This is a genomic window from Virgisporangium ochraceum (genome assembly GCF_016863655.1).
Taxonomy (GTDB): Bacteria; Actinomycetota; Actinomycetes; order Mycobacteriales; family Micromonosporaceae; genus Virgisporangium; species Virgisporangium ochraceum.
In genome coordinates, this window is record NZ_BOPH01000043.1 from 113099 (window position 1) to 170769 (window position 57671).

General features: G+C 71.9%; 52 protein-coding genes (1 of these 52 cut by a window edge). 17 read left to right on the plus strand and 35 right to left on the minus strand.

Annotated features, from left to right (window positions below; genetic code table 11):
* The first annotated feature begins 111 nt into the window (after positions 1-111).
* Positions 112-708: a TetR/AcrR family transcriptional regulator gene (locus tag Voc01_RS17545; RefSeq protein ID WP_203928513.1), complete on the plus strand. Its 597-nt coding sequence runs from the start codon at positions 112-114 to the stop codon at positions 706-708.
* A gap of 80 nt (positions 709-788) precedes the next feature.
* Positions 789-1478: a hypothetical protein gene (locus Voc01_RS17550; protein WP_203928514.1), complete on the plus strand. Its 690-nt coding sequence runs from the start codon at positions 789-791 to the stop codon at positions 1476-1478.
* On the opposite strand, the gene Voc01_RS17555 is transcribed toward Voc01_RS17550, so the two are convergent.
* Positions 1475-3283: an ABC transporter ATP-binding protein gene (locus tag Voc01_RS17555; protein WP_203928515.1), complete on the minus strand. Its 1809-nt coding sequence runs from the start codon at positions 3281-3283 to the stop codon at positions 1475-1477. The two genes, Voc01_RS17550 and Voc01_RS17555, sit on opposite strands and share 4 nt — an antisense overlap.
* Positions 3276-4997, minus strand: coding sequence for an ABC transporter ATP-binding protein (locus Voc01_RS17560; RefSeq protein ID WP_203928579.1), 1722 nt, complete (start codon positions 4995-4997; stop codon positions 3276-3278). Before Voc01_RS17560 ends, Voc01_RS17555 begins: the two co-directional genes overlap by 8 nt.
* A 179-nt stretch (positions 4998-5176) precedes the next feature.
* On the opposite strand from Voc01_RS17560, the gene Voc01_RS17565 reads away from it, so the two are divergent.
* Complete coding sequence (locus Voc01_RS17565) at positions 5177-5806, plus strand: TIGR03085 family metal-binding protein (protein WP_203928516.1); 630 nt, start codon at positions 5177-5179, stop codon at positions 5804-5806.
* Positions 5807-5908: 102 nt separating this feature from the next.
* Entirely contained in the window at positions 5909-7714 is a 1806-nt protein-coding gene (locus Voc01_RS17570; protein WP_239160270.1) for an AMP-dependent synthetase/ligase, read from the plus strand.
* Between the two features lie 204 nt (positions 7715-7918).
* Here Voc01_RS17570 and yczR read toward each other — a convergent pair whose 3' ends face one another.
* Entirely contained in the window at positions 7919-9370 is a 1452-nt protein-coding gene (yczR, locus tag Voc01_RS17575; RefSeq protein WP_203928517.1) for a MocR-like transcription factor YczR, read from the minus strand.
* A gap of 59 nt (positions 9371-9429) precedes the next feature.
* On the opposite strand from yczR, the gene yczE reads away from it, so the two are divergent.
* From yczE to Voc01_RS17595, 4 genes are read left to right on the plus strand one after another with little or no spacing between them, the layout of a single operon-like run.
* Positions 9430-10116: a membrane protein YczE gene (gene yczE, locus Voc01_RS17580; protein ID WP_239160271.1), complete on the plus strand. Its 687-nt coding sequence runs from the start codon at positions 9430-9432 to the stop codon at positions 10114-10116.
* Complete coding sequence (locus Voc01_RS17585) at positions 10055-10618, plus strand: GNAT family N-acetyltransferase (RefSeq protein WP_203928518.1); 564 nt, start codon at positions 10055-10057, stop codon at positions 10616-10618. The genes yczE and Voc01_RS17585 overlap by 62 nt, the downstream gene beginning before the upstream one ends.
* A 10-nt stretch (positions 10619-10628) precedes the next feature.
* A complete protein-coding gene (locus tag Voc01_RS17590) occupies positions 10629-11279 on the plus strand; it encodes an MOSC domain-containing protein (RefSeq protein WP_203928519.1) in 651 nt (216 codons plus the stop codon).
* A 31-nt stretch (positions 11280-11310) separates the two neighbouring features.
* Entirely contained in the window at positions 11311-13107 is a 1797-nt protein-coding gene (locus tag Voc01_RS17595) for an Hsp70 family protein (protein ID WP_203928520.1), read from the plus strand.
* Here Voc01_RS17595 and Voc01_RS17600 read toward each other — a convergent pair.
* Positions 13085-15598: a DEAD/DEAH box helicase gene (locus Voc01_RS17600; RefSeq protein WP_203928521.1), complete on the minus strand. Its 2514-nt coding sequence runs from the start codon at positions 15596-15598 to the stop codon at positions 13085-13087. The two genes, Voc01_RS17595 and Voc01_RS17600, sit on opposite strands and share 23 nt — an antisense overlap.
* On the minus strand, positions 15595-16251 hold the full coding sequence (gene trmB, locus Voc01_RS17605) for a tRNA (guanosine(46)-N7)-methyltransferase TrmB (protein ID WP_239160272.1): 657 nt from the start codon (positions 16249-16251) through the stop codon (positions 15595-15597). Before trmB ends, Voc01_RS17600 begins: the two co-directional genes overlap by 4 nt.
* 58 nt (positions 16252-16309) lie before the next feature.
* Between trmB and Voc01_RS17610 the strand changes: the two genes are divergently transcribed.
* On the plus strand, positions 16310-17257 hold the full coding sequence (locus tag Voc01_RS17610; RefSeq protein WP_239160273.1) for a CPBP family intramembrane glutamic endopeptidase: 948 nt from the start codon (positions 16310-16312) through the stop codon (positions 17255-17257).
* An 89-nt stretch (positions 17258-17346) separates the two neighbouring features.
* Entirely contained in the window at positions 17347-17793 is a 447-nt protein-coding gene (locus tag Voc01_RS17615) for a hypothetical protein (protein WP_203928524.1), read from the plus strand.
* Positions 17794-18076: 283 nt separating this feature from the next.
* Here the strand turns inward: Voc01_RS17615 and Voc01_RS17620 are convergent, their stop codons facing one another.
* Both Voc01_RS17620 and Voc01_RS17625 read right to left on the minus strand, forming a co-directional pair.
* A complete protein-coding gene (locus Voc01_RS17620) occupies positions 18077-18325 on the minus strand; it encodes a hypothetical protein (RefSeq protein ID WP_203928525.1) in 249 nt (82 codons plus the stop codon).
* Positions 18307-18762 carry a hypothetical protein gene (locus tag Voc01_RS17625; protein ID WP_203928526.1) on the minus strand — a complete coding sequence of 152 codons (456 nt, stop codon included), beginning with the start codon at positions 18760-18762 and terminating at the stop codon, positions 18307-18309. Before Voc01_RS17625 ends, Voc01_RS17620 begins: the two co-directional genes overlap by 19 nt.
* 129 nt (positions 18763-18891) lie before the next feature.
* On the opposite strand from Voc01_RS17625, the gene Voc01_RS17630 reads away from it, so the two are divergent.
* Positions 18892-20631 (plus strand): substrate-binding and VWA domain-containing protein, encoded by a 1740-nt coding sequence (locus Voc01_RS17630; RefSeq protein ID WP_203928527.1) that lies wholly within the window; start codon positions 18892-18894, stop codon positions 20629-20631.
* Between the two features lie 2 nt (positions 20632-20633).
* Here the strand turns inward: Voc01_RS17630 and Voc01_RS17635 are convergent, their stop codons facing one another.
* Entirely contained in the window at positions 20634-21668 is a 1035-nt protein-coding gene (locus Voc01_RS17635; RefSeq protein WP_203928528.1) for a hypothetical protein, read from the minus strand.
* Between the two features lie 32 nt (positions 21669-21700).
* On the opposite strand from Voc01_RS17635, the gene Voc01_RS17640 reads away from it, so the two are divergent.
* The 3 genes from Voc01_RS17640 (at position 21701) to Voc01_RS17650 (ending at position 29102) form a co-directional block, all read left to right on the plus strand.
* Positions 21701-26191: an alpha-(1->3)-arabinofuranosyltransferase gene (locus tag Voc01_RS17640; RefSeq protein WP_203928529.1), complete on the plus strand. Its 4491-nt coding sequence runs from the start codon at positions 21701-21703 to the stop codon at positions 26189-26191.
* A gap of 972 nt (positions 26192-27163) precedes the next feature.
* On the plus strand, positions 27164-28909 hold the full coding sequence (locus Voc01_RS17645) for an MmpA family trehalose lipid delivery protein (protein ID WP_203928530.1): 1746 nt from the start codon (positions 27164-27166) through the stop codon (positions 28907-28909).
* A gap of 25 nt (positions 28910-28934) precedes the next feature.
* Positions 28935-29102 carry a hypothetical protein gene (locus Voc01_RS17650; protein WP_203928531.1) on the plus strand — a complete coding sequence of 56 codons (168 nt, stop codon included), beginning with the start codon at positions 28935-28937 and terminating at the stop codon, positions 29100-29102.
* Between the two features lie 53 nt (positions 29103-29155).
* Here the strand turns inward: Voc01_RS17650 and Voc01_RS17655 are convergent, their stop codons facing one another.
* Positions 29156-30289 (minus strand): glycosyltransferase family 4 protein, encoded by a 1134-nt coding sequence (locus Voc01_RS17655; protein WP_203928532.1) that lies wholly within the window; start codon positions 30287-30289, stop codon positions 29156-29158.
* 11 nt (positions 30290-30300) lie between these two features.
* Between Voc01_RS17655 and Voc01_RS17660 the strand changes: the two genes are divergently transcribed.
* Positions 30301-31026 (plus strand): class I SAM-dependent methyltransferase, encoded by a 726-nt coding sequence (locus tag Voc01_RS17660; RefSeq protein ID WP_203928533.1) that lies wholly within the window; start codon positions 30301-30303, stop codon positions 31024-31026.
* 40 nt (positions 31027-31066) lie between these two features.
* Here Voc01_RS17660 and pgfA read toward each other — a convergent pair whose 3' ends face one another.
* The 11 genes from pgfA to hisD all read right to left on the minus strand — a co-directional run bounded on the left by pgfA (position 31067) and on the right by hisD (position 38720).
* Positions 31067-32083, minus strand: a complete 1017-nt coding sequence (gene pgfA, locus Voc01_RS17665; protein WP_203928534.1) for a cell envelope lipid trafficking protein PgfA — start codon at positions 32081-32083, stop codon at positions 31067-31069.
* Between the two features lie 109 nt (positions 32084-32192).
* Positions 32193-32696 carry a DUF456 domain-containing protein gene (locus Voc01_RS17670; RefSeq protein WP_203928535.1) on the minus strand — a complete coding sequence of 168 codons (504 nt, stop codon included), beginning with the start codon at positions 32694-32696 and terminating at the stop codon, positions 32193-32195.
* Positions 32697-32739: 43 nt separating this feature from the next.
* Positions 32740-33498 (minus strand): imidazole glycerol phosphate synthase subunit HisF, encoded by a 759-nt coding sequence (hisF, locus tag Voc01_RS17675; protein ID WP_203928536.1) that lies wholly within the window; start codon positions 33496-33498, stop codon positions 32740-32742.
* The gene (locus Voc01_RS17680; protein ID WP_203928537.1) at positions 33495-33878 is read right to left on the minus strand and encodes a Rid family hydrolase; all 384 of its coding nucleotides are present in this window, start codon (positions 33876-33878) and stop codon (positions 33495-33497) included. Before Voc01_RS17680 ends, hisF begins: the two co-directional genes overlap by 4 nt.
* Positions 33875-34600 carry a bifunctional 1-(5-phosphoribosyl)-5-((5-phosphoribosylamino)methylideneamino)imidazole-4-carboxamide isomerase/phosphoribosylanthranilate isomerase PriA gene (gene priA / locus Voc01_RS17685; RefSeq protein ID WP_203928538.1) on the minus strand — a complete coding sequence of 242 codons (726 nt, stop codon included), beginning with the start codon at positions 34598-34600 and terminating at the stop codon, positions 33875-33877. Before priA ends, Voc01_RS17680 begins: the two co-directional genes overlap by 4 nt.
* Before the next feature lies 1 nt (position 34601).
* Positions 34602-34919 (minus strand): hypothetical protein, encoded by a 318-nt coding sequence (locus Voc01_RS17690; RefSeq protein ID WP_203928539.1) that lies wholly within the window; start codon positions 34917-34919, stop codon positions 34602-34604.
* Entirely contained in the window at positions 34912-35526 is a 615-nt protein-coding gene (gene hisH / locus Voc01_RS17695; RefSeq protein ID WP_203928540.1) for an imidazole glycerol phosphate synthase subunit HisH, read from the minus strand. Before hisH ends, Voc01_RS17690 begins: the two co-directional genes overlap by 8 nt.
* A gap of 31 nt (positions 35527-35557) precedes the next feature.
* On the minus strand, positions 35558-35722 hold the full coding sequence (locus Voc01_RS17700) for a CG2302 family histidine operon protein (RefSeq protein ID WP_203928541.1): 165 nt from the start codon (positions 35720-35722) through the stop codon (positions 35558-35560).
* The gene (hisB, locus tag Voc01_RS17705) at positions 35719-36333 is read right to left on the minus strand and encodes an imidazoleglycerol-phosphate dehydratase HisB (protein ID WP_203928542.1); all 615 of its coding nucleotides are present in this window, start codon (positions 36331-36333) and stop codon (positions 35719-35721) included. Before hisB ends, Voc01_RS17700 begins: the two co-directional genes overlap by 4 nt.
* Positions 36334-37431 carry a histidinol-phosphate transaminase gene (locus Voc01_RS17710; RefSeq protein WP_203928543.1) on the minus strand — a complete coding sequence of 366 codons (1098 nt, stop codon included), beginning with the start codon at positions 37429-37431 and terminating at the stop codon, positions 36334-36336. It lies immediately after the preceding gene.
* A complete protein-coding gene (gene hisD / locus Voc01_RS17715) occupies positions 37428-38720 on the minus strand; it encodes a histidinol dehydrogenase (protein ID WP_203928544.1) in 1293 nt (430 codons plus the stop codon). Before hisD ends, Voc01_RS17710 begins: the two co-directional genes overlap by 4 nt.
* 159 nt (positions 38721-38879) lie before the next feature.
* Here hisD and Voc01_RS17720 point away from each other — a divergent pair, with 159 nt between their 5' ends.
* A complete protein-coding gene (locus Voc01_RS17720; RefSeq protein WP_203928545.1) occupies positions 38880-39575 on the plus strand; it encodes an LON peptidase substrate-binding domain-containing protein in 696 nt (231 codons plus the stop codon).
* On the opposite strand, the gene Voc01_RS17725 is transcribed toward Voc01_RS17720, so the two are convergent.
* Positions 39568-40587: a DUF2567 domain-containing protein gene (locus Voc01_RS17725; protein ID WP_203928546.1), complete on the minus strand. Its 1020-nt coding sequence runs from the start codon at positions 40585-40587 to the stop codon at positions 39568-39570. The genes Voc01_RS17720 and Voc01_RS17725 overlap by 8 nt on opposite strands.
* Positions 40588-40656: 69 nt before the next feature.
* Entirely contained in the window at positions 40657-44187 is a 3531-nt protein-coding gene (dnaE, locus tag Voc01_RS17730) for a DNA polymerase III subunit alpha (RefSeq protein ID WP_203928547.1), read from the minus strand.
* Between the two features lie 218 nt (positions 44188-44405).
* Here dnaE and Voc01_RS17735 point away from each other — a divergent pair, with 218 nt between their 5' ends.
* Positions 44406-44573, plus strand: a complete 168-nt coding sequence (locus Voc01_RS17735; protein ID WP_203928548.1) for a hypothetical protein — start codon at positions 44406-44408, stop codon at positions 44571-44573.
* 198 nt (positions 44574-44771) lie between these two features.
* On the opposite strand, the gene Voc01_RS17740 is transcribed toward Voc01_RS17735, so the two are convergent.
* The 13 genes from Voc01_RS17740 to Voc01_RS17800 all read right to left on the minus strand — a co-directional run.
* Positions 44772-46022, minus strand: a complete 1251-nt coding sequence (locus Voc01_RS17740) for a MinD/ParA family ATP-binding protein (RefSeq protein WP_203928549.1) — start codon at positions 46020-46022, stop codon at positions 44772-44774.
* Positions 46023-46219: 197 nt separating this feature from the next.
* Positions 46220-47146, minus strand: coding sequence for an RluA family pseudouridine synthase (locus Voc01_RS17745; protein ID WP_203928550.1), 927 nt, complete (start codon positions 47144-47146; stop codon positions 46220-46222).
* Positions 47143-47805 (minus strand): signal peptidase II, encoded by a 663-nt coding sequence (gene lspA, locus Voc01_RS17750; RefSeq protein WP_239160274.1) that lies wholly within the window; start codon positions 47803-47805, stop codon positions 47143-47145. Before lspA ends, Voc01_RS17745 begins: the two co-directional genes overlap by 4 nt.
* A 35-nt stretch (positions 47806-47840) precedes the next feature.
* Positions 47841-48308 carry a TraR/DksA family transcriptional regulator gene (locus Voc01_RS17755; RefSeq protein ID WP_203928581.1) on the minus strand — a complete coding sequence of 156 codons (468 nt, stop codon included), beginning with the start codon at positions 48306-48308 and terminating at the stop codon, positions 47841-47843.
* A 998-nt stretch (positions 48309-49306) separates the two neighbouring features.
* A complete protein-coding gene (locus Voc01_RS17760) occupies positions 49307-50824 on the minus strand; it encodes a potassium/proton antiporter (RefSeq protein ID WP_203928552.1) in 1518 nt (505 codons plus the stop codon).
* A 9-nt stretch (positions 50825-50833) separates the two neighbouring features.
* On the minus strand, positions 50834-51112 hold the full coding sequence (locus Voc01_RS17765; RefSeq protein ID WP_373873827.1) for a DUF167 domain-containing protein: 279 nt from the start codon (positions 51110-51112) through the stop codon (positions 50834-50836).
* 42 nt (positions 51113-51154) lie between these two features.
* Complete coding sequence (locus Voc01_RS17770) at positions 51155-51910, minus strand: hypothetical protein (protein ID WP_203928554.1); 756 nt, start codon at positions 51908-51910, stop codon at positions 51155-51157.
* 190 nt (positions 51911-52100) lie between these two features.
* Positions 52101-52895 (minus strand): DivIVA domain-containing protein, encoded by a 795-nt coding sequence (locus tag Voc01_RS17775; RefSeq protein ID WP_203928555.1) that lies wholly within the window; start codon positions 52893-52895, stop codon positions 52101-52103.
* A 36-nt stretch (positions 52896-52931) separates the two neighbouring features.
* Positions 52932-53246, minus strand: coding sequence for a YggT family protein (locus Voc01_RS17780; protein ID WP_203928556.1), 315 nt, complete (start codon positions 53244-53246; stop codon positions 52932-52934).
* 9 nt (positions 53247-53255) lie between these two features.
* Positions 53256-54131 (minus strand): cell division protein SepF, encoded by an 876-nt coding sequence (locus tag Voc01_RS54100; protein WP_203928582.1) that lies wholly within the window; start codon positions 54129-54131, stop codon positions 53256-53258.
* A gap of 151 nt (positions 54132-54282) precedes the next feature.
* Positions 54283-55011, minus strand: a complete 729-nt coding sequence (locus tag Voc01_RS17790) for a YggS family pyridoxal phosphate-dependent enzyme (protein WP_203928557.1) — start codon at positions 55009-55011, stop codon at positions 54283-54285.
* The gene (gene ftsZ / locus Voc01_RS17795; RefSeq protein ID WP_203928558.1) at positions 55008-56129 is read right to left on the minus strand and encodes a cell division protein FtsZ; all 1122 of its coding nucleotides are present in this window, start codon (positions 56127-56129) and stop codon (positions 55008-55010) included. The genes Voc01_RS17790 and ftsZ overlap by 4 nt, the downstream gene beginning before the upstream one ends.
* A gap of 820 nt (positions 56130-56949) precedes the next feature.
* On the minus strand, positions 56950-57671 hold the 3' portion of the coding sequence (locus Voc01_RS17800) for a cell division protein FtsQ/DivIB (RefSeq protein WP_203928559.1). Its footprint extends 46 nt past the window's final position; the window shows 722 of its 768 coding nt (coding positions 47-768); its start codon lies off the right edge, out of view; it ends in the stop codon at positions 56950-56952.

Genomic DNA, 57671 nt, shown 5'->3' on the forward strand with positions numbered 1-57671 from the left:
GCGGCCCGTCCGCACCGGCGCACCACCCGGCGCGCCCGTCCGCGCCGGTGCACGACCCGGCCGGCGCCGCCCCCGCGGCGCCGGCGCACCACCGACCGAGGAGGAACCCCGTTGGCCCGCACCGGACGGCGACCCGGCCGCCAGGACACCCGCGAGGCGATCCTGGCGGCCGCCCGCACCGCCTTCGCGGAGAAGGGCTTCGACGGCGCCTCGATCAGGCACATCGCCGGCGCCGCCGGGGTCGACCCCGCCCTGGTGCACCACTACTTCGGGACCAAGGACCAGCTGTTCGTCGCCGCGATGGACTTTCCCATCGACCCGGCGAAGCTCCTGCCCCAGGTGGCGGCCGGCGGCATCGACGGGCTGGGCGAGCGGCTGGTCCGCATGTTCCTCACGGTCTGGGACGGGCCGCTGAACTCCGTCGGCGTGGCGCTGGTGCGCAGCGCGACCCGCAGCGACCTGGCCGCCCGCCTGCTCCGCGAGTTCCTGACCACCCAGGTGATCCGGCGTGTCCTCGACAACGTCACGGTCGACCCGGCCGAGGTACCCACCCGCGGCAGCCTGGTGGCCAGCCAGATGATCGGACTGGCGATGATGCGCTACGTGATCAAGCTGGAACCCCTGGCCAGCGCCGACCCGGACGTCGTGGTGGCCGCCGTCGCACCCACGATCCAGCGCTACCTGGAGCAACCCCTCAAGACGTTCTGACGCGCGGTCTCCGAGGCTGTACGGAAATGTGACAATTCCGCTGCCGTGTCGAGTGGCACGGCTGGGGCATTCTGGACGCCATGGCCTATCAGAACGGGTCCTGGCCCGGTCACCCGCAACGGTACGGACCGGCACAGCCGGCCACCCGCGGCTACCCGGCCACCCAGAACCACCCGGCCACCCAGAACCACCCGGCGTATCCGGGCACGCAGAACTACCCGGCCTATCCGGGGTACCCGGGCCAGCCGCCGACCCAGTCCTGGCCCGAGGGCGGGTCCTGGCCGAGCGAGCCACCGGGTCCCGGCCAACCACCGGACTACTACGGCCCGCCGCCGCCCCCGCCGCCCGGATACGGGATGCGCGGGGCGCCCGCCGGGGTGCACATCGTCGCGATCATGCAGTACGTCACCGGCGTCGTGCTGCTGCTCACCGCCGGCGTGATCGGCGTGATCACGTTCAACGACGGGCGCGTCGGCGGCTCCGAGGTACCGGAGAGCATCCGTGGCGCGGTCACCGGCTTCGGCCTCGCGATCGCCGCGTTCTGCCTGGTGGCCGGGTTCATCGCGCTGTCGATCGGCCGCCGCATCCACCGCGGCCGGCGCGGCGCCCGGATCCTCGTGATCGTGCTCAGCGCCGTGAGCCTGGGCATCAACGTGTACACGCTGGTCACCCAGGGTGTCGCCGACCCGCTGTCGGGGCTCGTGCTGCCGACGATCTACCTCGTGCTCCTGAACACCACCCCGGTGCGGGCGTACTTCCGCAGGTACTAGGCCGGTTGCTGCTCGCGGGTCTGGTCGAGCCACGACGCGAACAGCTTGGCGTAGATGGAGTCGGCCTGGGCGACCAGCGTCGCGTGGGGACCGCGCTGCACGACCACGCCCTTGTCGAACACGATCACGTCGTCGGCGGCCTGCGCCGTGGAGAGCCGGTGGGCGATCGCGATCGTGGTGCGGCCGCGGGTCACCGCGTCGAGCGTGCGTTGCAGGCGCACCTCGGTGGCCGGGTCGACGGCGCTGGTCGCCTCGTCGAGCACCAGCAGGTCGGGGTCGGCCACGTACGCGCGGGCCAGCGCGACCAGCTGCCGCTCGCCGACGCTCAGCGCCTCGCCGCGCTCGCCGACCGGCGTCTCCAGCCCGGCCGGCAGCCCCTCGACCCAGTCGGCGAGACCCAGCTCGGTGAACGCCAGGTCGAGGTCCTCGTCGGACAGGTCGGGCTTCGCGAACCGCACGTTGGCGGCCACGGTCGTGTCGAACAGGAACCCGTCCTGCGGAACCATGACCACCCGCCGGCGCAGCGACTCGAACCGCACGTCGGTGAGCGGCACGCCCGACAGCGTCACCGCCCCGGCGGTCGGGTCCATGAGCCGGGTGAGCAGCTTCGCGAACGTCGTCTTGCCGCTGCCGGTCTCGCCGACGACCGCGACCCGGGTCTGCGCCCCGATCGCCAGGTCGACATCGTGCAGCACCCGCGGCCCACCCGGATAGGCGAAGTCGACGTGCTCGAACGCCACCGACAGCGGTCCCGCGGGCAGCTCCCGCCCGGCGGTGCCGGGATCGGCGACGTCGGGCTCGACGTCGCTGATGTCGAGCACCCGCCGCCAGCCCGCGATCGCGTTCTGGGCCTCGTTGAGCATCTCGGTGGCGACCTGGACCGGCTGGATGAACAGCGTCACCAGGAACAGGAACGCGGTGACCTCGCCGACCGTGAGGTGCCCGTCCACCCCCAACCGGAGCCCCAGGAGCACGACGCCGACGAGCGCCAGCCCCGCCGTGAGCTCGGCCGCCGAGAAGCTCGCGACCGTGGTGCGCATCGCCTTGAACTGTGCCGCCCGGTTGCGCTCGATCGCCTCGTCGAGCCGCTTCTCGGTGCGCTCGGCCACGCCATAGGCGCGGATCACGTCGGCGCCGACCACGCTCTCCCCCACCGCGGCGAGCATCGACCCGACGTGCTGGCGCACGATCGTGTAGGCGCGGGCCAGCTTGCGTTGGAACACGCGGCTGATGAACACCATCGGGAGAAAAGCCACGTAGACGACGAGCGTGAGCTGCCACGAGTACGTCGCCATCACGATCGTGGTGACCGTCAGCTGCCCGAAGCTGATCAGCAGGATGATGCCGCCGAACTGCAGGAACTGGCTGATCTGGTCGACGTCGGTGGTCACCCGCGACACCAGCGACCCGCGCCGCTCGGCCTGCTGGTGCAGCGTCGACAGGTCGTGGATGTGCCGGAACGTGCGCACCCGCACGTCGGCGAGCGCCGTCTCGCTGACCGTGAACAGCCGTACGTTCATGAGGAACGTGCACGACATCGTGACCAGCAGCACGCCGAGCGTCACCGCGACCACCACCGCGACCGCACCGGGGTCGGGCCCGCCCGGCGCGCGCAGCCCACGGTCGATGCCCTGCTGCACGGCGACCGGCGTCACGACCCGGCCGGCCGTGGCGACCAGGGCCAGCGCCAGCGTCCCGGCGAGCCCGGTGCGCAGCTCCGGCGACATGGCCAGGCCGCGCCGCAGCGTCCTCCACGTACCTTCCGGCTGTTTCTCAGGGTGTTTGTCAGGTTGTTTGTCAGGCATAGGCCTGTTCCCGTTCCCGCTCGGCGTCGGCCTGCTCGTAGGCGGTGACCAGGTTGGCGTACCCCGGCACCGTGGCCAGCAGCTCCAGGTGCTTCCCGCGCGCCACCACCCGCCCGTGCTCCAGGTAGACCACCTCGTCGGCCAGCGCGATCGTCGCCCGTCGGTAGGCCACCACGAGGATGCTCGCGCCGGCGTCGCGGCCGCGCAGCGCGGCCAGGATCGCCGCCTCCACGCGCGGGTCGACGGCGCTCGTCGCGTCGTCGAGCACCAGCAGTCGTGGACGGCCGGCCAGCGCCCGGGCCAGCGTCAACCGCTGCCGCTGCCCGCCGGACAGCGACGTGCCGCGCTCGCCGACCTCGGTGTCGAGGCCGTTGGGCAGCGCCTCGATGAACCCGTCGGCCTGCGCCTGCCGCAGGGCCCGCCACACCTCGTCGTCGTCGACGCCCTCGCGTCCCAACGCGACGTTGCCGCGGACCGAGTCGTCGAAGACGAACGGGATCTGCGGAACCAGCGCGACCGTGCCGGCGACCGCCGCGTGGCTGAGCCCGGTGAGGTCGGTGCCGTCGAGCCGCACCTGGCCCGACGTCGGGTCGACCAGCCGGGCGGTGAGCGCGGCGATCGTCGACTTGCCGCTGCCGGTGGGCCCGACCAGCGCCACCGTGCGCCCGGCCGGCACCTCGAACGTGACCCCGTGGAGCACCTCCGGACCCTCGGAGTACCGGAAGCTCACGTCGTCGAAGCAGACGGCGGCCGGCCGGTCGCGGGCTTCGAGGGTCCCCGTGCCGTAGGTCATGTCGCCGGTGGCCGCGAGGACGCCGGCGACGCGCTCCCACCCGACCACGCTGCGCGGCAGCTCACCGAGCACCCAGCCGATCGCGCGGACCGGGAACGCCATCACCGTGAACAGGAACGCGACGCTGACCACGTTCTCGACCGTGGTGGCGCCGTGCGACAGGCGCACCGCGCCCACCAGGAGCACCGCGAGCGTGCCCATCGTCGGCAGCGCCTCGAGCATCGGGTCGAACATGCCCCGTACCCGGCCCACCCGGATCAGCGCGTCGCGCAGGTCGGCGGTGCGGCCGGAGAACCGCTCGGTCTCGGTCGCCTCGCGTCCCATCGTCTTGACCACCAACGCGCCGTCGAAGCTCTCGTGCGCGATGCCGCTGACCTCGGCGCGCAGCCGCTGTGCGGCCGCGGCCCGCGGCGCCATGCGCCGCGAGTAGACGACGTTGACCGCCAGCAGCGCCGGGAACACCGTGAGCCCGACCAGGGCGAGCACCCAGTCGGTGGCGAACAGCGCCGCCATCGCCACCACCAGCATGACGACCGTGCCGACCGCGAACGGGAACGGCGCGATCGGGTACCACGCCGACTCCACGTCGGAGTTCGCGTTCGACAGCAGCTGACCGGTCGGGTGGCGGTGGTGCCACGACAGGGGCAGCGCCAGGTAGCGGCGGGTCACCTCGCGCCGGTACCGCGCCTGGAGGCGGTACTGCATGGCGCCGGCGCCCAGCCTGCGTCCCCACAGCCCCGCGACCTTGCCCACCGACAGCGCGAGGATCGACGCGGCCCCGCCCACGACGGCCGCCCGGGTGGTGTCACCACCCTCGATGGCCGGAACCACGACCCGCCCGATGACCGCACCGAGGACGAACGCCGTGGCGATCGTCAGAATCGCGAACAGGACGCTGCCGGCGGCGGCGATCGTGAACATCCAGGGTTCTTTGCGGATGGCCAGCCCCAGGATGCGGATGCCCCGGCCGAGTACCCGTTCGTCCTCCACCTGCACCCCTTCACGTAAGCCCGGGAACGACTATCCATCCTTACCGGGACGTCCGCACACCGCACCCGCATATCGACTGTGTCGGCCATCACAGCGATAAGGTGCACGTCGTGACGCGTTACGCGAAGGCCGAGCGGGCCGCCCTTGCCGACACCTTCACGGCGGTGGGGCCCGACGCACCCACGCTGTGCACCGGCTGGGCGGCTCGCGACCTGCTCGCCCACCTCCTCCTCCGGGAACGCCACCCGATCGGCGCCACCGGCATCCTGATCAAGCCCCTGAACGCCTACACCCAGCGCCGCCAGCAGGCAATCGCCCGGCGCGACTACGCCGGCCTGGTCTCCCAGCTGCGCAGGCCGCCGGTGTGGAGCCCGGTCAGCAACCCGCTGACGGACGAGCTGGCCAACACGTTGGAGATGTACGTCCACCACGAGGACGTGCGGCGGGCCCAGCCGAACTGGCGGCCCCGCGCGATCGACCCCGGCCTGGAGAAGGCCCTCTGGGACACCGTCCGGCGGACCAGCCGGCTGGCGCTACGCAGGTTCCGGGCCGCGATCGTCATCGAGGCGCCCGACTTCGGCCGGGTGTCGGCCGGTGCCGGCGGACCGGAGGTGTCTCTGCGCGGACGGCCGGGGGAACTGGCCATGTTCCTGACGGGGCGCCAGCAGGCCGCCGATGTAGCGTTGACCGGCCCGGACGAGCTGGTCGAGCGGCTCCGCAACGCCCACCTCGGCCTCTGAGGAGACCGGGTCTGGTCGAAGGGCGGGCGCAACACTACTCTTCGGTACAACCCCTCACCGTGACGCCGGTCACGTGGTTTTCGTGCGCGGAGGCCCCCCGATATGACAGACCTGCTCTACCGGTCCATTCCGGAGATGTTTCTCAAACGTGTATCGGAGTCGCCGGACAAGAAGGCGCTCGCGCATCCGGCTCCCGGAGACTCCGGCGAGCCCGTCTGGCTGACCTGGTCGGAGGTCGCGGCCCGGGCCAAGGCGATCGCCGCCGGCCTGCACGACCTCGGCGTCCGCACCGAGGACCGGGTGGCGATCCTCGCCGGCACCCGCATCGAGTGGGTGCTCGCCGACCTCGGCGTCATGTGCGCCGGCGCGGCCACCACCACGGTCTACCCGACCACCGAGGCCGAGGACGCACAGTACATCGTGCGTGACTCCGGGTCGAAGGTGCTGATCGCCGAGAACGCCGAGCAGGCCGCGAAACTCACCGGCGTGAAGCTCGACGCGATCGTCGTGATCGACGGCCCGGCCGGCGACGGCCAGCTCACCCTCGCCGACCTGGAGAAGCGCGGCGCCGGCGTGCTCGCCGGGAAGCCGACGCTGATCGAGGACATCGCCGAGACGGTCGAGCCCCAGCACCTCGCGACCCTGATCTACACGTCCGGCACCACCGGCCGGCCCAAGGGCGTGGAACTGCTGCACGCCGGCTGGGTCTGGCAGGGTCAGCGCCAGGCCGAACTCGGCATCCTCAACTCCGACGACCTCCAGTACCTCTGGCTGCCGCTGTCGCACTCGTTCGGCAAGACGCTGCTGTGCGGCATCATCTTCGTCGGCCTGCCCACCTACATCGACGGCCGCGTCGACAAGCTCATCGACAACCTTGGCGCGATCAGGCCGACGCTCATGTGCGCCGCGCCGCGCGTCTTCGAGAAGGTCTACAACCGCGTGGTGTCGCAGGCGAAGGACGCCGGTGGCGCGAAGTGGAAGATCTTCACCTGGGCGCTGGGCGTCGGCAAGCGGCACGCCGCCGAGCGGCACGCCGGCCGCACACCGGGCGGTCTGCTGGCGTTCCAGTACGGCATCGCGCACAAGCTGGTCTTCAGCAAGCTGCACGCGCGCCTCGGCGGGCAGATCCGGGCGATGGTCTCGGGGTCGGCGCCGCTCGCCAAGGAGATCGGCGAGTTCTTCCACGCCGCCGGCCTCAACGTGCTCGAGGGCTACGGGCTCACCGAGACGTCCGCCGGATCGTTCATCAACCGCGAGGACGCGGTGCGGCTGGGCACCGTCGGCCAGGCCATCGGCGACCTCGAGTGCAAGATCGCCGAGGACGGCGAGGTGCTGCTGCGCGGCACGCCGGTGATGCGCGGCTACCACAACCTCCCGGCCGAGACCGAGGCCGCGTTCACCGAGGACGGCTGGTTCCGCACCGGCGACATCGGCGAGCTCGACAGCAAGGGCTTCCTGCGGATCACCGACCGCAAGAAGGACCTGATCAAGACCTCGGGCGGCAAGTACGTGGCGCCGAGCCACATCGAGGGCATGTTCAAGTCGATCTGCCCGTACACGTCGCAGGCGGTGGTGATCGGGCAGGCCCGCAACTACTGCACGATGCTGGTGACCCTCGACCCCGACGGCATCGCCCAGTGGGCCGCCGGCACGCCGCTCGAGGGCAAGTCGTACACCGAGATCGTGCAGTCCAAAGAGGCCCACGACCTGCTCGACGGCTACATCAAGGAGCTGAACACGAGGCTCAACCGCTGGGAGACGATCAAGAAGTTCGTGATCCTCCCCCGCGACCTGAGCATCGAGGACGGCGAGCTGACCCCGAGCCTGAAGGTCAAGCGCCGCGTGGTGGAGACCACCTTCGAGGCCGACATCACGAAGATGTACTCGGGGGCCGTGGCCGAGGTCTGACCCCGCTTTCGGATAAACGACGCTCTATCCTGTGCGGTTCGGGCCACCGAACCCACACTGGATAGAGCGTCGTTTATGCAAGGGCCGGGCCACGCGGGGCACTGCAGTCAGCGGCGTCACGGGCACGGCTCCGGGGAGCCGTTCATGATCGCTGTTGATCATCCTGGAACATCGGGTCGTTGAATCCGACCTCACCGGAAGACGTCAGGCGACCACGGCGGGTTCGGACCAGCGGCGGGTCGGGCGTTCCACCAGGTGCCTCGCCCCGGCCAGCCGGGCCACGGCCTCCCGCACCTGCGGCACCGGCAGGACGTAGGGCATGCGCAGGTAACGCTCGAACGTGCCGTCGACGCCGAACCTCGGGCCGGGCGCGATGCGCAGGTCCAGCTCGGCCGCCGCGCGGGCCAGCGCCGTCGCCACCGGGGCGTCCAGCTCGATCCACAGGCACAGGCCACCCGACGGCACCGTGAACCGCCACTGCGGCAGCTCCGCGCGCAGCGCGGCCGCCAGCGCGTCGCGCTGGGCGCGCAGGTCGCGGCGCCGCGCGCCGATGATCTCGTCGGACCGGCGCAGCAGGTGCACCGCGATCAGCTGCTCCAGCACCGGTGACGCCATGTCGACGTTGACCCGCAGCGCGGCCAGCCGGGCGATCGTCGGCGCCGCGGCACGGATCCAGCCGATGCGCAGCCCACCCCAGAACGGCTTGCTCATGCCACCGATCGACACGGTGCGCGCCCCGCGGTCGTAGACGGCCACCGGCGGCGGGTTGGCACCGGCGTCGAGCCGCAGGTCGGCGAAGGACTCGTCGATGACCAGCTCGGTGCCGGCGGCGTGGGCGACGGCGGGCAGCCGCGCCCGCAGCGGCTCCGGCATCAGGTGGCCGGTGGGGTTGTGGAAGTCGGGGATCAGGTAGGCCAGCCGGGCCGACGCGCCCCGCAGCGTGGAGAGCATCAGCTCCGGGTCCCAGCCGTTGTGGTCCAGGTTGTAGGTCAGGACCCGGTGCCGCCGCTCGGCCAGCGACGTGAGCGCGTTCGGGTACGTCGGAGCCTCGACCAGCACCCGCTGCCCGGGCGCGGCGAACAGCCGCACGAGCAGGTCGAGCCCCTGCTGCACGCCGGCAGTGATCATGATTTGTTCGGGGTCGGTGGGCAGGCCGCGGTCGGTGTAGCGGGCGGCGACCAGCTCACGTAGCGGCACGATCCCGGTCGGCTGGTAGCCCTGCCGGCTGAGATACGGCGGAAGATCCAGCGCAGCCTGCTGCACGGCGTCGGTGATCTGCGGCGGAGCGGCGAGCGCCGCGCAGTTGAGGTCGATCACGTCGGCGTCGTCGCCGTCGACCGCCATGATCACGCCGCCGCTGCCGATGCGGTGGCCGCCCGGCAGCTCGGTCCAGCTTCCGGCGCCGCGGCGGCTGGTGAGGTGACCGGACTCACGCAGCGTCCGGTACGCCGCGGTGACCGTGGTGCGGCTGATGCCCAGCGCCTCGGCCAGCTCCCGCTCGGCGGGCAGCCGCACCCCGAGGGCGAGCCGGCCGTCGGTGAGGAGACCGCGCACCGCCTCGGCCAGCGCCACGTACTCGGGGCCACGGCGGTGCGTCCGCACCTGCCACTCGCCGAGCAAACGGGCCAGTTGGACCCCTCGCATGATGCCCGCCACGTCCACCTCCCGGAAATTGGTTCTTTCGCCGCAGGCCAATTGGCTTGAGATTGGCATGCGTGACCCAGATTGGCAACCGCCTTCCGCTCCGCTACCGCTTCCCGCGCCGGTTCCTCCAGCTGCAGGCCGGTCTGGTGCTGTACGGCGTCAGCATGGCGCTGTTCATCCGGGCGGACCTCGGGCTCGACCCGTGGGACGTGTTCCACCAGGGCGTCAGCGAGCGCACCGGGCTGCGGTTCGGCTGGGTGGTGTTCCTCGTCAGCGTCGCGGTGCTGCTGCTGTGGATCCCGCTGCGGCAACGGCCCGGCATCGGGACGGTCAGCAATGCCGTCGTCATCAGCCTGGCCGTCGAGGGCGGGCTGGCCGTGCTGCCGGACGTCGAGGCGATGTGGCTGCGCATCGTGATGCTGGTGGCCGCGGTCGTGCTCAACGGCGTCGCCACCGGGTCCTACATCGGCGCCGAACTCGGACCGGGACCGCGCGACGGCCTCATGACGGGACTGGCCCGCCGCTTCCCCCGGCTGTCGATCCGCCTGGTGCGCACCGCGATCGAGGTGACGGTGCTCGCGGTCGGCTGGCTGCTCGGCGGCTCGGTCGGCGCCGGCACGGTGCTGTACGCGCTGGCGATCGGACCGTTGACGCAGGCGTTCCTGCCGATCTTCACCGTGCAGTACCGTCAGGCCGGTGCTGCGACCGACGTATCCGATCCGCACTCCCCGCCTCGCCCTGCGCCCGTTCACCCGTGACGACCTCGACGCCGTCGAGGCCTACGTCAGCGACCCCGACGTCGTGCGCTTCCTCTACTGGGAGGTGGCAACCGACCGGGCCGCGGCACGTCGGATGCTCGACGGGAAGATCGGGCACTGGTCGCTGAACGAGCCCGGCCAGTCGCTGATCCTGGCGATCGAGAGCGGCGGCACGCTGATCGGCGAGGTCGTCCTCAAGTGGCTCAGTGGGGAGCACCGCCAGGGCGAGGTCGGGTTCGTGGTGACGCCGGCGCACCAGGGTCACGGGTACGCGGCGGAGGCCGCCCGGGCGATGCTCGCGTTGGCGTTCGACGACCTCGGGCTGCACCGGGTGATCGGCCGGTGCGACGCCCGGAACAAGGCCTCCGCGTCGGTGCTCGAACGGCTGGGCATGCGGCGGGAGGCGCACTTCGTCCAGAACGAGATCTTCAAGGGCGAATGGGGCGACGAGTATGTCTACGCGATCCTCGCCGATGAGTTCGCCCGATCGGGCAGGGCCTAGGCTGCGTCCCGTGGCGACTCTGCTCTCGGTCAACCTGGCCCACCCCCGTGACGACCGCGGCCGGACCGTCCAGGTGACCGGCATCGACAAGCGGCCGACCACCGGTCCGGTACGCCTCGACGTCCCCGCGCCCGGCGGCAGCGGTGTGGCCGGCGACCTGATCGGCGCGCCGCACATCCACGGCGGCGGCGACCAGGCCGTGTACGCCTACGCGCGGGAGGACCTCGACACCTGGGCGGGCGAGCTGAACCGGACCCTGACCAACGGCCAGTTCGGCGAGAACCTGACCACCTTCGGGCTCGACGTGAACGGCGCCCTGATCGGCGAGCACTGGCGCATCGGCGACGCGCTGCTCGAGGTCTCCGCACCGCGGATCCCCTGCTCCACGTTCGCCCGCTGGATCGGTGAACCGCACTGGATCAAGCGGTTCACCCAACGCGGCGTGTCCGGCGCCTACCTGCGGGTGCTCGAAGCCGGCGAGATCGAGGCGGGCCGACCGGTCGAGGTGGTGCACCGGCCCGCGCACGGCGTCACCTCCGCGCTCACGTTCCGGGCGCTCACCACCGAACCCGGCCTCATCCCCCGGCTCGCCGACGTCGAGGCGCTCGCGGAGGAGATCAAGGAGAAGGTCGCGCGCCGTCTCGCCAGGGCCGCGTCGTGACCCGGCCCGCGACCGGTCCCGGGAGCGCGTCGTGAGCCGGCTCGCGATCGACCTCGGTACCTCGCACACCGTCGCGGTCGTCGAACGGCCCGGCCAGCAGCCGCGTCCGCTGCTCTTCGACGGCTCACCCGTGCTGCCGTCCGGGGTGTTCGCCGCCGCCGACGGCGGGATCCACGTGGGACGCGACGCGGTGCGGCTCGCGCACCTGGAACCGCACCGGTACGAGCCGCACCCGAAGCGCCGCGTCGACGAGGGGACCGTGCTGCTCGGCGACGCGGAGTACCCGGTCGCGATGCTCCTCGGCGCGCTCCTGCACCGGGTGACGCAGGAGGCCGGCCACGCGACGACCACGGTGATCACCTGCCCGGCCGACTGGGGCCGGCTGCGCCGGCAGGTGCTGGTCGACGCGGCCCACCGGGCCGGCATCGCCGACCCCGTGCTCGTCGACGAGCCGGTGGCCGCCGCGGCCTACTGCACCCGGGTGGTGGGCGGGCACGCCCTCGCCGGCCAGTCGCTGCTCGTGTTCGACTTCGGCGGCGGCACGCTCGACCTCGCCGTGGTGCGCCTCGACCCGGCGGGCACGCGCGTCACCGGGGTGAGCGGCCTGGAGAACCTCGGCGGCCTCGACATCGACGAGGCGCTGGTCGGCCACCTCGGGCAGCTCGTCGCGGCACGCGACCCCGCCGGCTGGCACCGGCTCTCGCGCCCGTCGAACCCGGCCGAGCTCCGCGACCGCCGGGCGTTCCGCGACGAGGTGCGGGTCGCCAAGGAGATGCTGTCGCGCACCACCGTCGCGCCGGTGAGCGTCCCCGGCTGGTCGGAGACCCTGCACCTGACGCGCGAGGAGCTCGACCGGCTCGCCGGTCCCCTCGTCGACCGCGCCGTCGACGAGACCCGCCGCCTTCTCGACGGCGTCGGCGTGGCACCCAGCGGGATCCTGCTGGTGGGCGGGTCGAGCCGGATCCCGTTGGTGGCGACGCGGCTGCACGGCCGGTTCGGCGTCGCGCCGATGGTGCCGGAGCAACCGGAGCTTCCGGTCGCGCTCGGTGCGCTCGCGTCGCTGGCGGAGGTGCCGGTGGCGCCGCCCGCGCCGACCTCGGGTGCGCCGACGGCCCCGGTCTCGGGCTCCCCGCAGACGGGCTCCCAGCGGTCCGCGCACGGCGGCGCGGCCTTTCTCCCGGGCGACAACACCAGCACCGGCATCCCCATCAGCGGCCCGCCCGGCGACCCGGGCGCACCCTGGACCGGCCGCCCGCAGGGTCCACAGTGGACGGCGCCGCCCCCGCCACCCCGCCGCGCCCCGCGCGGCGCGCTGATCCTCGCGATCGCCGCGAGCGTCACGCTCGTCGTGCTCGCCGGTGCCACGATCTGGTTCGTCCGCGACGCGGTGCGCGGCAAGGACACGCCGAGCAAGGAGAACCCCGCCGCCGCGTCCACCCCCTCCAGCACGCCGAACCGCGGCCCGGCGCCGACGGGATTCGCGTGGTGCGGCGACGCCATCTTCTGCCCCACCACACCGGTCTGCGAAGACGCCGACGAGGAGGAGGTCGACTGCGCCAAGCCGCACACGACCGAGCTGTTCGCCGGCGGCCTCCTGCCCGGCGAGGGCTTCAGCGGCGGCGACCAGCTCGACAAGTCGCCGGAGGTGAAGGCCGGCTGCAGCGCCGCGACCCTCGACACGCGAACGGCCGACAAGGACAGAACGAAGGACTGGAACCGTTACGCCCAATGGCAGTGGCGCAACGGCGTGAACATGTTCCTGTGCTTCACCGGTCCCGAGAACGGAACGACGACCGGCTCGGTCATCAAGCAGGCCCCACCGCAGTGACCCGCACGGCCGCGGCGCCGATCTCGTCGGACTGAGCGAGGTCGATCTCGGCGCTGATGGCCCAGTCGTGGTCTCCGTTCGGGTCGTCGAAGATCTGCCGCACGGTCCACGTCTCGCGGCCGGCGTCGATCATCAGCAGCGCCGGCCCGCGGGCGTCGGGGCCGATCCCGATCTCGCCGTACTCCTCGAAGTACGGCTTCAACGCGGCTTCCCAGTCGACGCCGCTGTCGAGGTCGGCGAGCTCGTCCCAGCGGTGCAGCGCCGCCAGCTCCACCCGCCGGAACAGCGCGTTGCGCACCAGCACGCGGAACGCCCGCGCGTTGCGGGTGACCGCCGGCGGACGGTCCTCGATGACGTGGACGGCGTCGTCGGCCGTCGCGTCGGGGTCGCGCAGCTTCTCCCACTCGTCGATGAGGCTGGAGTCGACCTGGCGCACCAGCTCGCCGAGCCACTCGATGAGGTCGGTGAGCTCCTCGGTGCGCGCGTCCTCGGGAACCGTCTGGCGGAGCGCCTTGTACGCGTCGGCGAGGTAGCGCAGCACCAGGCCCTCCGAGCGGGTCAGCCCGTAGAAGCTGATGTACTCGGTGAACGTCATCGCGCGTTCGAACATGTCGCGCGCCACCGACTTCGGCGCGAGCTCGTGGTCGGCGACCCACGGATGCCCGCGCCGGTACAGCTCGTAGGCCGCGTCGAGCAGCTCCGCCAGCGGTTTCGGGTACGTGACGCCCTCGATGAGCTCGACCCGCTGGTCGTACTCGATGCCCTCGGCCTTCATCGCCGCGACCGCTTCGCCGCGCGCCTTGGACTGCTGCGCCATCAGCACCTGGCGCGGATTGTCCAAAATGGACTCGACGACCGACAGCACGTCGAGCGCGTAGATCGGCGACTCGCGGTCGAGCAGTTCGAACGCCGCCAACGCCAACGGCGACAACGGCTGGTTGAGCGCGAAGTCGAGCTGCAGGTCGACGGTGAGCCGGACGATGCGTCCCTCCTCGTCGGGCGTGTCGAGCCGTTCCACCACCCCGCCCGCCAGCAGCGCGCGGTAGATCGCGATCGCCCGCCGGATGTGCCTGCGCTGCTGCGGCCGGTCGTCGTGGTTCTCCGTGAGCAGGTGCCGCATCGCGTCGAACGCGTTGCCCGGCCGGCTGATCACGTTGAGCAGCATCGCGTGGCTCACCTGGAAGTGCGACGTGAGCGGCTCCGGCTCGGCCTCGATGAGCCGGTCGAACGTGGGCCGGCCGTACCCGATCGTGCCCTCGGGCGGCTTCTTGCGCACGACCTTGCGCCGCTTCTTCGGGTCGTCGCCCGCCTTCGCGAGGGCCCGCTCGTTGTCGATGACGTGCTCGGGCGCCTGCACCACCACGGTTCCCATGGTGTCGAACCCGGCCCGCCCGGCCCGGCCGGCGATCTGGTGGAACTCGCGCGCCTTCAGCAGCCGCGTCTTCACACCGTCGTACTTGGACAGTCCCGTGAACAGCACCGTCCTGATGGGAACGTTGATGCCGACGCCGAGGGTGTCGGTGCCGCAGATGACCTTCAACAGCCCCGCCTGCGCCAGGGTTTCCACGAGCCGACGGTACTTCGGCAGCAGCCCCGCGTGGTGCACGCCGATCCCGTGGCGCACCAACCTCGACAGCGTCTTCGACCCGAAGCCGGCCGTGAACCGGAAGTTCCCGATCAGCTCGGCGATCGCGTCCTTCTCGGCGCGCGTACACACGTTGATGCTCATCAACGCCTGCGCACGTTCGAGCGCCGCCTGCTGCGTGAAGTGCACGACGTACACGGGCGACTGCTTCGTGGTGAGCAGCTCCTCGAGCGTCTCGTGCAGCGGCGTCATCGCGTACTCGTAGTGCAGCGGCACCGGCCGTTCCACCGACCGGATCACCGTGGTCTGCCGACCCGTGCGGCGGTTCAGATCCTCCTGGAACCGGTCCATGTCGCCGAGCGTCGCCGACATCAGCACGAACTGGGCCTGCGGCAGCTCGATGAGCGGCACCTGCCACGCCCATCCCCGATCGGGCTCGGCGTAGAAGTGGAACTCGTCCATCGTCACCATGCCGACGTCGGCCTTGTCGCCGTACCGCAACGCGATGTTCGCGAGGATCTCGGCCGTGCAGCACACGATCGGCGCGTCGGCGTTCACGCTCGCGTCACCGGTGAGCATGCCGACGTTGGCCGCGCCGAACGTCGCGCACAGCTCGAAGAACTTCTCGCTCACCAACGCCTTGATGGGCGCGGTGTAGTACGTCCGCCGCCCCTTGGCGAGCGCGGTGAAGTGCGCCGCCGCCGCGACGAGGCTCTTACCGGAACCGGTGGGGGTACTGAGAATCACGTTCGAGCCGTACGCGATCTCGAGCAGCGCCTCCTCCTGGTGCGGGTACAGCGCGAGGCCGCGGTCGCCCGCCCACGTCGCGAACGCCTCGTAGATGGCGTCGGGCAGCTCGTCGTCGGGAACGTCGTCCGACGGCACCAGCTCGATGAGCGCGGTCATCGTCGTGTGTAGCGCAGGTCGGCGATGGCGCGGCCCGCGTCGTGGCCACGCTTTTCGAACTTCGTGAGGGGACGCACGTGAGCGCCCTCTGATGCGCTGGAAGTCATCCTGATGAGCAGGGGCGACGCGTCGAGCGTCTCCTCCATCGACTCCGCGTACCCGGGCCAGTCCGTGGCGCACCACAGCAGGCCGCCCGGTACCAGCCTGCTTGCCAGCACGGCCACGTGCCCCGGCTGGATCAGGCGACGCTTGTGGTGCCGGGCCTTCGGCCACGGGTCGGGAAAGAAGGCGTGCACCGCGGCGAGAGTGCCGTGCGGTACGCGTCCCATGAGTTCCATCGCGTCTTCGAAGGCGACGCGCACGTTGGTGAGCCCGCGCTCCTCCACCGTGGCGAGCAGGTTCGCGACGCCGGGGGTGTGTATCTCCACGGCGAGGTATCCGCGTGCCGGGTCGGCCTGCGCCATGGCGGCGGTCGCCTCACCCATGCCCGAGCCGATCTCCACCACCAGCGGCACGTCGACGCCGAACAGTTCCCGCGCCGTGACGGGCCGGTGGGCGTCGGCGCCGTAGGCGGGCAGGAGACGGTCGAGGGCGTCGTGGTGCCGGCCGCTGAGCCGCCCGCGCCGCGGGTGGTACGTCCGGATCGACTTCACCCTGTGAAACCTAACATTCGCTCTTGCGTTCGAAGCCGGCCCACGGCATCCTCCGCGCGTGACCGACCCCGCGCCCGTGCCCGGGCCGATCCCCCAGGTGGTGCGCCCCGCTCTCCCGTACCACCGGCTGGCGGGGCCGGCCGGATGGCGCACCGCCCTCGGCACGGTGCTGATCCTCGCCGGCACGGTGGCCGCCTCCACCGTCCTGTACGGCGTGGCCATGGTCGGCGGCCAGGTCGCCGACGTGCCCCGCGACGTGGACGACCTGCCGATCCTGCCGCCGCTCGCCGACACCGCCGTGGCTCTCGCCGGCATCGCGGTCGGGCTGCCGCTCGTGCTGCTGGCCGCCCGCCTGGTGCAGCGCCGGCCGGCCGGAACGGTGTCGTCGGTGCTCGGCCGCCTCCGGTGGGGGTGGCTCGCGTGGTGCCTGCCACTCGCGTTCGCGGCGGTCGTGGTCTTCTTCCTGGCGTCGTTCGTGCTCGCGCCGCTCTTCCCCGCCGCTACCGGGGATCCCGGCGCCTGGGTGGGCGGCGGCCCGTTCCTGCGGGCGATGCTCGTGCTGGTCCTGATCGTGCCGTTCCAGGCCGCCGCCGAGGAGTACGCGTTCCGCGGCTGGCTGCTGCAGGGGGTGGGCTCGCTGGCCTTCCTCCGGGGGCGGCTGTGGCCGGCGATCGTCGTGCAGGCGGTGCTGTTCGCGGCCGTGCACGGCTGGGGCACCGTGTGGGGCTTCGTCGACCTGGTGATCTGGGCCTGCTTCATGGGCTGGGTCACCGTGCGGACCGGCGGGCTGGAGGCCGCGATCGCGCTGCACCTGGCGAACAACCTGATGTCGATGGCGTGGAGCGTCGCGTTCGGGACCCTGGACCTCGAGGTGACCGCGGCCGACATGTCCGTGCTGATGCTGGCGATCGACATACCCGTCGTGCTCGGCTACACACTCGTGGTCACGTGGCTGGCTCGGCGACGCGGGCTGCCGACGTCGACGTGTCATGGGGCACACAGGTGACACCCAGGTTCAGCACACCACCCGTTCAGGTCGGGCTGGGATCGTGATCCGGTCGCCGGCCGGGGGGTCGCCGACCGGATGGAGGAGCCATGCTGGTGGAGCCTTACGCCAGGAACATCGCGCTATCCACGACCGGCGCGGTGCGCGTCGTCGGTGACGCGCTCGCGGTCGCCGGTCTCACGCGCCACCTGCCCGACTCCTGGACGGTCTCGCCGGCCGCGAGCGTGGCCGCCGCCGGTCCCGACGACCTTGCCCTCCTGGTCTACCCGGCCGCCGCCGAGGTGGCGGCGGCCCACCGCACCCTGGGCGGCGGTGCCCGCCTGGTCGTCCTGATCGAGCCGACCGCGACCGCCGAGCGGGTGGCCGAGGTGCTGGAGGCCGGTGCCGACACCTGCGTACGAGCCGGTTCGGCCGCCGTGCTGGCCGGCCACCTCATCGCCTGCCGGAGGCGCACCGCGGGCCGCGACCCGCTGACGCTACGCATGCGGAACTCCCGGATCCCGACCCGCCCCTTGAACGCAGTCCACACCCGCTAGCGTCGGAGTTTCCAGATCCGCATGCGGTTGTGGCGTCACTGCGCGGTGTGGAACGGCAAGTCTTGCGGGTGCGGGTGTCTGTTGATCGGTGTTTGAGGAACGAAACTGCAGTGTGACTCCACGTTCGTTCCTCGAACGACGATCAAGGCGGTCCGCACAGACCTGTTGAGCAGACTTCCGATGACGGACAGTGGCGGCGAAGTTCCGGCCGAGCCGGCCTGTCGGTTTTGTCCGGCCGCCGGCGGCAAGTGAACCTGCGACTCAGGACACGGCCGGGGCCCGCTCAGCCGAAGAGGTCGCCGATCCGATCGGCGGTAACCGCTCGGCGCGCCCACACGTCAAGCTGACCGACGTCTGTGCACGAGGAGATCCGTTCCCGGACATCGTCCGGAACCTCGATCTTGCGGACCTCGAGGATCATGAGCAGCGTCCGGGCCTCACCTCGCGCCTCGCCACGTGCCTCGCCCACCGCTTCGTGGTGACGCGCGAAGTCGCTCTTGTATCCCGCAGTGGTCACGATCTCCTCCAGCACCGCGCGGTCACCCGCACTGTTCGCGGTCCTACCACCACCGGCGCCATCCTGAAGAAGTCGGAATCGGTGATCACCACCGGCTCGCAGCACCAGTCGGCGACCTTCTCCTCGAGACACACGACGAGAAGAAGCACGGGGCACTCCAACCGGCTGTACAGCGTGCCCACATAGGCCGGCCACGAGAACCGCTTCCGCTTGTCCGTACCCAACTGCGCCTCGACGATCACCGCGAACACCACCTTCCCGTCCGCACCGGCGTACTTCACGACGCGGTCGGCGCGGTACTCGGTGGGAATCACATCAGTCAGGTCGCCGGCCACCACCACGGCGTCCTCATACTTCGGTATCTGCCAGTTCATCGCCTCCAAGACATCGACTGCCAGTTCCGGGCGTACCCGGAACATCTCGGTCACCAGCTCGTGCTCCTGCGACGGCATTGGACGATCATAGACGTTACTGAACGAGTTTGCCGGCGCGGAAATGTCATGGGTCGATGCGTGACGATTCGGCGCCATCGAGGCATCTGGGGCTACCGAGCGGTAGCTACCCATGGCAGGCTCTCCCTCATGTCCGAGAGCGCCGCCCCCACGGCTCCGGGCCCCGAACCCGCCCGATCCGCGACGCTCGCGCGCAGGTTGAACTGGCGCGGCCGTCCGGTGCCGCCGGCGGTCGTCTGGCTCAGCGCCGCTCTGGTTCTGGTGCTCGTGGCGTGGGCGAGTGTCACCTGGATCAACGCCGCCCTCGGTGCCGAGAAGTGCGACGACCCGGTGGTGCTCGAGGTCGCGGCCGCACCCGCGATCGCACCGGCGCTCGGCGAACTGGCCGGATCGGGTGCCGCGGGATCGTGCGCCGAGGTGCGGGTCTCGGCCCGCGACTCCGCCGGGTACGCCGAGATCCTGGCCAACCCGCCACCGGGCACGCTCCCGCAGGTGTGGGTGCCGGAGTCGACGTTCTGGCTCGGCCGGGCGCAGGCCCGCGGCGCGTTCACGCTGCCGGCGAGCGGCACGTCGATCGCGACGACGCCGGTGGTGGTCGCGCTCACCGAGCCGGCCGCCCGGAACCTGGGCTGGCCGCAACGGCCCGTGCCGTGGTCCGACCTGCTCGGCACCCAGGGCGCCACCCTGCCGATCGGCATCCCCGACCCGGCCGCCGACCCGGTGGGCGTGGCCGGCCTCGTAGGCGTGCAGGCCGCCACCGCGAAGCGGCCCGACGCGGGTCCGGCGGAGTCGCTGGTGCTGCGCCGGCTCACCCAGTACGTGGTCCCGCGGGCGGCCGACCTCTACCTGAAGCTGCCGGAGGCCGGTGGCGGCGCCGGCAGCCTCCCGGCGTTCTTCACGTCCGAGCAGGCGCTGCTGCGGCACAACGCGCGCGGCGGCGCGGCGACCTCGCTGGTCGCCAGCTACCCGGGCGAGACGGTGCCCACGCTGGACTTCCCGTACGTCGTGCTACCGGGAACGCAGAAGGCGGAGGTCACCGCCGCCACCACGTTCCTCGACCGGCTCCTGCGTCCCGACGCCCGCGACCAGCTGCAGAAGGCCGGCTTCCGCGACCCCGACGGCACCCCGCCGACCACGAAGGACCCGTCTCCGAGCGCCAGCCGGGTGAGCACCGAACCGATCGCGCCCGTCGCCATGCCCACCGAGGACGAGCTGGTCCAGGTGCTCAGCCGCTGGACCGGCGTGCAGCTGTCGGCGCGCATCCTCGCGGTCATCGACGTCTCCGGGTCGATGAACGAACGGACGCCGAACGGCCAGACGAGGCTGAGCCTCATGATGCAGGCCGGCCAGGAGGGCGTGGGGCTGCTCCTCGACGCGACCGAGCTCGGGATCTGGGTGTTCTCCACGCGGATGGAGGGCGACCGCGACTACCAGGTGCTGGTGCCCACCGGTCCGCTGTCCGACCAGCGCAGCCGCATCATCGGCACGCTGGGCGGCATCAAGGCGAAATCCGACGGCGACACCGGCCTCTACGACACCACGCTCGCCGCGTACCAGGAGGCCCGCCGCACGTGGATGCCCGGCCGCATCAACATCGTCCTGATCGCCACCGACGGCAAGAACGACGACGACAACAGCATCGGCCGCGCCCAGCTGATCGGTGAGCTGCAGAAGCTCGCCGACCCGCGGCGCCCGCTGCCGATCCTGTTCATGGGCCTCGGCGACGGCATCGACGTCAACGAGCTCAACGAGATCTCGCGGGCGGTCGACGGTCGGGTGTACGTCGCCCAGCAGCCCGGCGACATCAGGGCGATCTTCTTCTCCGCCCTCTCGGACTTCGGTTGCCAGCCCCCGTCGTGCAGAAAGTAGCGCTAACTCCGCACGGCCGCGACAAGGCGGGCGAGCAGGTCCGACGCGGCGGCATCGGTGAGGTCGCGGCGGCGGGCCCGCACGGTCAGCGACGTCGACCCGGCCGTGCTGACCACGCCGATGGCCACCCCCACCGGTCCGCTCGGTTGGGGAAAGAACGTCAGCGCCGCCACCGGCGGGCCGACCTCGACGGCGCCGAGGTTCGACGCGAGGAACGTGGCGCCCAGCCGGCCGGCCAGCGCCCGCGCGCCCAGGCGCAGCAGCGGGTTGCGCGACGGCGGGAAGTCGGGCTCGAGGCGCTGGTTCTCGAGCATGGCGCGCACCGAGGCGCGGTCGGTGCCGGGCGGGAGCCGCAGGCGCAGGTATGCCGCACGGTGCTCGGGCGTGAGGTCGTCGCCGTCACGGCGCGACGCGCCGATCGCCGCCACCATGCGGCCGCGCCGTCGCCGGTTCCACTCGCGCACGACGGAGGCCGCGGCGGCGGTCACCGCGGCGGTGCCGACGCCCAGGCGCGGCAGGTCCGCCGAGACCAGGACCTCGCCGTCGGCCTCCGAGGGGACCGAGCGCAGCCGCATCGGCGGCGCGAACACGGCCTCGCCGACCCGCCGGGCGGCGGCCAGCGCGAACGACGGGGCGATCTCCCGGTCGCGCATCCCCACGACCCCGGTGCGCACCGGCCGGTCGACGGCGGCACCGAGCAGCGCCAGCAGCCCGAGCCCGTCGACGGCGCCGTGATGGGCGGCCAGCAGCAGCGTCCGGTCGAGAACAGCCACCCGGACCAGCGGGGATCGACCATCGTATATACGGCTCGCGAAGTCGGCCCGCACGTCCTCCGGCCGGCCGGAGGACACCACGGACGGCGCGCCGCCCAGGTGCGGGAACCGGCCGGCGAGCGCGGCCAGCCGCCCCAGCAGCACGCCGGGGTTCAGCGGCTCACCCAGAGTGGCCTGCAGAACGATGCTCCACGGCACGCTCGGGTCGCCGTAGAGGCCCACCACCTCACGGGCCCGCAACCATGCCCGCTCGGCGTCCGTCACGCGCGCCAGCATATCGATCGAGGTAGGTCCACATGTCGCGCGTGAGGGAAGCCGTCCGTCGCAACCCGTCGACGGTCGGCTGCCTGTTCGCCCTGGTGCTGGTCTCGTTCGTGCAGCGCCCCGGCCGGGTCACGTTCGACACCAAGCTCGACCTGGCGGTCAACCCGACCGGGTTCATGGAGCGCTCGCTGCACCTGTGGAACCCGATGGCCACGTCGGGTGAACTGCAGAACCAGGCGTACGGCTACCTGTTCCCGATGGGCCCGTTCTTCGCGGTCGGGCAGGCGCTGGGCGTGCCGATGTGGGTCACGCAGCGGCTGTGGGGCGCGTTGCTGCTGTGCCTCGCGTTCGGCGGGGTGATGCTACTGACCCGCAAGCTGGGCATCGGCAACCCGGTCAGCCAGCACCTCGGCGCGCTGGCGTACGCGCTGGCGCCGCGGATGCTCACCGAGATCGGGCCGGTCTCGGCGGAGATGCTGCCGGCCGCGCTGCTGCCGTGGGTCCTGCTGCCGCTGGTCCACCCGCGGCACCCGCGCCGCGCCGCGGCGCTGTCGGGGATCGCGGTGCTGTGCATCGGCGGCGTCAACGCGGCCATCGTCGTGATGGTGATGGTGCTGCCGGGCCTGTGGATGCTGACCCGGCGGTTCACCCGGCGCCACCTGGCGCTCACCGCGTGGTGGGTGGTGGCGGTGACCGGCGCGGTGCTGTGGTGGCTGCTGCCGCTGTTCCTGCTCGGCCGGTACAGCCTGCCGTTCCTCAGCTTCGTCGAGTCGTCGACGAACACCACCGGGGTCGTCTCGCTCTTCCAGGCGGTACGGGGCACCAACCAGTGGGTCGCCTACGTCGTCGAGGGCGAGCCGTGGTGGCCGGCCGGGTTCATGCTGATCGACAACCCGGTGCTGATGGCCGCGACCGCGGTCGTCGCCGCCGTCGGGCTCGCCGGACTGGCCGCGCGCGGACTGCCGGAACGGCGGTTCCTGGTGCTGTCGCTGCTGACCGGCGTCGCCATGCTGACCGTCGGGTTCGTCGGCTCGCTCGACTCGCCGTTCTCCAACGTCGCCCGCGACCTGCTCGACGGGCCGCTGGCGCCGCTGCGCAACGTCCACAAGATCGAACCGGTGCTGCGCCTGCCGATCGCGCTCGGGCTCGCCCACGCGCTCACGCTGCTGCCGGCGGTCGTCCGGACGAAAGCGTTCCAGACGAAGGCACACCGGCGATGGGGCATCGGGATCAGATCCATCAGGGTCCCCGAACGGAACGTGCCGGCGCCGGCCGTGGCCACCGCCGTGATGGCCGTGCTCATCGTGGTCGTGGCGGCACCCGCCTGGCTGTTCGCGCTGCGTCCCGGGCCGGGCTGGAGCGACCTCCCCGGCTACTGGCGGCAGGCCGCCGGCTGGCTGGAGAACCAGGACCGGCAGGCCCGCACGCTCCTCGTCCCCGGCACCGGCTTCGGCCTCTACACCTGGGGCCGCACCGTCGACGAGCCGATCCAGCCGCTCGCGGGCGCACCCTGGGCGCTGCGGAGCCAGGTGCCGCTGGGCTCCGCGGGCAACACCCGCTTCCTCGACACGGTCGAGCAGGTGCTCGCCAGCGGCCAGGGCTCCCCCGGCCTGTCGAAGTACCTCGCCCGCAACGGCTACCGGTTCGTGCTGCTGCGCAACGACATCGACCGGTCCCGGCCGGACACCCCGCCGATCGCCGTGCTCCGGCAGGCGCTCCAGCGCTCCGGCGGCCTTACCCTCGCGAAGGCGTTCGGGCCGACCCGCGCACCGGCCGACTGGCAACGCAGCCCGGTCGACGACGGTGAACTGCCCCCGCAGGCCATCGAGATCTACGAGGTCCAGCACGACATCCCCCTGGCACGGACGGTGCCGATGGACGAGGTGGCGGCTGTCAGCGGCGGCCCGGAGTCGATGCTTCCGCTGCTGGAGCAGGGCGCGATCACCTACGACCGGCCGGCCGTGCTGGCCGGCGACCTGCCACCGGACGCGCAGCGGTGGCAGGGCCCGTTCCTCGTCACCGACGGGCTGAGATCGCGGGAACGCAACGTCGGCCTCGTCCGCGACAACCTCAGCCACACCCTGACGGCCACCGAGCAGGCCCGCCAGGACCGCCCGACGCTCGACATCCTGCCCGTCGCCGGCACCGAGCACCTGACCACCGCGGAGTACCAGGGCGTGCGGGCGGTCAACGCGTCCACGGCGGAGAGCTTCGCCGACTCCGTGGTCGGCATCGACCCGTCCCGGCTGCCCTTCTCCGCGATCGACGGCGACATCGCGACGGCCTGGCACAGCGCGAGCGCGAACGGACCGCAGGGGCAGTGGCTGGAGGTCACGCTCGACACCCCACGCAAGATCCAGCGGGTGGGCCTGCGCTGGGTGGAGGACGTGCGCGTCGGCTGGCGGGTGACCCGGTTCCGGATCACCACCGACCGCGGCTCGATCGACCACAACGTGCGGCTCGGCAACGACATCACCTACGCGGCGCCCGACGGCCTCACCACGACGGTGCGCGTCACTGTGCTCGACGTCTTCGGTGGCAACACGACCGGTGACGTCGGCATCTCCGAGCTCAGCCTGCCGGGGATCGCGATGCGCCGCGCGTTGCGGGTCCCCAGCGACCAGAGCACCGCGAGCGGGGCGCCGACGTACGTGTTCACGCGGGGACCGGAGGCGCGGCCGGCCTGTTACGAGTCGCCCGACATCAACCCGGGCACCGTGCGCTGCGACGTCAACCTGGCCCGGTCCGGCGAGGAGCCGCAGGGCCTCGACCGCCTGTTCCGCACGCCGCGCGACGCCCGCTACGGGCTGAGCCTCACCGCGGTGCCGAAACCGCGCGGACCGGCACCGCTGCTGCCCGGGTCGATGATCGTCGGCGCCTCGTCGTGGCTGGCCGGTGACACGCGCGTCACGCCGCTCGCCGCGGTCGACGGTGACCCGACCACCGCCTGGCTCGCCGACCTCGGCGACGGCGCGCCGACGCTGCGGCTGCAGTGGCAGGGCCAGCGCACGCTCGACCGGATCACGGTGCGGTTCCCGGGCCGGCCGGTCGGGTCCCGGCCGCACGGCATCGAGCTGCGCACGCCGGCGGGCACCCGGATCGCGTTCCTGCGCGCCGACGGCAGCGCCACGTTCCCGGCGGTGACCACCGACCGCGTCGACATCGTGGTGACCGGCTACGAACCGCGCCTGGTCGACCGGCGCGGTGGTGGCCGCGCCGAGGCCACCGTCGGGTTCGCCGAGGTCGACCTGCCGGCGCTCGCCGATCTCAGGAAGCCCGTACCGGCCGATACCCGGTTCGAGGTGCCGTGCGGCTACGGCCCGTCGGTCGAGATCGACGGGGTCCGGCTGCCGACCTCGGTGAGCGGCACCCTCGCCGAGTACCACGACCGCACGCCGCTGCCGGTGCGGATCTGCGACCTGTTCGCCGCCGACCAGCTCGACCTGTCCGCCGGCGAGCACCACCTGCGCGTCAACCCGTCGGAGTCGTTCCTCGGCCAGGACGCCGTGCTGCGGCCGACCGGCGACGCCGCCACCGCGCCGGGCAGCGGTGCCGCGGCGGTGGACGCGCCGACCCAACGGGCGACGACCGTGCAGCGCTGGGAGGACACGGAGCGCCGGGTCCGCGTCGCCGCGGGTCCGCGGGCGCTGCTGGTGGTTCCGGAGAACGCCAACGCGGGCTGGCGCGCGACCCTCGACGGCCGGCCGCTCACCGCCACCCGCGTCGACGGCTGGCAGCAGGCGTGGGAGGTGCCGGAGGGCGCCGGGGGCGTCGTCGTGCTGACGTTCACGCCCGACGGCACGTACCGGTCGGGCCTCGCGCTCGGCGCGGGGGCGGTGCTGCTCGTCGTGGTGCTGGCCGTCGTGCCGCCGCTGCGCCGTCGCTGGTCGGCCCCGGACAGAGCGACGGGACCGGGACGGAGCGCGGCGATCGTGTTCGCGCTAGCCGTGCTGGTCCTGGCGACCGCGATCGCCGGCGTGCTCGGGGTGGTGCTGGTGCTCGCCGGTGCGCTGCTTCGGCAGCTGTACCCGCGGTCGCTCGGTTGGGTGGTGCTCGGCGGTGCGGGGGTCGCCGGCGTGGTCGCGGTCGCCGGCCGGTTGAGCGGGCACGGGCAGGACTGGGCCTACGGCTGGGTCGCCCAGGCCGCCATGCTGGTCGCGGTCTGCGCCGGGGTCGCGGCCGCCGCTGTGCCGGTCCCCGGAACGCCCGACCCCGACGCCGCCGACCCCGACACTCCGCGCACCGACACCCCGCGCCTCGACGATCAGGCCGAGCACGACGAGCAGGCCGGCGACGGTGGCGGCGGCGCTGGAGACGGCGGTGACCGACCCGTGGAACCGCCACGCGACAAGGCAGATCTCCAGGACGATCCCGAGCCAGACCGCGAGGATCGACCGCATGTCGCCGCTCGCGACGCGGGAGAACAGCAGCAGCTGGGCAACGGCAAGCAGCGACCCGGTGAGCGCGAACAGCCACAGGACGACGGGCTCCCCGCGGTATCCGGCACCGCCGATGACCGGTAGGAGGTCGGGGCCGACGAGCACCGCCAGCAGCACCACCGGCGCGTCGATCGCGACCACCGCGAGCACACCGGCGCGCAGCACCGACCGCCGGTTCGCGGGGTCGGCCAGCCGCGGCAGCACGACCACGGCGACGGCCTGCGGCAGCCAGTAGGCGGCCTTGGTGAGCACGAGCCCGACCGCGTACACCCCGGACCCGTGCGCCGGCAGCACGTTGCGGGCCAGGATCACGTCGAGGTTGAGCAGCACCACCAGCCCGACCGTGGCGTAGCCGGCGTGGGCCACGCCGCGCAGCAGGGCCCGCGGCGGCCGCGCCGGCCGCGGCTGTCCACAGAGGACGAAAGCGGCCGCGGTCGCCAGCAGGATGCCCGTGGCCAGCCCGACCAGCGCGGCCGTGGGGCTGCGGCCGACGAGCAGGCCGACGATCGCGCCGCCGATCCGCAGCGCGGTGTCGAGGCCCATCACCAGCGCGAGCCGGCCGAACCGCTGGCGGCCCTGCAGCACGCCGGACAGCGCGCCGAGCACCGGGAACGCCATGAGCGCCACCGGCAGCACGAGGGCCGGGCCGGCGCCGCGCAGGTGCAGAAGCCCCACCAGCACCGGCGCACCGGCGAGCGCGAGCGCGCCGACGGCCGCGCCCAGCCACAGCCCGAGGCCGACCGCCGCCCTGATCTCGCGGCGGCCCGCCGCCACGTACAGGGCGACGCCGGTCTGCACGCTCATCGCCGGCACGACGCCGACCACCAGCACCGCCATCAGCGCGGAGAGTTCGCCGAACGACGCCGGGACCAGCAGTCGCGCGGCGACCACCGTGAACACGTAGCTCGACGCGTTGCTCCCGAGCGACGCGACCGAGACGATCAGCGCCTGGCGGTGCACGCGGCCGGGCCGGTCGACGGTGACCGTCATCGGACCTCCATTACCGGTCGGTAACATCCAGACTCTAGCGGGGATCACCGTCGACCGGGAGGGTCCGTGACGCATCGATCGCGATTGTTGGCCGCCGCGTGCGTGGTGCCGGCGCTCGTGATCGTCGGGCCGGCTCTCGCACCGGGCTTCGTGCTGCGTTACGACATGGTCTTCACGCCCCGGCAGCCGCTGCTGCCCGAGAGCGTGGGGCTGGGGTCGGCGCTGCCCCGGGCCGTACCCGCCGACGCGGTGGTCGCGCTCGCGACCACCGTGGTACCGGGTGACCTGCTGCAGAAGGCGGTCCTGCTGCTCACGGTGTGGGCGGCCGCCTACGGGATGGCCCGGCTCGCGCCGGGTGCGCCATTGGTCGCGGCGACGTTCTACACGTGGTCGGCGTACGTGGCCGAGCGGCTGCTCATCGGTCACTGGTCGGTGCTGGTGGCGTACGCCTGCCTGCCGTGGGTGTTCGCGGCCGGGCTGAAGGTCCGCCGGGGCGAGCCCGGTGGCTGGCCCGCGCTGGTGCTGGCCTGCGCGCCGGCGGCGCTGGTGCCGACCGGCGGAGTGCTCGCCGCCGGGGTCGCGGTCGCCGCGGCCGGGATGCGGCGGGCACCCCTGACCCTCGCGCTCGCGGTCGGGCTCAACGCGCCCTGGTGGCTGCCCGGCCTGCTGCACGGCGCCGCCGGCAACGGCGCGTCCGATCCGGCCGCCGTCGACGCGTTCGCCGCCCGCGGCGAGGGTCCGGGCGGGGCCGTGGTCAGCGTGCTGGGACTGGGTGGCATCTGGAACGCCGACGCCGTGCCCGCCGGCCGGGGCGGGTTACTGGTGCCGCTCGTCGCGCTGCTCCTGGTGGCGGCCGGTGGCTACGGCCTCTGGCGGCTGACGGCGACCTGGGGGCGGGCACCGGTGGTGGCGCTGGCCGGGCTCGCGGCGGCCGGCGTGGTGCTGGCCGTCGCCGCGACCGTGCCGGGCCCCGACGCGGTGCTGCGCTGGCTGGTGGCCGAGGTCCCCGGCGCCGGCCTGCTGCGCGACGGCCAGAAGTGGGTGGCCTGGTGGGCCCTGGCCGCCTCGCTGGGCTGCGCCATGACCGCCCAGACCCTCATTTCGCGATCTTGGACACTCCTACATCGATTTCGATGCACAAGTGTCCAAGATCGCGGGGGGTGGTTGGCCTCGGCCATCCTCGTGGGCGCGGCGCTGCTGCCTGTCGCCCTCCTGCCGGGGCTGGCCTGGGGCGTCGGCGGGCAACTGGAGCCCGTCCGCTACCCGCGGGACTGGTACACCGTGCGCGCCGAGCTCGCCCGTGACCCGCACCGCGGCGACGTGCTCGTGCTGCCGTTCCAGCCGTTCCGGCAGTTCGGGTGGAACGACCGGCGCACCCAGCTCGACCCCGCGCCCCGCTTCCTCACCCGCTCCGCCGTCGTCGACGACACGCTCGTGGTCGGTGACGAGGCGCTGCGCGGCGAGGACCAGCGGGCGGCCCAGGTCGGCGCCGCGATCGGCGACCCCGGACGGCTCGCCCGCCTCGGGATCGGCTGGGTGCTGGTGGAGTACGGCACCCCGGGCACCGTCGAGCCGGCGGAGCTGGCCGGGCTCACGCGGGTCCACGACGGGCGGTGGCTGGCGCTGTACCGGGTCCCCGGTCCCATCTCCGAACCACCGGCCGGGGTGACCGGCCACGCGGCCGCCCGCGCGACGGTGCTGGCGGCCGACGCGGCGGCGGCACTGGCCGTCCTCGTGGCGTTCGGCGCGTGGTTGCGACGTAGGTTACCGGCGAGTACATTCATGTCCGTCGCCGGAAGCGGTACGACATGACTGGGGTCCACCGAGGAGGCCACCCGTGTACGCGATCGCAGGCATTGTGCTCTCCGCCATTCTCGGCGTCGCGCTCGGCGTAGGTGCCACGGTGGCCATCGTGTCGAACAACGCGCCCGACAAGAAGGTCGAGGCCACGTTCAACAGCAAGACGGTCAAGGAGCGCGACGTCGTCCCGTACGGACAGCGCTGAACACAGGTCACGGCCGGCCCGATCGGGCCGGCCGTCGTCGTTCGCACCCAGCTTCAGCCCTTGACCGTGGCCGGCGCCCGGCGCGGCGCACCGATCTCCCGACCGTGCAGGATCCCGCGCACGACCCGGTCGAAACCACGGACGCTGTGCTCCCACTCGAACCCCGCCACGTACTTGCGGGCGCCCTCGCCGAGCACGACGCGCGAGAGCCCGCACCGCAGCAGGTGCTCCGTCGCCGCGACGAACCCGTCGAGGTCGTCGGCGAGCATGCCGGTCTCGCCGTCGAGGATCGACTCCCCCACGCCGCCGGCGGCGTGGTAGGCCACCGTCGGGACCCCGTGGGCGCCGGCCTCCATCACCACGATGCCCCAGCCCTCCTTCACCGACGGGCACAGGTGCACCCACGAGCGGGCCAGGATCTCGTGCTTGGTCCGCTCGTCGACGAAGCCGTGCAGGGTCACCCGGTCGCCGACACCCAGCTCCTCGGCGTAGGCGGCGATCGGGTCGGCCGACGGTCCGCGCCCGATGATCTCCAGCCGCAGGTCGGGCCAGCGGGCGCTGAGCCGGGCGACCGCCTCGACCGCGTGCTCGATGCGCTTGTGCGGCACGAGCCGGCTCACCGCGACCAGCAGCGGCCGCGGGTCACGCTCGCCGTGCACCCGTGGCACCGGGTCGAGCCCGTTCGGCACCACGGTGACCCGGTCCGGCGCGATTCCGAGCCCGGCCAGCTCCGCCTTCGTGTGCTCCGAGACGGTGACGTAGCGGCAGCCCCGGTACACCCGCGGCGCCACCCACGACTCCAGCCACCAGCCGACGCGGCCCAGCACCGGGCCGAACCACGACCGCCACTGCAGCTTGTGGAGGTGGTGCACGAGCACGACCACCGGGCAGCGGGCCACCAGGCGGGTCAGGAACGGCATGCCGTTCTGCACGTCGACCACCAGGTCGGGACGCAGCCGCAGCACCGCGACCAGCGCCCACAGGTAGACCGTGAACCGGCCGCCCCGGCGCAGGTAGCGGACCCCGTCGACGGTCTCGTCGACCATGCTGTTCGGGTGCCGCGGGCAGAGCACGGTGACGTCGTGACCCCTCGCCGCCAGGCCGACGGCGATCTTCTCCACATACCGTTCCGAGCCACCGGAGTCCGGATGCGACGTATCGCGCCACGTTGTGACGAGCAGATTCATGGCCGGCTCCCATGACGCGACTGGCGACCCTCGACCGCTCGGTGCGGCTGTTCCGGGCCTTCCTCGTGGAGCAGACCGAGCCCGACCGCTTCTACTCCGAGCTCGCCGCGGACTCGGTACGGCTCCTCAAGGCATATACCCCGCTCGATGGAAAAAGCATGCTCGACGTCGGCGGCGGCCCCGGCTACTTCGCCGACGCGTTCCGCGCCGCGGGCGCCGGCTACATCGGCGTCGACCCGGACGCGGGCGAACTGTCGGCGCGTGGCGGGCCGGCGGCGGGCATGGTGCGCGCGAGCGGGATGGCGCTGCCGTTCGCCGACGGGTGGTTCGACGTGTGCTACTCGTCCAACGTGCTCGAGCACGTGCCCGACCCGCACAAGATGCTCGACGAGATGGTCCGCGTGACGCGTCCCGGCGGAACCGTGTTCGTGTCGTTCACGCCGTGGTGGTCGCCCTGGGGCGGGCACGAGACGGCGCCCTGGCACTACCTCGGTGGTGGGTACGCCGCCCGCCGCTATCTCCGCCGGACGGGTCACGAGCCGAAGAACCGTTTCGGTCACAGCCTCTACCCCATCTCGATCAATGCCGCCCTGAAATGGGCGCGGCGCACCGGACAGGCGGACCTGGTCCACTTCCTGCCGAGGTATCACCCGTGGTGGGCCCGCTGGGTGGTGCGGGTCCCGGTGGTGCGCGAGGTCGTGTCGTGGAACCTCGCAATGGTGTTGCGGCGGCGTTAGCCGCCGCCGCGACTATCCAGTGGCTGGGCCGGCGGTTTGCTCAGCCCGTCGGTACCGGCTCCGGCTCGGGATCGCGGGTACGGCGGCCGCGGTGCCGGCTCGCCGGAGAACCGCCCGGACGCATCAGCAGGAGCAGCAGGCCGCCGATGACCATCAGCCCGCCGACCGTCCACAGCACGATCGGCCCGGTGCGGGTCAGAAGCACCAACTGGTCGGAGGCGTCGCGGGCCGCGTCGACCTGCCGTTGCACGGTCTGCGGGGTCCACGCGAGGGTGCCACCCAGCACCACGAACTCGCGGTTGTTGGGACCGCGGAGGAACTGCTTCTGCTCCTCCTCGCCCTTGACGATCTGGCCGGTGCGCGGCTCCACCCAGATCCGGCGCGTGTTCTGGTACATGCGGTCGACGGTGATGTTCGCGGCCTCGCCGCCGAACAGGGTGCCCGGGACCTCCCGCGACTCCAGCTTCACCGGGTCGATCTTCTGCACGAACCGGTACGTGGCGAGGCCGTTGACCGACTCCTCACCGTCGTAGGAGATCGGCAGCGCCTTGCGCAGCGTCACGTCGAAGAAGTCGTAGTCCTTGCGCTGGGTGTCGAACGGGAACTTGTACTGCAGGCCGCTCTGGTCGACGTTGGTGGCCTCGGTGGTGCCGTCGTCGATCTTCTGCTGCTCGCAGTCCTGGAGGCCCTCGGCGGTGCGCCGGTCGACACACACCCACTGCTCGATGGCGTTGATGAGCGTGCCGCGCTCGTCCTCCACCACCAGGCCGACCCGCCACAGCGCCACGTCGCCGTTGAGCTCGACCTCGGGGGCGTCGAACTTGCCGCTGACGATGCGGCGCGCCGTGACCGTCGCGTCGGTGCGGATCGGGTTCCCGCCCGAGGCCAGCGCGCCCGGGTAGAAGACCGTCATGTTCGTGCCCTGCGCGACGGTCTCGCTGTCGGGGTCGAGGGGTGCGACAGCGAGGCGGTCGTATATGACCGTCGGCATCAACAATCCGAGCGTGATCCCGAACGCTCCGAGCGTGACGAGCAGAATGCCGGCAACGCGTCGCATCGAACCTCCTCGGACGTGACGTGTCGACAATCACAAGCGTCGCTGAGGTTACCGTGCAGTAGCTTCGATGGAAAGCGATGGCGCGAAACATTCGTGTTCTAGGTGCCGCCTAGGTCGCCGCCAGCCCGACCGCCCACGTTCCCGCGATCACGAGCGCGGTGCTCAGCTCGATGAGCATCGACAGCCCCGCCGCCTTCAGGGCCGACTTCGTCGACGGCCACGCGAGCTTGCTGTCACCCATCCGGCGCCACTCGGCGAGCCACACGCCGAGGATGAAACCGATCGGCAGCCCCACGATCGGGATCACGAAGAACCCGACCAGACCCAGCGCGCCACCGGCGAGCAGGGTCAGGTTGGGTACGCCGCTGCGCTTGAGGTTGCGACCGGGCCAGGCGTACTTCGCCACCAGGCCCAGCATCGCGACGAACGTGGCGATCGCGACCACCGCCCACCGGCCCGCGCTCTCGACGTCACCGAAGATCGCCCACACGACGGTGGCCGTCCAGCACAGGATCACGCCCGGCACCAACGGGATGATCACGCCGAGCACGCCGACCACCATCGCCAGCGCGCAGATGAACGTGATCGACGAAGCGGAGTCGCCTAGGTCCACGAGGAAGGAAACTACCCGGAACGCTCCCCGGCGACACGCCCGGTCAGCGGACCGGCACCCCGGCCGCGGTCAGCTCCCGCTTGACGTCGCCGATGCGCAGCTCGCCGAAGTGGAAGACGCTGGCCGCGAGCACCGCGTCGGCGCCGGCCGCCACGGCCGGCGGGAAGTGGTCCACCGCGCCCGCGCCGCCCGACGCGATCACCGGGATCGACACCGCGGCCCGCACGGCGGTGATCAGCTCCAGGTCGAAGCCGTCCTTGGTGCCGTCGCGGTCCATCGAGTTCAACAGGATCTCGCCGGCGCCGAGGTCGGCCGCCCGCGACGCCCACCCGATGGCGTCGATGCCGGTGCCGCGGCGGCCGCCGTGCGTGGTCACCTCGAACGAGCCCTCGGCGTTGCGGCGGACGTCGAGTGACAACGTGAGCACCTGGCTGCCGAACCGTTCGGCGATCTCGCTGATCAGCTCGGGTCGCGCGATCGCCGCCGTGTTCACACCGACCTTGTCGGCGCCGGCCCGCAGCAGCGTGTCGACGTCGGAGACCGCGCGCACGCCGCCGCCGACGCACAGCGGGATGAACACGGTCTCGGCGGTGCGGCGCACCACGTCGAGCATCGTGGCCCGGCCGTCGGACGACGCGGTGACGTCGAGGAACACCAGCTCGTCGGCGCCGGCCGCGTCGTAGGCGGCGGCCAGCTCGACCGGGTCGCCGGCGTCACGCAGGTTGACGAAGTTGACGCCCTTGACCACCCGCCCGGCGTCGACGTCCAGACACGGAATCACGCGAACCGCAACGGAACTCACGGCTTGTACGCCTCCACCTCGACCTCGACCAGGTGGTCGGGGTGCAGAAATCCGGCAACGACATAGAGCGCGGTCACCGGGCGGACGTCGCGGAAGAACTCGGCGTGCGCGGCGGTGACCGCGGCCGCGTCGGCCCGGTCGCGGACGTACATCCTCGTGCGCACCACCTCGGCGAGGCCGGCACCGGCACCGGCCAGCGCCTCCACCGCGATCGAGAACGCCGTGCGGGCCTGCGCACCCGCGTCACCGACGTGGACGACCTCTCCGTCGACGGTCGCCGTGCACCCGGCGGTCATCAGCCACGGACCGGCCGCGACCACCCGCGAGTACCCGACGGCCTCCTCCCACGGCCCGCCCGAACCGAACCGCCGGACTGTCATGCGGAACGCAACGCGCGCAGCGCCTCGTCGACCGTGAACGCGCTCGCGTACAGGGCCTTGCCGACGATGACACCCTCGACGCCCACCGGCTCCAGGGCCGCCACGGCGCGGAGGTCGTCGAGCTTCGCGATGCCGCCGCTGGCGATCACCGGCTTCTCGGTGCGCTCGCAGACCTGCAGGAGCAGCGTGATGTTGGGACCGGTGAGCGTGCCGTCGCGCTGCACGTCGGTGACGACGTACCGGCTGCACCCGGCCAGCTCGAGCCGTTCGAGCACCTCGAACAGGTTCCCGCCCGGCTTGGTCCAGCCACGGGCGTGCAGGGTCTCGCCGCGCACGTCGAGCCCGACGGCCACCTTGTCGCCGAAACGGCCGCACACGTAGTCGCACCACGCCGGGTTCTCCAGCGCGGCGGTGCCCAGGTTCACCCGGGCCGCGCCGGTGGCGAGCGCGCGCAGCAGCGTGTCCTCGTCGCGGATGCCGCCGGACAGTTCCACGGCCACGTCGAGCTTCTTCACCACGTCGGCCAGCAGTTCGTGGTTGGAGCCGCGCCCGAACGCCGCGTCGAGGTCGACCAGGTGGATCCACTCGGCCCCGTCGCGCTGCCAGGCGAGGGCCGCCTCCAGCGGATCGCCGTAGACCGTCTCGCTGCCGGCCGCGCCCTGTACCAGGCGCACGGCCTGGCCGTCGGACACGTCCACAGCGGGCAGCAGGGTCAGGGTCACGTCAGATCCTCCGGTCGAATGTCAGCACCACCAGGGCCGGTGCGACGAGCACAACGAGCACGGTAATCGCTACGCGCAGCGTCAGGGACCCTACGAGTAGCCAGACCAATACCAGCACACCCACGCAGCCGGTCACGATCGCGGCGCGCTGACCGGGTGGGCGACGGGCGAACATCCGTCCCGTTCGCCCCACCTTCGGCCGGCGCGGCCGCAGCCGGCGCACGAGGGCCCGGCGCCGCACGGCCCGGGCCCGCCGCGCCCGTTCGGCCTCCGCTTCGGCGAGCCGCGCGGCCCTCCGGAGAGCACGCTCCTTAGCCACCGAGAGACCGGACCCAGTTCCGCAGCAGGGTCGCACCGGCGTCGCCGGACTTCTCCGGGTGGAACTGGGTCGCCGCGAGCACGCCCGTGTCGAACGCGGCGACGAACTGTCCGCCGTGGTCGGTCAGCGCGGCCCCGTCGAGGCCCGCCGTCGGCCGGGCCGCATACGAGTGGACGAAGTAGAAGCGCTCGTTCTCGGCCAGCCCGTCGGCGAGGCGGGCGTTCTCCGGCCACCGGACGACGTTCCAGCCCATGTGCGGCACCACCGGCGCGTCGAGTCGGGTCACGTCGCCCGGCACGAGCCCGAGCCCCTTCGTCTCCACGCCGTGCTCGGTGCCCGACGCGAACATCACCTGCATCCCGACGCAGATGCCGAGCACCGGCGCGCCGGCGCGCACCCGGTCGGCGATCACCGGGCCGGCGTTGATCGCGTCGATGCCGGCCATCACGGCCGCGAACGCGCCGACCCCGGGCACCACCAGGCCGTCGGCCCGTTTCGCCGCGTCGAGATCACCGGTGACCGTGACGTCGGCGCCGACGCGGGCCAGCGCGCGCTGCGCGGACCGCAGGTTGCCCGACCCGTGGTCGAGCACCACCACCGTTGCCATCGTCGTCGCCTCCTCCGCCTTCAAGGACAACTCAGCCGTAGACGAGCCGCAGCGCCCCGGCCGTCACCGACATGAGCGCCATCACCCCGAACAGCGCCACGGCCTTGGTCGACGCGCCCTGCTGGCGCATCGACCACGCCCCACCGATGAGTACGCCGCCGAGCGCGAAAAGAACGACAGTGAGTACGCCACTCACAGGACGCCTTTCGTGCTCGGCACCTGCCCGGCATTGCGCGGGTCGACCGCGACGGCCTCGCGCAGTGCCCGCGCCACGGCCTTGAACTGCGCCTCGACCACGTGGTGCGCGTCGGGCTGCGCACCCGGCCGCGACGCCCGCAGCACGCTCACGTGCAGGGTGATCTTCGCCGTGTGCCCGAAGGACTCCCAGATGTGCCGGGTGAGGCTCGTCGGGTACACCGGGCCGATGTAGGGGGCGATGTTCGTCGGCTCGTCGTGCACCACGTACGGGCGCCCCGACAGGTCGACACTCGCCTGCACCAGGACCTCGTCGAGCGGCACGATCGCGCTGCCGAACCGGGTGAGGCCGGTCTTGTCGCCGAGCGCGTCGGCGAAGGCGGTGCCGAGCGCGAGCGCGGTGTCCTCGACCGTGTGGTGCGCGTCGACCTCGAGGTCGCCGGTGGTGTGCACGCGCAGGTCGAACCCGCCGTGCTTGCCGAGCTGGGACAGCATGTGGTCGTAGAACCCGATGCCGGTCGCGATGTCCAGCGAGCCCGACCCGTCGAGGTCGACCCGCACGAGCACCTTGCTCTCGTGGGTGTTGCGTTCAACGCGCCCGACGCGTCCCATTTACAGAACCTCTCTGATCGCCCGCAGGAACGCGTCGGTCTCCTCCGGCGTGCCGGCGGTGACGCGCAACCACCCGGCCAACCCCACATCGCGCACGAGCACGCCGCGGTCGAGCAGCGCGTGCCACACCGCCGACTGGTCGTCGAAGCGTCCGAACAGCACGAAGTTGGCGTCGCTGTCGGCGACGGTCAGGCCGTCCTTCCGGAGCTCGTCGACGATCCGGTCCCGCTGCCGCTTGATGGCGTCCACTGTGGACAGCAGCGCCGGCGCCTGGCCGACCGCCGCCCGCGCGGCGGCCTGGGTGAGCGAGGACAGGTGGTACGGCAGCCGCACCAGCAGCACCGCGTCGACCACGGCCGGGTCGGCCGCGAGGTAGCCGACGCGGCCGCCGGCGAACGCGAACGCCTTGCTCATGGTGCGCGTGACGACGAGGCGCGGGTGCCCGGCGAGCGACCCGAGCGCGCTCGCTGTGCCCTCCCGGGCGAACTCGGCGTAGGCCTCGTCGACGATCACCATGCCGGGTGCCTCGTTCAGCACCGCCTCGATCACGTCGGGCTGCAGCGCGGTGCCGGTCGGGTTGTTCGGCGAGCAGAGGAACACGAGGTCGGGCCGGTGCTCGCGCACCTGCGCGACCGCCTCGCCGGGGCCGAGGTCGAAGTCCTTTCCGCGCCGGCCCGCGATCCACTCCGTACCGGTGCCCGCGCACAGCAGCGGGTGCATCGAGTAGCTCGGCGTGAAGCCCAGCGCCGTCCGGCCGGGCCCGCCGAACGCCTGCAGCAGCTGCTGCTGGATCTCGTTCGAACCGTTCGCCGCCCACACGTTGGCCGCGGTGAGACCGTGGCCGAGGTAGGCGGCGAGGTCCGCGCGCAGGGCCTGCGCGTCGCGGTCGGGGTAGCGGTTCAGGTCCCGGAGGACGCCCGTGAGCGCCTTCTCGATCGCCACCGCGACCGGTTCCGGCAGCGGGTAGGAGTTCTCGTTCGTGTTCAGCCGCACGGCGACGTCGAGCTGCGGCGCGCCGTACGGCGTGAGCCCCTTGAGCTCGTCCCGGATCGGCAGGCTCGTCGCTTCTGTGTGCGACTCCTCCACTGTTCCGGTCATCGGGGGAACCTCGCCGTCACGGCCTCGCCGTGCGCCGGCAGGTCCTCCGCGTTCGCCAGCGCCACGACGTGGCCGGCCACCTCGCGCAGCGCCGGCTCGTCGTACTCGATCAGCTGGACGCCGCGCAGGAACGTCTGCACCGACAGGCCGCTCTGGTGCCGGGCGCAGCCGCCGGTGGGCAGGACGTGGTTCGAGCCGGCGCAGTAGTCGCCGAGCGACACCGGCGACCAGGCGCCGACGAAGATCGCGCCGGCGTTGCGGACCCTCTCCGCGACGCTCCGGGCGTCTCTGGTCTGGATCTCCAGGTGTTCGGCGGCGTACGCGTCGACCACCGTGAGCCCCTGGGCGAGGTCGTCGACCAGCACGGCCGCCGACTGCGGACCGGTGAGCGCGGTGGTGACCCGCTCGCTGTGCTTGGTACTGCCGATCCGCGATGCCAGCTGCAGGTCGACCTGATCGGCGAGGGTCACCGAGGGCGTGACCAGCACGCTGGCCGCCATCGGGTCGTGCTCGGCCTGGCTGATCAGGTCGGCGGCGACGTGCACCGGGTCGGCGGTGTCGTCGGCGAGGATCGCGATCTCGGTGGGCCCGGCCTCCGCGTCGATGCCGACCTCACCACGCAGTAGCCGCTTCGCGGCCGTGACCCACACGTTGCCGGGACCGGTGATCAGGTCGACCGGCTCGCACTCGCCGGGGATGCCGTACCCGAGCATCGCGATGGACTGGCCGCCGCCCACCGCGTACACCTCGGTGACCCCGAGGAGCGAGCAGGCGGCCATCACCGCCGGGTGCGGAAGGCCGGTCTCGCGCTGCGGCGGGCTGGCGACCGCGATCCCCTCGACGCCGGCGGTCTGCGCCGGCACCACGTTCATGACCACGCTGGACGGGTACGCGGCGAGCCCGCCGGGCACGTACAGCCCGACCCGCCGCACCGGGATCCACCGCTGCGTGACGGTGCCGCCGGGCACCAGGGTCGTGGTGACCTCGGTGCGCCGCTGGTCGGCGTGCACCGTGCGGGCCCGCCCGATCGACTCCAGCAGCGCCGCCCGCACGTCGGCGTCGAGGGCGTCGGCGGCCCGCCCGAGTGCCTCGACCGGCACCCGCAGCCGCGCCAGCTCGACCCCGTCGAACTTCCGGGTGGCGGCGCGCACCGCGTCGGCCCCATGCTCGCGCACCGACTCGACGATCGGCCGCATCGCCTCGGTGGCGGCGGTGACGTCGATGGCGGCTCGGGGCAGGAGACGGCGCGGGTCGGTCGTGGAACCGCGCAGGTCGATCCGGGTCAACACCCGGACAAGTCTAGGTCGTGCCCGGTGCGACCCGATCGCGCCCGTTCCCGTGTCCGACGGATGGACACGCTCCCACGGACCGGTGGGCCGGGGCGGCCGCGTCCGGCACGGCGACCGGGTTACCGGGCAGGTGGGGCCGGTGCGGGTTAGTCTTTGGCCGTGACCGCGCGGCTGCCACTGTTCCCGCTCGGCACGGTGCTGTTCCCCGGGCTCGTCCTGCCGCTGCACATCTTCGAGCCGCGCTACCGCACGCTCGTCCGCGATCTCATGAACCTGCCCGCCGACCAGTCGCGCGAGTTCGGCGTGGTGGCGATCAAGGGTGGCTGGGAGGTGCCGGCGAATGCCGGCGGCCTCACCGCTGGCGGCTCCCTCACCCTGTACGAGGTGGGCTGCACGGCCGAGATCCGGCAGGTCACCGAGCATCCCGACGGCCGGTTCGACCTGGTGACCGTGGGCCGGCGGCGGTTCCGTACCCGGGAACTGGTCGACGGGTCCGCGCCTTACCTCGTCGGCGACGTCGACCTGCTGGGCGAGCCGACCGGCGACGAACTGCTGGCCGAGCGCCTGGCGACCACGGTGCTCGACCTGTTCCAGAAGTACCTGACGCTGATGCGCCAGCAGCGGCCGGAGGTCGGCGAGCAGCTACCCGACCGGCCGGGCGTGCTGTCCTACCTGGTGGCGGCGAGCGCGGCGCTGTCGCTGGAGGACCGGCAGCGCCTGCTGGCCTCCGACGACACGGTGCGCCGGCTGCGGGCCGAGCGCACGCTGCTGCGCCGCGAGGTCACGCTGCTCAGCCGGCTGCGGGCGGTGCCGGCGCCGCTCGGTGAGCTGACGTCTCCGGCCAGCCCTAACTGACCTTCCCCGGCGCGTCGCCTCCCGGCTGCGCGGCGGCCGGCTGACCCTGGAGCGGTTCGCCTCCGGGCTGCGTGGGCGGGCCGCCCGGTGGTCCCTGCTCGGGGTACTGCGGGCCCGGACCCTGCTGCGGATACGGCGGCGCGCCCGGACCCTGCTGCGGGTACGGCGGCGCGCCCGGGCCCGGGTACGGCGGCCCGTCCGGGCCGGGGTACGGCGGCATGAAGTGCACCGGCGCGCGCTCGGGCCGCAGGCTCGCCGTCGGGTAGAAGCCGGCGAGGAACGTGTAGATGGCGACCGCGATCATCGCCTGCACCAGCACCGCGCCCTGGATCTTGAACCCGGCCAGGTCGATGATCGCCGAGTACACCTTGACCGGGATCTCGAACCGGGTGCCGACCGGCGCGTCCGTCAGCAGCCGGCGGTACTCCGCGAGGCCGATCCGCTGGCCGAGCCAGGCCATCAGCGTGGCGCCGGCCACCGAGCCGATCGCGAGCCCGGTGAGCATGATCGGACCCCGCCGCCGGCGCAGCAGCAGCCACACCGCCACCGCGGAGACGATGCCGAGGCCGGCGGTCATGAGCAGGTAGACGCTCTCGCCGGCGACGTACCCCTCCGGGTTCGGTTGGGTGTACACCGCGCCGTTGGCCGACATCTCCAGCACCGTGCGCGGGCTGATCGCCTCCCAGACGTACGCGAGGCCGGCGCCGAGCCCGGTCAGCACCACGGCGACCACGAGCGCGGCGAGGATCTCGATCAGCCAGTCGCGCGGCGTGGTGCGGACGGCCGGCTCGTCGACCACCGGCACCCAGTCGGGCGGCGGGGCGGCGTACCCGGGCTCGCCGTTACCGACCGCGCCCGGCCCGATCGCCCAGATCGGCTGGTCGGCCGGTGGCGCGGGCTTCGACAGGTCGACCGGCTGCGCGCCCGTCGCTGGCGCCGACGCCGGCTCGGGCACGGCGGGGGCCGCCGGCGTCTCCGGATGCTCGTGCGGCTCGGATGGTGGCGAACTCACCTTGTGATCCTGCCACGCGACTCCAAGGGCCGGCTGCTGGTCCTGGGGCGGCGGGTGCAAACAGCAGGGTCAGCTCGCCAGGGACCCCGGGCCCAGGAGTGCCTTCAGGTCGCCCATCAGCGCCGGCGTGGCGTTGACCCGCAGCGGACCCAGCCGCAGCAGCGTGCTCCGGCTGCCGTTGACCAGCTTGAGGTGCACCTCGGCCGAGCCGGGATGGCTGGCCAGCACCTCCTTGAGCCGCTCGACCAGCGGCGGCGTGCACCGCGACGGCGGCAGCGCCAGGACCACCGGCTTGTGGTCGTCGGGCGCGCTGATGTCGGGGATCGACAGGTCCATCGCCATCAGCCGGGGCTGGTCGTCACGCCGGTCCACCCGGCCTTTGACCACGACGATCGCGTCCTCCGCGATGTACTGGCCGACGAGTTCGTACGTGTTCGGGAAGAACAGGGCCTCGACGGCACCGGTGAGGTCCTCCAGCGACGCCGACGCCCACGCCTTGCCCTGCTTGGTGATCCGCCGCTGCACGCCGGAGAGGATGCCGGCGAGCGTGATGACCGAGCCGTCGCTCACCTCTTCGGCGAGGCGGCCGATCTGCATGTCGGCGGCCTTGTTCAGCACGTGCTCCAGCCCGAACAGCGGGTGGTCGCTGACGTAGAGGCCGAGCATCTCCCGCTCGAATGCCAGCAGGTCGGCCTTGTCCCACTCGCTCGTCGGGATCGGTGGCGTGACCACGAGGCCCGGGTCGCTGGACGAGTCGCCGTCGTCGAACATCGAGCCGAAGAGGTCGAACTGGCCCACGGCCTCGTTCTTCTTGACCCCGATGAACGCGTCGATCGCGTCGGCGTGCACGGCGAGCAGGCCCTTGCGGGTGTGCCCCATCGAGTCGAACGCGCCGGCCTTGATCAGCGATTCGATGCTCTTCTTGTTGCAGGCGACCTGGTCGACCTTGCGCAGGTAGTCGTAGAAGTCGGTGTAGTCGCCCTTCTCCTTGCGGCACCGCATGATCGCCTCGACCACGTTGACGCCGACGTTGCGCACCGCGCCCAGGCCGAACCGGATGTCCTTGCCGACCGCGGTGAACCGCAGCGACGACGCGTTGACGTCGGGCGGCAGCACCTTGATGCCCATGCGCCGGCACTCGGCCAGGTACACGGCCGACTTGTCCTTGTCGTCGCCGACGCTGGTGAGCAGCGCCGCCATGTACTCGGGCGCGTAGTTGGCCTTCAGGTACGCGGTCCAGTAGGAGACCAGTCCGTACCCGGCGGTGTGCGCCTTGTTGAACGCGTAGTCGGAGAACGGGACGAGGATGTCCCACAGCGTCTTGATCGACTCAGCGGAGTAGCCGTTGGCCTTCATGCCCTCGGAGAAGGGCTTGTACTCCTTGTCGAGGATCTCCTTCTTCTTCTTGCCCATCGCACGGCGGAGCAGGTCGGCGGCGCCGAGCGTGTAGCCGGCCAGCTTCTGCGCGATCGCCATGACCTGTTCCTGGTACACGATCAGGCCGTAGGTGTCGCCGAGGATCTCCGACAGCGGCTCGGCCAGCTCCGGGTGGATCGGCACGACCGGCTTGCGGTTGTTCTTGCGGTCGGCGTACTCGTTGTGGGCGTTGGCGCCCATCGGGCCGGGCCGGTACAGCGCGAGGACGGCGGAGATGTCCTCGAAGTTGTCGGGGACCATCGAGCGCAGCAGCGAGCGCATCGGGCCGCCGTCGAGCTGGAACACGCCCAGGGTGTCGCCGCGGGCCAGCAGCTCGTACGCCGCCTTGTTGTCGAGCTTGAGCTCCTCCAGAACGAGTTCCTCGCCCCGGTTCTCCTTGATGGAGATGAGGCAGTCGTCCATGACGGTGAGGTTGCGCAGCCCCAGGAAGTCCATCTTCAGCAGGCCGATGGACTCGCACGCGCCCATGTCCCACTGGGTGATGATCGCGCCGTCCTGCTCGCGCTTGTGGATCGGCAGGACGTCGACGAGCGGGTCACGGCTGAGGATCACGCCGGCCGCGTGCACACCCCACTGCCGCTTGAGCCCTTCCAGGCCCTTCGCGGTGTCGACGATCTTCGCGACCTCGGCGTCGGACTCGTACAGCTGCCGGAACTCGACCGCCTCCGGGTACCGCTTGTGGCTCGGGTCGAAGATGCCGGTGAGCGGGATGTCCTTGCCCATCACCGGCGGCGGCATGGCCTTGGTGATTCGGTCGCCCATCGCGAACGGGTACCCGAGCACGCGCGCGGCGTCCTTGATGGCCGCCTTCGCCTTGATCGTGCCGTACGTGATGATCTGCGCGACCCGCGCCTCGCCGTACCGCTCGGTGGCGTACCGGATCATGTCGCCGCGCCGACGCTCGTCGAAGTCCATGTCGATGTCGGGCATCGAGATGCGGTCGGGGTTGAGGAACCGCTCGAACAGCAGGCCGTGCGGGATCGGGTCGAGCTCGGTGATGCCGAGCGCGTAGGCGATCAACGCGCCGGCGGCCGACCCACGGCCCGGGCCGACCCGGATGCCCTCCTTCTTCGCGTGCGCGACGAGGTCGGCGGTGACCAGGAAGTAGCCGGGGAAGCCCATCTTGCAGATGACGTCGAGCTCGTACTCGGCCTGCTTCGCGTGGCCCTCCGGCACGCCGCCGGGGAACCTCTTCTCCATGCCGCGGCGCACCTCGGCGCGCAGGAAGCTCTCCTCGGTCTCCCCCTCGGGCACCGGGAACTGCGGCATGAGGTTCCGTGACGCGAACACCGACTTGTAGTCGCCGATCTTCTCGGCGATCTCGAGCGTGTTGTCACAGGCGCCGGGCACCTCGGCGTCCCAGAGCTTGCGCATCTGCTCGGCCGACTTCAGGTAGAAGTCGCGCGCGTCGAACTTGAACCGCTTCGGGTCGGCCAGCGTCGACCCGGACTGCACGCACAGCAGCACCTCGTGCGCGTCGTGGTCGGCCTCGAACGTGTAGTGCAGGTCGTTCGTGGCGACCGGCTTGAGGTTCAACCGCTTGCCGAGGCGGATGAGGTCCTGCCGGATGCGGGTCTCGATGTCGAGCCCGTGGTCCATCAGCTCGAGGTAGAAGTTGTCGGCGCCGAAGATGTCCCGGAATTCGGCGGCCGACTCGCACGCCTTCTCGAAGTTGCCGATGCGCAGCCACGTCTGCACCTCGCCCGACGGGCAGCCCGTGGTGGCAATGATGCCCTTGCCGTACTGGTTCAGCAGTTCGCGGTCGGCCCGGGGCTTGTAGAAGAAGCCCTCCAGGCTCGCGCGGCTGCCGAGCCGGAACAGGTTGTGCAGGCCGTCGGCGTCGGCGGCGAGCATCGTCATGTGGGTGTAGGCACCGGACCCGGAGACGTCGTTCTCGCCGCCGTCGGCCCAGCGCACCCGCGTACGGTCGCCGCGGTGCGTGCCGGGTGTGAGGTACGCCTCGGTGCCGATGATCGGCTTCACCCCGGCGGCGGTCGCCTGCTGGTAGAAGTCGTAGGCCCCGTAGATGTTGCCGTGGTCGGTCATCGCCAGAGCGGGCATACCCAGGCGGCTGGTCTCCTGGAAGAGCTGCTTGAGCCGGGCCGCGCCGTCGAGCATCGAGTACTCGGTGTGCACGTGGAGATGCACGAACGAGTCACTCATCCTGGTCCCCCAATCAGCCCGCCGAGAGACCCGGGGCACCCCACCCGAGCCGGCACTCACGAGAGCCTAGTCCGTCCGGACACGAGTTCGACCGGTGCGACACGTCGCACCACACCGCGGGACAAGGCTGGCACGCTTCATGACTCGTCGTGCCAAAACCCTTACGCGCGGCGCGCACGCGCCGATGTATCCGACACCTACCACCCCCGGGAGGATTGATGAGCGAGGCACCAGCGGTGTACCACCCGTCGCCGTTTCCCTCGGCAGAGCACCACGGCGCGCGGCACCGGGCCGGCGGTTGGAGCGGCATGTCCGCCGTGGTGTGGATCGTCCTCGGTGTCGCGATCGTCGCACTCGCCGCGGTCGGCGTGCTGTTCGCACTCTAGGGCTGTGACCACAGACGTTGCCCGGGCACTCCGCGCCTGTCCCGACGCCGGCGGGTGGGAGGTTATCAACATCAAAATCGCCTGTTGATGTTGATAACCTCCCACCCACCCACGATCATCGATGTACGGGGTGGCAAGGCTCCCGATGTTCACGACAAAACAGGCATACGGACAATCCGAGGCCCGGAAACAGCTCTTCTAGCGGGCGTACGGGTCCATCATGACCGCGGCGGCCCGCAGCCAGGCCGCCCTCGTGGCGGGCTGGAGGTCGGAGAGCTCGATCAGCGACCCGCTCTCCAGCGCCGGGTCGTACGGCACCACCACCACGGCGCGCGTGCGGGCCGTGAAGTGCGCCGCGAGGTCCTCGATCAGCGGCGTCGGGTTCGGCGACGGGCACGACAGCAGCGTGACCGCGTTCGAGACCATGTCCTCCATGCCGGCCTCGTCGAGCAGGTCGAGCATCCAGTCGGCGGTGAACGCCGCGTCCTCGCGCGGCACCGTGGTGACCACGAGCTGGTCGGCCGCCTGCAGCACGGTCTGCCAGTTCGGGCTCTCGACGTTGTTGCCGGTGTCGACACAGATCACGTCGTGGGTGCGGCGCAGCAGGTCGAGCACCCGCTTGACCGTGTACGGGTCGAGCCGCTGCGCGAACCGCGGGTTCTCCTCGCCGGCGAGCACGTCGTAGGTGCCGTCGGACGCGTGACGCAGGTAGTCGTCGAGCCTGGTGTGCAGGTCGTACCCGGACGCGCCTTCCACGTCCACCAGGTCTCTGACCAGGTGACGGATGGTGCGCGCGTGACGCGCGGACCCGGCCCGGAGCCCGAGCGTTCCGCGCAGCTCGTTGTCGTCCCAGGCCAGCACGCCCTTGCCGCGGACGCTGCCGACCGACGCCGCCGTGAGCACGGTGGCCGTGGTCTTGTGTACGCCGCCCTTGGGGTTGGCGAACGCGAGCACGTGCGGTGACGCGAGCTCGCGCCGCAGCGTCTCGACGTACTGCTCGGTGGGCTCGGACGCCGGCTGTTCCCACTCCTGGTACTGGTACTGGTCGTAGCCGTTGGCTGGCTGCTCGTAGCCGTTGGCGGGCTGGTCGTAGCCGTTGGCCTGCTGGTAGCCGGCGTACTCGTCGTAGCCCTGCTGCTGGGGGACCTGGGCGTAGCCGTTGGCGCGCGGGTACTCCTCGTACGCCTCCTGTTGCTGCTGCGGAGGGTAGTCGCCGTAGCCGCGGCCGCCGTACTCGCCGTAACCGGGCTCGCCGCGGTACTCCTGCTCGCGGTAGCCCTCGTCGGCATAACGCGTGGTCCTGGCCTGAGCCAATCGCTCCTCCGAGAAGCGGCCGTCGTAGTCGTCGTCGTCGGGGCCACCGCGGCCCAGCAGGGCGCGGTCGAGCAACGACCGCCAGCGGGGGTTGTCCTCAGCGGGACGCCCCCAGTTGGTGTCGGTGCGCTCCACGGACAAAGCTCCCCATTTCTACGCCCGGCTCGTGGCCGGTCTCCCGTCGCCCCACCGGGCGACAAAATCAACTGCGTACTCCACCGCGTCCGCTACAGGCTACGGATCCAACGCTGATCAGACCACTGGCGAAGACGAAGAATTGTGCGACTTCCCGCCGGGGCCCAACTACTCAACGTCGCGATGACGTTCCGGGGTTACGCCTCGAGCGCCGCCAACGCGGCGGCCAGGTCATCCGGGTACGGGCTCTCGAACTCGACGTACCGACCGGTGCCGGGGTGCACGAACCCGAGCCGGACGGCGTGCAGCCACTGCCGCTGCAGCCCGAGCCGCGCCGCGAGCGTCGGATCTGCACCGTACGTGAGATCCCCCACGCAGGGGTGCCGTAACGCCGCGAAATGTACCCGGATCTGGTGGGTTCGTCCCGTTTCCAGTCGCACATCGACCAGCGTCGCCGCGGGGAACGCCTCGATCGTGTCGTAGTGGGTGATGCTCGGCCGGCCGCCGGCCACCACCGCGAACTTGTAGTCGTGGCTGGGATGCCGGTCGATCGGCGCGTCGATGGTGCCGCGTGACGGGTCCGGATGCCCCTGCACCACGGCGTGGTACCGCTTGTCGACCTCGCGTTCCTTGAACGCCCGCTTCAACGCGCTGTACGCCCGCTCGCTCTTGGCCACCACCATGATCCCGGTGGTCCCGACGTCGAGACGGTGCACCACGCCCTGCCTTTCGGCCGCCCCGCTGGTCGACACCCGGTGGCCCAGTGCCGCGACGCCGCCGATCACGGTCTGGCCGGTCCACCCGGGGCTCGGGTGCGCGGCGACCCCGACCGGTTTGTCGACCACCACGATGTCGTCGTCGCTGTACACGACCGACAGCCCGGTGACGTTCTCGGGCACGATCTCCGGTGGGGCGGGCGGCGCCGGCAGCGCGACCTCCAGCCAGGACCCGGCCTTCAGCCGGTCGGACTTGGCCTTCACCGTGCCGTCGACCTCGACGTCACCGGCGTCGATCAGGTCGGCGGCGCCGGTGCGGGAGAGCCCGAACATGCGGGCGATCGCCTGGTCGAGGCGCATGCCGTCGAGGCCGTCGGGCACCGGCATCGACCGTCGGTCGCGGCTCATGCGGTGCCGGCCTCTTCTCCGGACCGGGACGCGCCGCCGCCGGCGGCCGTCTCCTCTGCCGGCTTCCGCTCTGCCGGCTTCTGCTCGGCCGCCTTCTCCTCGGCCGCTTTCTGTTCCGCGGCCTTCTGTTCGGCGCGGCTCGGCAGCCGGGTGCCGTCGCGCTGCCGTCCGGTGAGCTCCAGCAGGATGATGAACGCGACCCCGATGGTGAGCGCCGAGTCGGCGCCGTTGAACACGGGGAAGCCGCGGCCCCGCTCGTCGAGGAGGCTGACCATGTCGACGACGTGCCCCATGAACGGACCGGGTGAGCGGAACAGCCGGTCGCCCAGGTTGCCGATCACCCCGCCGAGCACCAGCCCGAGCGCGACCGCCCACGGCGTCGACCGGACGTTGCGGATCACGAACCCGAGCACGACGAGCACGACCAGCGCCACGATCGGGAACACCCAGGTGACGCCGGTGCCCATGCTGAACGCCGCGCCGCTGTTGCGCACGTGCATGAGGTAGACCAGTCCGCCGAGCACCTTCACGGGTTCCCGGTCGTCGAGGTACACGACGGTGAGGTGCTTCGTGATCTGGTCGATCGCCGTGACGGCGAGGGCGATGCCGAGAAAAAGAGCGAGGACGCGGCGCCGGTCGATCGTTGAACCCTGCGCCACGCCCACCCACTCCAGGTCTTGGGGAACCCGCCCCGCTAGCGGCGCTCCTCCAGCTGCTTGCAACTCACGCAGAGCGTAGCCGACGGGAATGCGGCGAGCCGCTCCACGGGGATGGCGTTGCCGCACCGCTCGCACCAGCCGTAGCTGCCCTCGTCGAGACGCTCGAGGGCCCGCTCCACCTGGTTGATGCGCTCCAGGATGTTGTTGGCCAGCGAGATCTCCTGCTCACGCTCGAAGGTCTTGGTGCCGGTGTCGGCCTGGTCGTCGCCGGCCGAGTCGGTGAGCCGGTCACGCTGCAGTTCGGCGATGTCGGCCACCGTCTGGTCGTACTCGGTGCGCAGTTCGGTGTGCCGCTCCTGCAGGGCGCTGCGGATCTCCTGGGTGTCGGCCTCGCTGCGGGTGCCCCGCTTCGCGGCGGTGGCGGTGCGGCCGGCGTTGCCGGCGGACTTGGCCGCGGTGGCCTTCGTCGCCTTGGTCGGCTTGGATTGTGCTGTCTGGGCCATCGTCGCTCCCTCGACCGCGGCGGCCGCGGTGGTCGAAACTGCGTTGGGTGGGTTCGCCCCGTCGGCCCGTTCGGTGCCGTCGGGGGTCGTCGTCCGGCCGGAGCCGGTGGTCGCGGTCCGGCGGGGGGCGCCGGGTCCGTCGCTTGTGTCGGGGGGACGGGCTGAGCCTGTTTTCTTCGTACCCGCCGCCGTACGGGCGGCCGTCTTCGATGCCGTCTTCGGTGCGGTCTTGCTTGCCGCTCTGGCCGGAGCCGGGGCGGAGGTCGTGGTGGGCGCCTTGGCGGGCGATTTGGCGGGCGCCGTCGCGGCCGACTTCGCCGCGCTCTTCGTGGCGGTCGTCGTGGCGGTCTCCGCCGCGGTCTTCGGAGCGGTCTTCGCTGGCGCCTTCACCGCAGTCTTCGCTGGCGCCTTCGCCGCAGCCTTCGCGGGCGCCGGAGCCTTCGCGGGCGCCTTCGCCGCGGTCTTGGCCGGCGCCTTCGCCGCAGCCTTCGCGGGGGCCACCGACTTGGCAGGGGCCTTCGCCACCGACTTGGCGGGGGCCTTCGCCGCAGCGTTCGCGGGGGCCTTCGCCACCGACTTGGCCGGAGCCTTCGTCGCGGCCTTCGCGGGGGCCTTCGCCACCGACTTGGCAGGGGCCTTCGCCGCCGTCTTGCCGGGCGCCTTCGCGGGCGTCGCCTTGCCCGCGCGCGCGGAGGACGACCGGCGCGAGGAGGCGTCGACCTGGGCTGCGCGCCCGGTTGCCTTTCGCGTCGCGGATGACCGTTCGGCCATGCGTCCCCCAGATAAAAGACGGGCGCGCGGTGCTGGCACCGCGCACTCCAGTGGGTGGCAAGAATACGGAATGTACCGGCGCCCGCCAACCATGCCACACCAGTTAGCTCAAAACGGACCTTTCTTTCTGGCTCGGCCGTCCCGCCCTATCAGGTCCGGCTCGTTTGCCGGGTGTCATTACCCGCCGCACACCGGTCCAACACGTCGGGTTGCGCACTTTCCTGATCTCAGGCGTGGGCCGCGGACTCGTCGCCGTGCTCGGAGAACCACCGCGCCAGCCGGCCGCGGCGGCTGACCGCGCGCAGCCGGCGTTCGGTGGCGTCGCGTACCCGGTCGGCGGCGACGATCAGCAGGCTGTCGTGGGTACGCAGCCGCGTCGTCGAGGTCGGTACGAACGCCGCGCCGTCGCGGGTCACCAGCATGATGGCCGCGCCCTCCGGGAGGCGCAGCTCGTCGATGTGCACGCCGGCGAGCTTCGACCCGGGCGGGATGTCGAGCTGGAGGAGGTCGGCCCGCATGCGTTCCAGGGGTGCCGCGTCGAGCTCGAGCTCGGTGGTCTCGTCGGGGGCGAGCACGCCCAGCCAGCGGGCGGCCGGCGGCAGCGACCAGCCCTGCGCCAGCGTGTAGACCACGACCAGCACGAACACGACGTTGAACAGCGTGGACGCACCGGATAGGCCGGCCGAGAGCGGGATCGTCGCGAGCACGATCGGCACGGCGCCGCGCAGCCCGGCCCAGGAGAGGAAGACCTGCTCGTTGAGCGGGTACCGGAACGGCCCCACCGACGCCGCCACCGACAGCGGCCGCGCCACGACCAGCAGCACCAACCCGATCACCAGGGCCTGCAGCACGGCCGGACCCAGGTCGGCCGGCTCGACCAGCAGGCCGAGCAGCACGAACAGCCCGATCTGGGCCAGCCACGCCAACCCGTCGGCGAAGCCGAGCACCGCCCGGCGGTGCGGCAGGTGCGAGTTGCCCAGGACGACCCCGCACACGTAGACGGCGAGGAATCCGGACGCGTGCGCGGCCAGTCCCACCGAATAGGCCAGCACGGTGAGACCGACGGTCGCGAGCGGGTACAGCCCGGCCGCCGGCAGCGCGGCGTTGCGCAGCAGCCACGCGCCGCTGAACCCGACCGCCACCCCGATCAGGCCGCCCGCGCCCAGTTCGTAGCCGGCGAGCAGCAGGTGCTCCCACCAGGGGTGGTCGCCGCCCTCCGACGTCTCGGTGACCGACAGTGCCAGCACGAGCAGCACCACGGGCGCGTCGTTGATACCGGACTCGGCCTCGAGCAGCGCCGAGAGCCGGGGCTTGATCCGCAACCGGCGCAGTGTGGCGAACACCGCCGCCGCGTCGGTCGACGAGAGCACCGCCCCATACAGAAAGGCCAGCCGCCAGTCCAGTCCCAGCAGGAAGTGCGCGACCACCGCGACCACCGCGGCGCTGACCGCGACCCCGACGGTCGACAGCACCACCGCCGGACCGAGCACCGGGCGCAGCTCGCTCCACCGGGCGGTCAGGCCGCCCTCGGCGATGATCACGACGAGCGCGCACAGCCCGAGCGTGCGGGTGAGGTCGGCATCGGTGAACTGGATGCCCAGGCCGATCGGGCCCAGCGCCATGCCGAGCACCAGGTAGACGAGCAGGCTGGGAAGGCCGAGCCGGCTCGCCAGCCGCACCGCGGCGACGGCGATGAGCAGCACCGTCGCGGCGATCAGGAGCGCGACGTTGATCGAATCGTTCATCGCGCGCCCTTACGGCGGCGTGTCGCGCAGGCGCGCCACCCGGTCGGCGAGATCGGGGGGTGCGTCGGTCACGGCGATGATCTTATCGCGGCTGGCCGCCCCGGACCGCAGGGACAGGTCCGCGCGTCGCAGGCCCAGCGCGTCGGCCAGGGCCGCGATCGCGGCGTCGGTCGCCCGGCCGTCGACCGGCGGCGCGTGGACGGCGACGACCAGCGCCGCCCCGTGCGGCCCCTCGTACCGACCGCCGACCCGCGCGCGCGACGAGCCGGGCTTGACCCGGATGGGCACCAGCGATCCTGAACCGTTGCCGCTCAAGACCGCGGGACCCTCCTACCTGCGAACGCGCGCCAACAGGGTGCTGTCGGGCTCGCACAGACCGCACGGTGTGAAGCCCAGTTCCACCGCCTCGCTCACCGGGAGCGACTCGTGCTCGCGGCCGAGAAGGTGGACGCAACCGGGCAGATGGTAGCGGGGACGGCCGTCGACCACCAGGACATCGGCGTCGAGCTGCGCGACGCGGGCCTGCTCGGCCGGCGACACCCGCTGGGCCGGCGGCTCGTCGGACGGGTCCTCGTCGAACTCGTCGTCGTCCTCGTCGTCGTACTGGTCGTCGTAGTTGTCGCCGTACTGCTCGCTGTACTGGTCGTACTGGTTCTGGTTCTGGTAACCGCCGCCGTAGCGCTCGCCCGACGACTGTGCGGGCACCCCGCCGCCGCGCCGGCCCACGTCGAGCATCGTGGTCTCGCGGACGTCGCCGTAGCCCTCGTCGTACTCGTCCGCGCGGTCGTCGCGGCCGCCCCGGTCTGCGCGGTCTCCCCGGTCTACCCGGTCGCCTCGGTCGCCGACCCCGGCGGCGACGGTCTGGCGGGGGCGGCGGCGCTGGGTGGTGCGCGCGGCCTCCTCCTCGGCCTCGATCGCCGCCGCGACGGCGGCCCGGCCGCTGCGGCGGGATCCGACCACCAGCGCGAGCGCCGCGACGAGGCTGGTCAGGATCGAGGCGACGAGGTAGGTGTTGGACCCCTCGAGCAGGCCGTAGCCCAGCAGGACCACCGCCCCCACGATCAGCACCAGGCTTACGACTGTCACGGTTAACCCTCCGGCCCACAACTTGCTGCGCTGTCGCGGGTAAAACGAGTCAGGTCCGGCGACGGTTCCTGCAGATCTTGGAAATCTGAACAGCAGATTCGATGTACAGGTTTCCAAGATCTCGGGACAGGCACAAGACGCGCCGCTCCCCGTTCGGGAAGCGGCGCGTCGCCGTTCGTGCTACCGCGGGCTAGCGGCCGCTGTCGCGCCCGCTGTACGAGCCGGCCAGGCTCGCTGCGGCAAGGCCACCGCTGTTGGTGGCCCGGGTCGAGGTCTCCGACCGCTGGAGCTCGGCCTCGAGGCCCTGGCCACGGCCCTCCAGGTCGCGCAGCTGGCTCTCGAGGTACGCCTTGAGCCGCGTGCGGTACTCGCGCTCGAACTGCTTGAGCTCCTCGATGTGCTTCTGCAGCGCGGTGCGCTTGGCGTCGAGGCCGCTGATGGCGTCGGTGTGGCGCTGGCGCGCGTCACGCTCGAGGGCGTCGGCCTTGGCCCGCGCGTCGCGGGTGACCTCCTCGGCCTTCGACCGGGCGTCGGCCAGCAGCTTGTCGGCCTCGCGGCGCGCGTCGTTGACGTGGTCGTCGGCCGTGCGCTGCGCCATCATGAGGACCCGCAGCGCCTGCTGCTCGCCCTCACCCGCGGTCATGGCACCGCCGGACGGGCCCTGCGACCGCAGCTGCTCGATCTCGGCCTGCATGCCCCGCGCGGCCTGCTCCGCCTGCGTCTTCTCGCGCTGGACCCGGTCGAGCTGCGACTTGACCTCGGCCAGCTCGGAGGCGAGCCGTGGGTCGGCACCGGGGCCGGCCGGACGGCCGCCGCCGCCCCGCTCGAGCTGAGCGCGCAGCTCGTTGTTCTCCTCGATCAGACGGGCGAGCTCGCGCTCGACCTCGTCAAGGAAGGCGTCGACCTCCTCCTCGTCGTACCCCCGTTTGCCGATCGGGGGTTTCTTGAACGCGACGTTGTGGACGTCGGCCGGGGTCAGCGGCATCGATACTCCTCGGGTCGGTCTCGACCACGTGGCCAATCACGCTCCGGCGACAACCGAAGTGATCAGGGGCCTTACCACGAAGTCCATCAGCACGAACAGGATAACCAGCAGCACAAGGGAGCTCAGGTCGAGGCTCACCGTACCAAGCCGGAGCGGCGGGATCACCCGCCTCAACGCTTTCAGAGGCGGATCAGTGACGCTCCACACCACTTCCATGGCGGCCGCGGCGCCCCGGCCGGGCTGCCAGCGCCGGCCGAACGTGAGCACGTAGCCCATGATGAACCGGGCGATCAGCGTCAGGAAGAAGACGTAGAGCACCAGGTACAGCACCTGAAGGGCGATCGATAGCACTGGCCTCGCTCAACTCTGGTTGAAGAACCCGCCTTCCGCTATCCGCGCCTTGTCTTCGGCCGTGACCTGGACGTTCGCGGGTGAAAGCAGGAACACACGATTTGTGACGCGCTCGATCGTACCCCGCAGGCCGAATGCCAGACCGGCCGCGAAGTCGACCAAACGCTTCGCATCCGCCTCGTCCATCTCGGTGAGGTTCATGATCACCGGGACGCCGTCACGGAAGTGCTCACCGATCGTACGCGCCTCGTTGTACGTCGTGGGGTGAAGCGTGGTGATCTGGTACCGGCCCCGGTCCTCCTCCTCGACCACATTCACCCGTTCGGCTACCGCGGCTCGAGGCGCGAGGGCGAGGCTGTCCCGGGTCGGATAGCTCGATGTGGTCGACGGACGGGTGATCGACCGGACGGTCTGCCGCTCCGGCCGCACCGCCTCGCTCCGGTCGGGTGCCCGGTCGGCCACCAGCCGGTCCGACCCCAGCCGGTCGGCGGACCCCAGCCGGTCCGAACCCAGCCGGTCGGAACCCAGGCGGTCCGAGCCGAGCCGGTCCGAGCCGAGCCGGTCCGAGCCGAGCCGGTCCGAGCCGAGCCGGTCCGAACCCAGTCGGTCCGAGCTGTGCCGGTCCGAGCCCAACCGGTCGGAGGAGAGCCGGTCGGATCCCAGCCGGTCGGAGCTGTGCCGGTCGGAACCCAGCCGGTCCGAACCCAGGGAGCTGTGCCGGTCGGAGCCGTGACGGGCGCGGGGTGCCACCACCGGCGCCTCGTCGACGTCGTCCTCGTCCGCGTAGTCGTCGCCGTAACCGCGGTAGGAGCGGTCGTCGTAGCCCCGGTCGTCGTCGTCCTCGACGAGCCCGAGCCACACCCCCGCCTTGCGCAGCGCACCCATCGGCGCCCCTCCGTCCGCCATGCGACACCTCCCCCGTGACGTGCCGCCCCTGTCGCACGCGGTTCAAAGCCTGAACTTCATGCGTGGGTACCGCCGGCCGGCACGAACCAACGGCAGGTAAACAACACCGCTGTAATTCGGGTACCCTGCGTCAGGCTACCGCAGGTGGTAAACGATTCCCGAGGATTGCGCCACCGAGGCGGACGTGTGTCGCGCCGGCATTTACGGCTTGTTCGAGATCGGCGCTCATTCCGGCGGAAACCACTGTCGCGTCCGGGTGGTCGGCGCGAATCCATTCGGCGACCTCTCCGAGTTTCGCGAATGCCTCGGCGGGCTCCCACCGCACCGGCGCCACCGCCATCACGCCGCGCAGGCGCAGCGCCGGGGAACCGGCGATCTCGTCGACCACCGCGCGCACCTCGCGCTCGGGGTCGGCCGCGCCCTCGATCGCACCGCCGCGGGCCGCGTCACCGTCGATGCTCACCTGTACGAGCACGTCGAGCGGCCGTTCGCGGTGCCGGTCGGCCGCACCGGCGAGGGCGCGCGCCAGGGGCACCGAGTCGACGGAGTGCACCATGTCGGCGTACGTCACCACCGACCGGCACTTGTTGCGCTGCAACTGGCCCACGAAGTGCCACCGCACCTCGACGCCGGCGTCCGCCGTGGCCGCGGCCTTCGCAGCTGCCTCCTGGTCGCGGTTCTCACCGATGTCGGTGACGCCGAGAGCGGCCAACGCGAGCACGTCGGCCACCGGGTACGTCTTGGTGACCGCGATGATCGTCACCTCAGACGCCGAACGGCCGGCAGCGGCACACGCCGCGGCCAGCCGTTCACGCTGCTCGCTCAGATTGAGCGCGAGTTGCTCCTGTCGGCTGCTCACGCGCCGTTCTTCAGAAAGTCGGGGACGTCCACGTCGTCGAACAGTACGCTGCGCCGCGGCGGCGGGGTGGTGCTGGGCGTGCTCGCGGGCGGCGGGGCGCTCGGCGCGGCCGGCTCGATCACCGGAGCGGAACGCGTCACCTTGCGGACCTCGGCCGGCTTGTAGGCCGGCGAGCCACCGTCGAACCCGGCCGCGATCACCGTGACGCGCACCTCGTCGCCGAGCGCGTCGTCGATCACCGCGCCGAAGATGATGTTCGCGTCGGGGTGCGCCGCGTCGGTGACCAGCTGCGCCGCGTCGTTGATCTCGAACAGCCCCAGGTCGGACCCGCCCGCGATCGACAGCAGCACGCCGCGCGCGCCGTCCATGCTCTGCTCCAGCAGCGGGCTGGAGATCGCCGATTCGGCGGCCTCGACCGCGCGGTTGTCGCCGCGCGCGCTGCCGATGCCCATGAGCGCGCTGCCGGCACCGCTCATGACGCTCTTCACGTCGGCGAAGTCGAGGTTGATCAGGCCCGGCGTCGTGATGAGGTCGGTGATGCCCTGCACACCGGAGAGCAGCACCTGGTCGGCCTGGCGGAACGCGTCCATCATGCTGATGCCGCGGTCGCCGAGGGCGAGCAGCCGGTCGTTCGGGATCACGATGAGCGTGTCGCACTGGTTGCGCAGCTCGTCTATTCCCGACTCGGCCTGCACCTGACGCCGCTTGCCCTCGAACGAGAACGGCCGGGTGACCACGCCGATCGTCAGCGCGCCGAGCTTGCGGGCGATGTTGGCCACCACGGGCGCGCCACCGGTACCGGTGCCGCCACCCTCGCCACACGTCACGAAGACCATGTCGGCGCCCTTGAGCACCTCCTCGATCTCGTCGCGGTGGTCCTCGGCGGCGTTCTTGCCGACATCGGGGTTCGCACCGGCGCCGAGGCCACGGGTGAGCTCGCGACCGACATCGAGCTTGACGTCGGCGTCGCTCATCAGCAGCGCCTGCGCATCGGTATTGATGGCGATGAACTCAACGCCCTTCAGGCCGACCTCGATCATCCGGTTCACGGCGTTGACCCCGCCGCCACCGATGCCGACGACCTTGATGACCGCGAGATAGTTGTGCGGATGCGTCATCGGGCGTTGCCTTCCCTTCGCAGATGGCGGCCACCCGCCCAGGTTCACGGGCGGCCGTTTTATGCAGGCAGATCGAGGGTTCCGGCAAACCCTCAACCTTTAGTTGAGGATGAGAGTTATGTCAACCAATGCTTGCGAGAAAGGTAGGCGGATACGGCGCGTGATCCAAGAACCGCTCTCGGCGTGTCGGCCAGGAAGGTTGCTTTCCGACCCCCCGCGCCGATCGCGCTAAAACACACGAACCCATAATGCACCAAAAAGGAAATAACCGTCGAACTTCGCCCCAAATCCCATACGCCCCCGCACGGTCCCTCCCCCCACCCTGACCCCTTGCCCACAGCCCCGCCCGCCCCCGCCTCGCCCCGCCCCCGCCTCACCCCCGCCTCGCCCCCGCCTCGCCGATCTTGCAGTCGTGGCCGCCCCTTTAAAGCCATAAAGAGCGATTAGTCAGGGGCCACAACTGCAAGATCGGCGCCAAGAGAGCGGGCGCGCGCCGGGGAGCGGGGGCGGGGGCGGGAGCGGGGTGCGCGGGGGCGGGAGCGGGGTGCGCGGAGGCAGGGCGGGCGAGCGCGGGGATGGCGGTGCGGGGTGGGCAGGCGTGGGGTGCGCGGGGCGGGTACGGGCCCGAGGCGCGCGTGGGGGTGCACGGGCCGAGCCGGGCGTGGGGTGCACGGCCCGAGCCGGCATGGGATGCACGGCCCGAGGCGCGCCGGGCGGGCGCGGGCCGAGCCGGGCATGGGATGCACGGCCCGAGGCGGCCCCAGAGCGTTCGCGGCCCGAGGCGGTCCCCAGGCGGAGCGGACCCGCGTCCGAGACAGGGTCAGCGGATGGTCACCAGCGAAGGGGCGCTCACGTCGATCGTGCGGCCGGGTCGGGTGATCAGGACCAGCGCCACCCGCACCTTCTCCGTGTTCTCCGTGGCGTCGCCCCACACGATGGTGCGTCCGTCGGTCAGCTCCAGGCGGATGCGGGCCGGCGCGTCAGCCGCCAGGACCGCCATCGGAGCCAGCAGCTCCGGCGGGAGGGCGCGCAGCACGGTCAGGGCGGCGCGGGTGGTCGGGTCGTCCCGGGACGGTGCGGGGATCCGTAGGAGTGCCAGCCCCGCGGGGCGGGACTCCGCCCGCGTGTAGACCACCCCGGACGCGTCGATCAGCCACAGGCCCGGCTCGGCGGCCGACTGCTCCACCACGGCCGCCGGCGTGCGCTCGGTCACCGCGATGACCACGGTGCCGGGCAGCTTGCGGCTCACCGACACGCGGCCGACCGGGGGCAGGGCCGCGACCCGGCGGTGCACCGCACCCACGTCCACCCGGGCCAGCGAACGGCCGACCCGCACAGCGGCGGCGGCGCGCACGTCGTCCGGTGACACCAGCGACGCTCCGGTGACCTCCACGCGGTCCACCGCCACCGCCGGGGTGAACCAGACGACGGCCGCGCCGATGCCGACCACGACGACCACGACGGCGGCCGTGAGCAGCGGCGCCGCGCGGCGGAGCCGGTTGCGACGGGCGCGCGCGCTGAAGCGGCGCACGGAGTCGGGCA

Excerpts from the sequence above, each read along its gene's own strand:
- Voc01_RS17680 (WP_203928537.1), bottom strand. The coding sequence starts at position 33,878 with ATGACAGTCCGGCGGTTCGGTTCGGGCGGGCCGTGGGAGGAGGCCGTC.
- Voc01_RS17755 (WP_203928581.1), bottom strand. The coding sequence starts at position 48,308 with ATGGCCCAGACAGCACAATCCAAGCCGACCAAGGCGACGAAGGCCACC.
- dnaE (WP_203928547.1), bottom strand. The coding sequence starts at position 44,187 with ATGAGTGACTCGTTCGTGCATCTCCACGTGCACACCGAGTACTCGATG.
- Voc01_RS17655 (WP_203928532.1), bottom strand. The coding sequence starts at position 30,289 with ATGAATCTGCTCGTCACAACGTGGCGCGATACGTCGCATCCGGACTCC.
- Voc01_RS17745 (WP_203928550.1), bottom strand. The coding sequence starts at position 47,146 with ATGAGCCGCGACCGACGGTCGATGCCGGTGCCCGACGGCCTCGACGGC.
- Voc01_RS17660 (WP_203928533.1), top strand. The coding sequence starts at position 30,301 with ATGACGCGACTGGCGACCCTCGACCGCTCGGTGCGGCTGTTCCGGGCC.
- Voc01_RS17550 (WP_203928514.1), top strand. The coding sequence starts at position 789 with ATGGCCTATCAGAACGGGTCCTGGCCCGGTCACCCGCAACGGTACGGA.
- ftsZ (WP_203928558.1), bottom strand. The coding sequence starts at position 56,129 with ATGACGCATCCGCACAACTATCTCGCGGTCATCAAGGTCGTCGGCATC.
- hisB (WP_203928542.1), bottom strand. The coding sequence starts at position 36,333 with ATGGGACGCGTCGGGCGCGTTGAACGCAACACCCACGAGAGCAAGGTG.
- hisH (WP_203928540.1), bottom strand. The coding sequence starts at position 35,526 with ATGGCAACGGTGGTGGTGCTCGACCACGGGTCGGGCAACCTGCGGTCC.
- Voc01_RS17555 (WP_203928515.1), bottom strand. The coding sequence starts at position 3,283 with ATGCCTGACAAACAACCTGACAAACACCCTGAGAAACAGCCGGAAGGT.
- Voc01_RS17615 (WP_203928524.1), top strand. The coding sequence starts at position 17,347 with ATGCTGGTGGAGCCTTACGCCAGGAACATCGCGCTATCCACGACCGGC.
- pgfA (WP_203928534.1), bottom strand. The coding sequence starts at position 32,083 with ATGCGACGCGTTGCCGGCATTCTGCTCGTCACGCTCGGAGCGTTCGGG.
- Voc01_RS17570 (WP_239160270.1), top strand. The coding sequence starts at position 5,909 with ATGACAGACCTGCTCTACCGGTCCATTCCGGAGATGTTTCTCAAACGT.
- Voc01_RS17600 (WP_203928521.1), bottom strand. The coding sequence starts at position 15,598 with ATGACCGCGCTCATCGAGCTGGTGCCGTCGGACGACGTTCCCGACGAC.
- Voc01_RS17560 (WP_203928579.1), bottom strand. The coding sequence starts at position 4,997 with ATGTTCACGATCGCCGCCGCCGGCAGCGTCCTGTTCGCGATTCTGACG.
- Voc01_RS17775 (WP_203928555.1), bottom strand. The coding sequence starts at position 52,895 with ATGCCGCTGACCCCGGCCGACGTCCACAACGTCGCGTTCAAGAAACCC.
- Voc01_RS17625 (WP_203928526.1), bottom strand. The coding sequence starts at position 18,762 with ATGCCGTCGCAGGAGCACGAGCTGGTGACCGAGATGTTCCGGGTACGC.
- Voc01_RS17710 (WP_203928543.1), bottom strand. The coding sequence starts at position 37,431 with ATGACCGGAACAGTGGAGGAGTCGCACACAGAAGCGACGAGCCTGCCG.
- Voc01_RS17760 (WP_203928552.1), bottom strand. The coding sequence starts at position 50,824 with ATGAACGATTCGATCAACGTCGCGCTCCTGATCGCCGCGACGGTGCTG.
- Voc01_RS17735 (WP_203928548.1), top strand. The coding sequence starts at position 44,406 with ATGAGCGAGGCACCAGCGGTGTACCACCCGTCGCCGTTTCCCTCGGCA.
- Voc01_RS54100 (WP_203928582.1), bottom strand. The coding sequence starts at position 54,131 with ATGGGTGCGCTGCGCAAGGCGGGGGTGTGGCTCGGGCTCGTCGAGGAC.
- Voc01_RS17640 (WP_203928529.1), top strand. The coding sequence starts at position 21,701 with ATGTCGCGCGTGAGGGAAGCCGTCCGTCGCAACCCGTCGACGGTCGGC.
- Voc01_RS17630 (WP_203928527.1), top strand. The coding sequence starts at position 18,892 with ATGTCCGAGAGCGCCGCCCCCACGGCTCCGGGCCCCGAACCCGCCCGA.